This is a genomic window from Sulfitobacter sp. UBA1132 (genome assembly GCF_002311545.1).
Lineage (GTDB): Bacteria > Pseudomonadota > Alphaproteobacteria > Rhodobacterales > Rhodobacteraceae > Sulfitobacter > Sulfitobacter pontiacus.
Genome location: NZ_DCAN01000006.1, coordinates 116,768 through 173,050, shown reverse-complemented (window position 1 = coordinate 173,050; position 56,283 = coordinate 116,768). Strand labels below are relative to the sequence as shown.

The following is a 56,283-nucleotide window of genomic DNA, read 5'->3' as shown; positions in this document are numbered from 1 at the left end:
GCGCGGTGCCGCAACTGCTGGGCTGGACCCGTGACAAGATCGACGCCCGCGTGGACGAACTGCTTGATCTCTTCTCGATGGCACCACAAGAATTCCGACACCGCTACCCCTCTGAACTGTCGGGCGGGCAACAACAACGGGTCGGCGTGGCACGGGCTCTGGCCTCGCGCCCTGATCTGATCCTCATGGATGAACCCTTTGGCGCGCTCGACCCGATCATCCGCACCCGCGCGCAAGAGGATCTGCGCCGCATCCAGCAGGCGCTCGGCTCCACCATCATCCTCGTGACCCATGATATGGAGGAAGCCATTCGTCTGGGCGACCGCGTGGCGGTGATGGATGGCGGCAAGCTGGTGCAACATGCCACCCCGGCAGAGATCATCACCCACCCCGCGACCGATTTTGTGGCCGATATGGTGGGCGATGTCGAACGCCCGCTGCGGCTGCTTTCCCTCACCCCGCTGGCTGAGGTGATGGAGGACGGTCCTGCCAACGGCGCGCCCCTGCCCCGCGAGGCAAATCTACGCGACGCGCTGTCGGCCTGCCTGTGGACAGGGCGCAGCGCCGTGCCGATCACCGATAAGGGCAAGATCATCGGCCGCGTGACGCTGGACGCGATCCGCGCCCGCGCCGAGGTGCACGCATGACAGCGGGCAACCTGCTACGCGCCGGTTTGCTGGCGCTGTTGCTCGCTCTGGTGCTACGGCCCGATTGGTTCGCGCCGCTCTTTGCGCCGCTGGCCCCGGCGGGTGGTCCGGTCATTTACGCACGCAGCTCTTTGCTGTCGCTCTCGCTTAGCCATTTGGGGCTGGTGGCCCTTGCCTCTGTCGCGGCGACGCTGGTGGCGGTGACGCTGGCGATCTTTGTCACCCGTCCTGTGGGCGCGTCCTTCCTGCCGCTGTCGCGCACGATCACCAATATCGGTCAGACCTTCCCCCCTGTCGCGGTGCTGGCGCTTGCCGTGCCTGCCTTGGGGTTCGGGGCGGGGCCGACGCTGGTGGCGCTGTTTCTTTATGGGCTGCTCCCGATCTTCGAGAACGCGATCACCGCCCTATCAACCCTGCCCCCCGCCACGATGGAGGCCGCACGCGGCATGGGGCTGAACCGCTGGCAACGCCTGTGGCGGGTGGAGCTTCCCCTCGCCCTGCCCGTGATCCTAACCGGCATCCGCCTGTCCGTCGTCATCGCCCTTGGCACCGCCACCATCGGCTCCACCGTTGCCGCGCGCACCCTGGGCGAAGTCATCATCGCCGGGCTGCTGACCAACAACACCGCCTATGTGCTGCAGGGCGGGCTGATCGTGGGCCTTTTTGCGGTGCTGATCTATGACGCGATGGCCCAGCTTGAACGCTACCTGAGCCGTCGCATGGGGGGGTAAACCGCGCCGAGTGGAAGCGCGCCGATCCGCCGCCCGCGCAATTGCGCCCCCTGTCCAAGACTTGTATCACACCCCTATGATCCGACAGTTTGCCCCCTTTGTTCTCACCCTCTGGGCCGCGCCGCTGGCCGCGCACCCCCATGTGTTTATCGACACGCAGCTCTCGCTTGTGGCCGACGATCAAGGGCAACTGACCCATGTGCGGGTGACCTGGCAATATGACGCGCTCTATTCCTTGCTGGTGACCGAGGATATGGGCCTTGATGCCGACGGCGACGGGGCGCTCACGAAAACGGAGCTTGCGACGCTGAACGGCTTTGACATGCAGTGGGTCGACGGGTTCAACGGCGATCTGGTCCTCAGCGCCGAGGCGAACCCCATCGCGCTGTCCGGCCCGACCAAGATTGCGACGCAGTTTGACAACGGACAGATCACCACGATGCACACCCGTGCGCTGGAAACCGCAGTTCCCGCGGGGACAGCGATCACGATCAAACCCTATGATGCGACCTATTACACCGCCTATGATATCACGACCGCAATAGACACCACGCGCGCGCCGACCTGTCGCGCCCGCGTCGCCATGCCCGATGTCACCGCCACGATGGAGGCGCTGCAACAACAGCTTGCCCAGCTGGATGCCCAGACCGATCCTTCCGAAGCGGGTCTGCCGGATATCGGCGCGCAAATGGCCCCCACGGTGAATGTGACATGCGCCGCGCCCTGACCGTGATCGCCTTGGGCGTGGTCATCGCCCTTGCCGCGCTGTGGTGGACCGGCGGCTTTGATCGGCTGGCGCAATGGGCTGCGGCGCATCAACGCGCGTTTCAAAACAGCATCGCCCTCTCGCTGCGTGCTGTGCGTGCGGGCCAGCCAGAGGCGGTAACCGCCCTGCTTTCCGCCTGTTTCGCCTATGGTGTCGTGCATGCCGCAGGCCCCGGTCACGGCAAGGTGTTGATCGGCGGCTATGGCGCGGCCAAGGCTGTGCCGATGCTGCGCCTGTCGGTGATTGCGCTGCTGTCGTCGCTGGGTCAGGCCGTGACGGCGGTGGCTCTGGTCTATACCGGCGTGAGCCTGTTGCACTTGGGGCGCGAGCGTATGATTTCGCTGACAGAGGCGATTATGGCCCCCGTCAGCTATGGCGCGATTGGCTGTGTGGGGCTGTGGCTGTTCTGGCGGGGCCTACGCCATTTCCGCGCGACGCTTCCCGCGCCGCAAGATCATCACCACCATCACCAGCACGACCATGAAGGTATCTGCGCCACCTGTGGCCATGCGCATGGCCCCACCGCTGAACAGGTTCGACAGGCAACCACCCTGCGCGAGACGCTGCTGCTGATCGGATCTATCGCGGTGCGGCCCTGTACGGGGGCGTTGTTCGTGCTGATCATCACGCTTCAGATGGGGATCGCGGGCGTCGGGATTGCTGGTGCTTTCGCGATGGCCTTTGGCACCGCGACCATTACCATCGCCGTGGGTCTGGGTGCAGGTGCGTTGCGCGGCGGCGTGCTTGCCGGGTGGGCCAGTACCCCCCGTGCAGCCCAGATCGCCGCCCTGATCGAGCTTGCCGCGGGGCTTGGTGTGGCCCTGTTGGCGGGCGGATTGCTGCTGCGGGCGATCTGAGTTTACCCGCTCGACAAGCGGGGCGGCCAAAACTATCTATAATCCATGACCCAACCTAGATCAGAGACCCACTCCGCCCGGATCGCGCGCATATTGGCCGACCGCATCATCTCGGGGCAGTTGGCCCCGGGCGCGCGGTTGCGGCAAGACCACATCGCGCAGGAATTCGGCGCAAGCCATGTGCCCGTGCGCGAAGCCTTCCGCCTGCTAGAGACACAATCACTTGCAGAAAGCCTGCCAAGACGCGGATTTCGCGTCACTTTCTTCGATATGGCAGAGCTTCGGGAAGTCGCCGAAATGCGCGCCAGCCTCGAAGCGCTCGCCCTGCGGCACGCCGCCCCCAACCTGACGCCCGATATCCTCGCCAAGGCGCATAAGGCCAACCTGCAAGGCGACAGCGCCCAGAATGTACATGAATGGGAAGAAGCAAACCGCTGTTTTCACAGATTAATTCTTGAACCCTGCCAGATGCCGCGGCTGATGCGGTCGATCGACGACCTGCAAGCGGCAAGCGCGCGGTTCATTCTGCGGGCGTGGCGGACAAATTGGGAAGCCCGCACCGATCACGACCACCGTCTGATCCTCGACGCGCTGCGCAAAGGTCAGGTGGATCTGGCCTCCACCACGCTCTCGCGCCATGTGGGGTGGATCGGCAAGCGCAGTCGCACCCTAAAAAATCAAATCGGTTCAGGCACTTCCGAGTTTTTCAGATAATTATCTATAATCTGAATTGTCAGAAGGCGCGTCCTTCGTCCTACTGGGGTAGACCTTGAAAGCTATCACTCGGAGGAAACCAGATGGCACTTGCGATTACATCCCTACCCCGTAACCCGTCCTTCGCGCAGGGGCTTGGCCTCGCGCTGGCCGGTGCCGCGCTGATCACGTTGGGGGCCAAGGTCCAGATCCCGTTCTGGCCCGTGCCCATGACCCTGCACACGCTGTCGGTCTTTCTTGTCGCCCTCACCCTTGGCCCGCGTCTGGGGCTGGCGGCCATGGCGGCCTATCTTGGGGCCGGTGCAGCGGGGCTTCCGGTGTTCTCCGGCACGCCTGAACGCGGCATCGGGCTCAGCTATATGGTCGGGCCGACGGGCGGCTATCTGCTGGGCTATCTTGTGGCGGCGGGTCTGACCGGCTGGCTGGCGATGGGGCGCGGCTGGATCGGGCGCGTGCTGGCGATGCTGGCGGGGCTGACCGTGGTCTATGCCGGTGGTCTGGCGTGGCTGGCGCTGTTCGTGCCCGCACCCAAGCTGCTGGCCGCAGGGCTGACCCCCTTCCTGCTGGGCGATGTGGTCAAGGTGCTGCTGGTGGCGACACTGCTGTCGGGCCTGTCGCGGCTGAAAGGGCGTGATCAATGATCCGCACGGACTGGACCCTTGACGAAGCGGCAGCGATCCACGCGCTGCCCTTCCCCGACCTGATCCATCAGGCGCAAACGCTGCACCGTGCGCATTTCGACCCCACGGCGATCGAAACCGCCAGCCTGCTGAGCATCAAGACCGGCGGCTGCCCCGAGGATTGCGGCTATTGTTCGCAATCGGCGCATTACGACACCGGCGTCAAAGCGACCAAGCTGATGGGCGCGGAAGAGGTCATCGCCGCTGCCAAACGCGCCAAGGATGCGGGCGCGCAGCGGTTCTGCATGGGGGCTGCATGGCGCAGCCCCAAGGACCGCGACATGGACAAGCTGACCGATATGGTGCGCGGCGTGGCCGATCTGGGGCTAGAGACCTGCATGACGCTGGGGATGCTGTCGCCCGAGCAGGTGACCAAGCTCAAGGATGCCGGGCTCGATTTCTACAACCACAACATCGATACCTCGCCCGAGTATTACGCCGAGATCGCCTCGACCCGCACGATGGAAGACCGCCTTGAAACGGTGGAACATGTGCGCAAGGGCGGGATCAAGGTCTGCTGCGGCGGTATCCTTGGGATGGGCGAGGCAGAGGCGGACCGGATCAGCATGCTGGTCACCCTCGCCACGCTGCCCAGCCACCCAGACAGTGTGCCGGTGAACCTGTGGAACGCGGTCAAAGGCGTGCCGGTTCAGGGAAAATCCGAAAAGGTCGACCCTTTTGCGCTGGTCCGGCTGGTCGCCTTGGCGCGTATCCTGATGCCCGCCTCGGTCGTGCGTCTCTCCGCAGGCCGCACGGGGATGAGCGACGAGCTGCAATCGCTGTGCTTTCTGGCGGGTGCGAATTCGATCTTTGTGGGCAACCAGCTGCTGACCACCGAAAACCCGGCCACGTGGAAGGACAACGACCTGCTGCAACGGCTCGGCATGCATGTGGCACCGGCCAAGCCCGCGTCCAGATCGGCCAAGATCGCGGCGCAGTAGATCCGCCCCTGACACGTGCAAAAGCCCGGCCTGATATCCTCGGGCCGGGCTTTTTCGTGTCGCGCCTCGGCTCGCGCTTAGGCGAAGATGATCACCGACTGCATGCCGTCTGCGACCATATCCCCATCTGTATTCCAGACCCGCATGACCTGAGAGCTGTAACCGCCGTTGCCCGCCGTCAGCTGTGTCTCCATCATATACCAGCCGTCGCGGGTGTTGGCGTGATCGGACAGCAGGTTGATGATCCAGTTCATTGACGAGTTCGGCCCCGGCCGCGTCATCATCGGGAAGGCGGCGGGGGGCAGCACGTCGCCAATGGCGATCAGCCCCTCGAGCGTCCCCCACATCGCCGGATCGCGGTGCCGCGCCCAGATCCGGACATAGCCGCGATCCGCACCGGAGAACGGCAGGCTGCCCTCGATCAGCTTGACCTCGAAGTTGACAAAGAACCGTACCGGCGGGCGTTTCAGCGCGGGCGGGAAATAAGAGGGCGTGTCGTCCGGCCCTTGGGGGGCGGCGGGCGCGGTATGGCCTACGCTCAATTGGCTTTCCTGCGCATGGCCGAAGGAAAACGTGCCCGTTGCCGCGACCTTGCCGTCGATTTCAGCGCGGGTGGCGATGGTGGTGATGTTGCGCCCTTCGCGCAGCACCTCGGCATGGATCGTGGGCGGCTGCGACACGGGCGCGGTAAAATTGATCAGCGCCGACCGCAGCGCGGGCAGATCGGGGCGGTCCCGACGGGCCGCATTGACCAGCAAGGCACCGGTAAATCCGCCAAAGGCCGTACGCCCCTGCGCCCAGTTCTCTGGCACCTGATAGCGCGGCGCGGTGCCGTCCTGCTCTGCTGTGGCCAATACCTCGGCCAGGGTCACATCTGTCATGTCGGGTCCTTTATACGTCTGTCACCGCGCGCGGGCGCGCTGTTTCCCAATCGATGCCCGCAAAGCCAAGGGCGCGCAAGACACCCTGCCCCTGAAACGCCACGTCACCCAAAACGCACCCCCGCGGCAAAAAACCTTTGGCGGGATCGAATAGAGCTGTTGACGCTCAATGTGTAATTCACATATTCATGAAATATGGAATCACTACTCACAGACCGGCTCGCCACCCTGAGCCACCCGCAGCGGCTGGCCGTGTTTCGGCTGCTGATGCGGCGCTATCCGGATGCCTTGCCTGCGGGGGAAATCACGCAGGTGTTGGCCCTGAAATCCAGCACGGCATCGGTATATCTGTCGGCGCTGACGCAAGTCGGGCTGATCTCGCAGCGGCGCGACGGGACGCGGCTCTTGTATACCATCAACCTTGATGCAGCGGGCGAGGTCGTATCGGGGTTGTTCGTGGATTGTTGTCGGGGGCGCGCTGATCTCTGCCCGCCCCCGTTCTCTGACCTCATTAACAGGACGCAGATGATGACCCAGACAAAGTTCAACGTGCTTTTCGTATGTACCGGCAACTCCGCCCGTTCCATCTTTGCAGAGACGATCCTGCGGGACATGGCGGGCGACCGGTTCACCGCCTATTCCGCGGGCACCCTGCCCCGGTCCGAGCTTAACCCCCTTGCGGTCGAGATGCTGCACGCCAAGGGCCACAGCATCGATGCGCTGCGGTCCAAACATATCTCTGAATTCCAGACCGCCGATGCGCCGCAGATGGATTTCGTCTTTACCGTCTGTGACCACGCCGCAAACGAGGAATGTCCCACCTGGCCCGGCCAGCCTGTGTCGGGGCATTGGGGCATGCCCGATCCCGTCAAAGCCGAAGGGACAGAAGCGGAACGCCGGCTGGCCTTCCAACAGACATATGGCGCGCTGCACAACCGGCTGCTGGCCTTTACCGCCCTGCCTTTCGAAGCGCTGGACCGCGCTGCATTGCAAAAACGGGTCGATGCCATCGGGGCCGACCCAGTGACCACAGGATAAACCACCATGACAACCTATGCTTTGAACGGCCTTGGCCGCATCGGAAAACTCGCCCTGCGGCCCTTGCTGGAACAGGGGGCCAAGATCGCCTTTATCAACGACGCCGTTGGCGACCCCGAGATGCACGCCCATCTGCTCGAATTTGATTCCGTTCACGGGCGCTGGCCTGCGACCTTCAGCGCAGAAGATCATGCGATCACCATCGATGGCACGCGTATCCCCGTGACCAGCACCAAATCGATCACAGACCTGCCGCTGGAGGGGGTGGATGTGGTGATCGACTGCACCGGTGCGTTCAAGACAGAGGCCAAGCTTGCCCCCTATTTCGAGGCGGGCGTGAAAAAGGTTGTTGTCTCTGCCCCCGTCAAGGACGGGCCGACGGCGAATATCGTCTATGGCGTGAACGACGACACCTATGATCCAGCCACGCACAGCATCGTCACCGCGGCGAGCTGCACCACCAACTGCCTTGCCCCCGTCGTCAAAGTCCTGCTGGAAGGGATCGGGATCAAACACGGGTCGATCACCACGATCCATGACGTGACCAACACGCAAACCATCGTGGACCGCCCCGCCAAGGACATGCGCCGCGCCCGATCGGCGCTGACCAACCTGATCCCCACCACCACCGGGTCGGCCACGGCGATCACGCTGATCTATCCGGAGCTGACCGGCAAGCTGAACGGCCACGCCGTGCGGGTGCCCCTCCTGAATGCGTCGATCACCGATTGCGTGTTCGAGCTGGAGCGTGAGACGAGTGTGGAAGAGGTCAACGCCCTGTTCAAAACCGCCGCCGAGGGGCCGTTAAAGGGTATTCTGGGCTTTGAGGAACGCCCGCTTGTGTCGTCGGATTACACCAATGACACCCGCAGCGGGATCGTGGATGCGCCATCGACGATGGTGGTGAATGGCACACAGGTCAAAGTCTATGCGTGGTATGACAATGAAATGGGCTATGCGTACCGTCTGGTGGATGTGGCGCTGATGGTGGGCGGCCAGCTGTGACACGCCCTGCCGGTTTTACCGCCTATATCACTGTCACCGCCGCCTATTGGGCCTTTATGCTGACCGACGGCGCGCTGCGGATGCTGGTGCTGCTGCATTTTCACACGCTCGGGTTCTCTCCGGTACAGCTGGCCTATCTGTTTGTGCTCTACGAGATCGCGGGCGTGGTCACCAACCTGTCGGCGGGCTGGATCGCGGCGCGCTTCGGGCTGACCTCGACGCTCTATGCGGGGCTGTCGTTGCAAGTGGTCGCGCTGCTGGCGCTGACACAGCTTGATCCGGTATGGAGCGTCGCCGCCTCGGTCGTCTTTGTCATGCTGGTGCAGGGGCTGTCGGGCGTGGCCAAGGATCTGGCCAAGATGAGTTCTAAATCCGCGGTCAAGCTGCTGGCCCCCACCACAGGGGGCGGCTTGTTCCGCTGGGTCGCACTGCTCACCGGATCGAAGAACGCGGTCAAGGGCGCTGGCTTTCTGCTGGGTGCGGGGATGCTGGCGCTGCTGGGGTTTGTGCCGTCGACGCTGGTGATGGCGGCGATCCTGTTTGTGATCCTGATCGGCGTCATCATCGGTATGCCCGCGGGCCTGCCCGTGGGGCGCAAGGATGCCAAGTTCACCGAAGTCCTGTCCAAAAACCGCAATATCAACTGGCTCAGCGCCGCGCGGCTGTTTCTGTTCGGGGCGCGCGATGTGTGGTTTGTCGTGGGCATCCCGATCTATTTCTACGCCGTGCTCTCCGATGGCAGCGTCGAAAGCAAGCGGGAGGCTTTCTTTATGATCGGCAGCTTTATGGCGGTGTGGACGATCCTCTATGGGGCCGTGCAAGGCTGGGCCCCGAAGATACTGCGGGCCACCGGCCGGACCGAGGGCGACACGCTCGCGCAGGCCCGCCACTGGAACCTTGCGCTGGTGGTCGTGCCTGCCCTGCTGGCCGCGCTGGTCTGGATCACGCCTGCGCCGTCCCCCGCGCTGACGGTGACGATTGTCATTGGCTTGCTGGTGTTCGGGGCGATTTTCGCGGTGAATTCGGCGCTTCATTCCTATCTGATCCTCAGTTTCACGGATGCAAAGCGGGTCACGATGGATGTGGGGTTCTACTATATGTCCAATGCGGCCGGTCGGTTGGTAGGCACGCTTTTGTCAGGCTTCACCTATCAACTGGGGGGGCTGGCGCTGTGTCTTGGCACCGCGGCGCTGATGCTGGCGCTGAGCGCCTTGGGGACGGCACAGCTGCGCCCTTCGCAAACGTCATGAACTGCGGCGCGCGGGGATGTCCCCGCGCGCCCAATCTTAAGGGACCGCAACCACGCCGTTGCGGTTGTCACGCCAGATCACCGCGACAAGCACGGCCGAGGCGACCCCCGCGACCAGCGTCGTCGTCAGCCCCGGAAAGCTGAAGGCAAAGCCCGCGATCCCCAGGGGCAAACGCAACCAGGGCCGCACCATACCGACGCCCAGCAGATAGCCCTCAAGCCCGCCGGACAGCAGCGTGATGCCGATGATGATCGACGGCAGCACATAGATCAGCGGCGTCAGATCGCCCTGCAGCACCAGCGCAGGCTGGAACAGGAAGAACAGCGGCACAAAGTAGATCACCACCCCCAACCGCATCGCGGTGAAGGAGGTCAGCATAGGCTTGGCCCCCGCAATCGTCGCCGCCAGAAACGCCGCAGCCCCTACCGGAGGCGTGATCACCGACAGCATCGCGTAGTAGACGATGAAAAAGTGCACCGCGACCGTGTTCAACCCGCCGATTTCGATGATCGCGGGCGCCAGCGTCACTGCAAGGAAGATGTAGGCCACAATCGCAAGCCCCGCCATGCCCATGATAAAGCAGGCCAAAACCCCAAGCGCGATCACGAGATAGACGTTATCCCCGCCCAAAGCGACCAGCCCAGAGGTCATCGACCCTGTCACACCGGTGATGGTCAAGGCGCTGACCACAAAGGCGATCGGCAGGATGATCGCTGCGGTCTGTGTGACCAGCGTACCCACCTGACGCAGGGTTTCAAAGATGCGCGCAGGTGTCATCATGGTCTCGCGTTGCAGGAAGCTCAGCGCGATCATCAGCGCACTGGCGTACCACGGGGCGTAATATTCCCACCGCATATACAGCAGGCCCCAGACCAGAAAGATCATGACCAGCAGGAAGGGCCAGCCGCGCTTCATCACCTCGCGGGCCGAGGGCAGGTTTTCGGGTTTCATCCCCACCAGCCCCTTGCGCGCGGCATAGGCGTCGACTTGCAGGATCAGGCCAAAGTAGAACAACGCCGACGGCAGGATAGCGGCCACCATCACGGTCGCGTAATCCACACCGATGGTGATCGCCATGACAAAGGCAATCGCCCCCATCACCGGCGGCATCACCACCCCGCCGGTCGAGGCACAGGCCTCGATCGCGCCAGCGTAATGGGGCGGGTAGCCGACTTTTTTCATAGTCGGAATGGTGATCGACCCGGTGCCCGCGATGTTCGAGAAAATCGACCCCGACAGCGACCCGAAAAAGGCGCTGGCCACGATCGATACTTTCGCTGGACCGCCGCGGTACTTGCCAAAGCCCGCATTGGCCAGATCGATAAAGAACTGCCCTGCCCCCGTAGCGATCAGCACGCCCGCAAAGACCAGAAAGCCCAGCACGATCTCGGCCACGATCTTGGTGGTGATGCCCATCAACCCTTCGGTGCGGAAGACATGCGCCTCTATCATGCGTTCAAACGTATAAGGGATGCCCATCAGCAAGCCGGGGAAGTAATCGGCCACCAGCGGATACAGCCCCAGCACCAGCACCACGAGCAAGAAAGGGATGCCCCCCGACCGGCGCGCGATTTCAAGCATCAGCAGCCAAAGCACGACACCCGCGTAGAAATTGGTCCAGCCCGCCTGCACGATCTCCCATGCATACATGGAGAACCACATGCAGATGCCAAAGCCCAAGGCGGCCGCCACGATGTCATAGATCGGCACATGGGTGTGCGATTTCACCGCTGGCAGCGCGATGAACGCCGCCGCAAGGAAGGTGCCGATGAAGACCCAGTAGTACTGCCCCTCGATCAGACGCCGCCCGCCGATGGGAACGCCGAATACATAGGCCAGCCCCATCCCGAGGCCAAAGGTACACAGCAGCACAAAAGCGATGCTGGTGAACGAGAATAATCCCCCCAGTCGCGTCGTCTCGGACGAGGGTTCGACAGCCGTTTCAGCCGCCGGAGGGTGTTGTGTTGCTGACATGGATGATCCTGAAAATAAGGGCGCTGTGGCAGTGTCTTAGGAGGACGGAGCACGTTGTGCTCCGTCCTGTCTTATGCCGTCGATGACGGTCCGGCGCGGCGTTACAGACGCGAGCGGAACGGCTCCAGCCCGTCGGTGTGCTTGGCCAGAATGTCGAGATACTCCTGGTTCTCGAAATTCATCTCGACGCCCTGCTCCATCGCCTCTTTCATGCCGGCGTTGCGTGCCGCGATCCACGCGTCCATCTTCTCGATGGCCTCGTTGTTCCAGGCATCGTCTTCTTCGGTCCACGCCCCGATTTCACGCAGGTATTTCACCGTGCCTTCGTGCACAGGGATCGGGTTGGCATCCAAGAAGTTGCGGAAATGCTCCAGCGACATGCGGGTCGCCAGCGCGTGCGATCCTTTGTAGTTGTCGTGGGATTCATTCATCCACTTCGCCATGTTATAGACGAAATCCTCTTCTGCGGTGACCGGCACGGCATAGACGAAGTTCGACGTCATGGATTCGACACCCTTGGCGGTGCTCACCCCCATAGAGATGGTCGAGGGGATCGTCATGGGGCGGTAGCTGAGGTAGCCGTCCCAGCCTTCTTTGTTGGCGGGGTCCATCGGCAGCCAGCGAATGCCACCCGGTGCGCCTTCCATTTCGGACAGAACGGAAGAGATCGGCGAGCAATAGGCCACATCGGACTTCCCCTCGACAACCGAACGACAGTTTTCACCGTAGCTGGAGGCCGGGACGAATTCGATCTTTTCCTGTGCTTCTTCGGGCGTCATGCCGATAAAGGCAGGCAGGGCCTGGGTGATCGCAGAGACAATCGCGGGCGAGAACACGCCCGAGGTGACGCGCACGCCGCCTTTCCCAATATCTTCAAGGCTTTGAAGCTCGGAATCGCCAGCCACAACAAAGCCCCAAGGCGTGTCGTTGTGGTGCCACAAGATCCGCTGCGGCATGGGTTTCGCCGAGGCGTAGCCGCCGACCCCTTCCGCTTGCAGCGCCATTTCCGACGCGGAAACCGACGCGATCGCGATGTCTTCGCGGTCGGTCAAACGTTTGTAGCGCATGGGCTCGCTGTCTTCGGGAACGATCCGCACGGTGGTGCCGGTTTCCTTTTGCAACGCAGGCCCCCAACCGTTGGTCGAGGCAAAGCTGCCTGTCGACGTGCCCGGCGTGGCAATCACGAGCATGCGCGGCCACTCATACTCCTGCGCCATCGCGACGCCCGAAAGCGCCATGGATACCGCAAAGGACCCGACAGCGGCCTTGGCAAAACGTGTCATATTCTTCATGTGGTCTCTCTCCCTGTTGTACATCTTTGGATTGTTCGGGATCGCAGGATCACGGGCACCGCAAAAGCTGCGGATGCCCATGCGCAGGACGCAGATGTGATCTTTGCAGATGTCACGCAGCACCTCCCAATGCTTGTCGCGACGCGTCCGGAATGACCCGTAAAACGGGCCAGAAAACGCATCCCCCCGAGTGTCGGCCCCCTCCTCCCGAGGGTATCCGACTCAATCTGTCAATCAGCCTAGGGGCAAGATATTTCGATGCCAATACCGCAGAACAGAACTTGATACCGCAGCCACGCGGGGTCTTTGCGCGATCACCCCTAGTTTGCTGATGCCAAAGGGTTAACACCGCAGAATATGGGAAATGTGACGTTACGTTGCTTTGGGTTACGAGGCGTTGTTTCGGCTGACAAGCGTCAGGAGAGCTGTCCAAACCGCACCCGTTTTGCCCAAAATATCGCCACCTTTGGTTGAATATTTTGCGGCTTGCACCGTTTGCCGAACTTGGCTACGCCTAAAGCAACGACGCTGCACGCCCCCACGGGGGGCCGCAGTTCCAACATCTATCCGTCGGGGTGCCCTAGGGGGCTGAGAGGTGCGTGCACCGACCCGTCGAACCTGATCCGGGCAATACCGGCGTAGGGAACGGGTATCTTTGTGCAACGGCCTTGGGTCCACGCCACAAAGCTCATTCTTGCGTCTGCTTGCCCACCACCGAAAGGCGAGCCTGTGACCAAGACGACCCCCATTTCCCTGACCATCGCCGGATCCGACAGCGGCGGCGGTGCCGGTATTCAGGCCGATATCAAGGCGATGTCGGCCAATGGTGTCTATGCCGCCAGCGTGATCACCGCCGTGACCGCGCAGAACACGCGCAGCGTCAGCGCGGTACACGAGATCCCCGCCCCCATCGTCGCGGCCCAGATCGATGCGGTGCTGTCCGATCTTTCGGTGCAGTCGATCAAACTGGGCATGTTGTTTTCTCCGCAGATTATTCAGGCGGTGGCCGCTGCGCTCTCCGCGTTTCGGGGGGCCATCGTGGTCGATCCGGTGATGATCGCAAAATCCGGCGATGCGCTGTTGCAAGAAGACGCCGTCGCAGCGTTGGTCGCGGATATCCTGCCGCGCGCCGATCTGCTGACCCCCAACCTGCCCGAAGCCGCCCGCCTGTTGAACCAGCCCGAGGCCGACAGCGCCGACCAGATGGTCACGCAGGCCCGCGCGTTGCTGGAAATGGGGCCGAAGGCAGTGCTGATGAAGGGCGGCCATAGCGCGGGTAATATCTGTAGCGACGCGCTGGTCACCGCAGAGCGTGTCACATGGCTTAGCGCGCCGCGCATCGACACGCGCAATACCCACGGGACGGGATGCACCTACGCCGCGGCCATCGCCGCGGGGTTGGCCCACGGCAACCCCCTTGGCGCGGCGGTACAGGCCGCCCATGACTATCTGCACCGCGCCATCATCGCCGCGGATCAACTTGAGATCGGCACGGGCCACGGTCCGGTGCATCACTTCCACGCGGTCTGGTCATGACGCAGGTCACCATCATCGGCGCGGGCGTTGCGGGGCTGTGTACCGCGCGTGTCTTGCTGGATCGCGGGATGCGCGTGCATCTGATCGACCGTGCCCGCCAGCCCGGCCCGCAAGGGTGTTCTTGGTGGGCTGGCGGCATGCTTGCCCCGTTTTGCGAAGGCGAAAGCGCCGAAGAACCGGTGATCCGGCTGGGCCAGCAAGCGGCAGATTGGTGGGGCCAGCACACCACATCGCTGCACCGACGCGGGTCGCTTGTGATCTCTCCGGCGCGGGACAGCAGCGATCTGACCCGCTTTGCCCGCCGGACCACAAGCCACCAAACCCTGACGGGCGCAGGGATCGCGGCGCTTGAACCCGACCTTGGCGACCGCTTTGCCAAAGGGCTCTATTTCCAGACCGAGGCCCATCTGTCGCCCCGCATTGCGCTGGCAGAGCTGTGGCGCGGGCTGGTGGCCGATGGGGCCAGTTTCGAACAAGACGAGGCCGACCCCGACGCGCTGGCGCACGGTGGCATCGTCATTGATTGCCGCGGCTATCACGCGCGCGCAGATCTGCCTGAGTTGCGCGGCGTGAAAGGGGAAATGGCGCTGCTGTCCTGCCCCGACATCGAGATCACCCGCCCCATCCGCGTGCTGCACCCACGTGTGCCGATCTACCTCGTGCCGCGCGGTGACGGGATCTACATGCTCGGGGCCACGATGGTCGAAGGCCGCGCCGGTGCCCATGCCAGCGTGCGGTCCGTGCTTGAACTGCTGAGCGCGGCCTACGCACTGTCTCCCGCCTTTGGCGAGGCCGAGATCCTAGAGATCGGCGTCGACAGCCGCCCCGCCTTCCCCGACAACCTGCCGCGCATCGAACGGCAGGGCAATCTGATCCGCGCCAACGGTCTGTATCGCCACGGTTTCCTGCTCGCCCCCGCGCTGGCGACCATGGTGGCGGACCTGATCCTTGACGCCAAAACACCGGAGATTTTCCATGAAACTACAGCTTAACGGTGCCCCGCTCGACAGCGACGCGCCCACGCTTGCCGCCCTGCTAGAGGCCGAAGGATTCGGCGGCGCGAAAGTCGCGACCGCCGTCAACGGCAGCTTTATCCCCGCCAGCCTGCGGGCCAGCCACCCCCTGTCCTCCGGCGACAGCATCGAAGTGCTCGCCCCCATGCAAGGAGGCTGAGATGCGCCCCTTTTACGGAGAAACCCTTGCCAATGGTCTGATGCTGGGCACCGCGCAATACCCCTCGCCCAAGGTGCTGTCAGACGCCTTTGCGCGCAGCGGGGCGGCGGTGGCGACGGTCTCGCTGCGGCGCGAAAGCGGGCGGGATCGCGCCGGTCAGGACTTCTGGGAACTGATCCGCGCGCTTGACGTCCATGTGCTGCCCAACACCGCCGGATGTCACAGCGTGAAAGAGGCCGTCACCACCGCCCATATGGCCCGCGAGGTGTTCGACACGCGCTGGATCAAGCTCGAGGTCATCGGCGAGGAGGACACGTTGCAGCCAGATGTCTTCGGTCTGGTCGAGGCCGCCCGCATCCTGAGCGAGGACGGGTTTCAGGTCTTTCCCTACACCACCGAAGACCTTGTGGTCGCGGATAGATTGCTGCGGGCGGGCTGCGAGGTGCTGATGCCCTGGGGCGCGCCCATCGGGTCTGGGATGGGGCTGAACAACCTTTTCGGGCTGCGCGCCATGCGGGCGCATTTTCCCGACGTGCCGCTGGTGATCGACGCGGGCATCGGCCTGCCCTCGCACGCCGCACAGGCGATGGAACTGGGGTTTGACGCGGTGCTGCTGAACACCGCTGTCGCCAAAGCCGGTGATCCCGCCGCCATGGCCGAGGCCTTTGCCACCGCGATCCGCGCCGGACAGCTTGCGGCTGATGCGGACCCGATGCCGCCCCGCGATATGGCCGCGCCCTCTACCCCCCTGATCGGAAAGGCGTTTCTGGAATGACCCTGGACCGTTTCTACCCGATCTTCGACAGCGCCGCCTGGTTGGAGCGGCTGGTGCCCCTTGGCATCAAACTGGGGCAACTGCGGATCAAGGACACGCCCACCCCTGCCCTGCGGCGCGACATCCGGCAGGCCAAGGCGATCTGCGCCAAACACGACTGTACCCTTGTAATCAACGATCACTGGCGTATCGCGCTCGACGAAGGGTGTGATTTTATCCATCTGGGACAAGAGGATCTGGACAGCGCCGACCTCACCGCCATCCGCAATGCGGGCGCACGTCTGGGCATCAGCACCCACGACAAGGCCGAACTGACCCGCGCCCTGGACCTGCGCCCCGATTATATCGCCCTCGGCCCGATCTACCCGACGATCCTGAAGCAGATGAAGTGGCATGCGCAGGGGCTGGACCGTCTGCGCGACTGGCGTGAACGCGTGGGGCAGACCCCGCTTGTGGCCATCGGGGGCATGTCGGTCGACCGCGCGGCGGGTGCCTTTGACGCCGGTGCCGATTGCGTCGCGGCGGTGACCGACATCACCCTGAACCCCTCGCCCGAGGATCGCGTCACTGCATGGCTGGGGGCAACCCGATGACCCGCTACGCCCGCCAGATGATCCTGCCGCAGGTCGGCCCATCGGGCCAAGAGACGCTGGCGGCGGCGCGGGTGGTGGTGGTCGGCGCGGGCGGGCTGGCGGCGCCGGTACTGCCCCTGCTGGCGGGGGCCGGTGTGGGGCATGTCACGCTGGTGGACGGTGATGACGTGGCCCTGTCGAACCTGCACCGCCAGACGCTCTTTACCGAAGCCGATATCGGCACGCCCAAGGTCACCGCCGCCGCCCGCGCCCTAACCGCGCGCAACAGCGCGTGTACCGTGGTGGCCCACCCCGTGACCCTTGGGCCGGATACCGTGGCAAAGCTGTGCCATGATGCGACGCTCGTACTGGATTGCGCCGACAGCTTCGCAGCAAGCTATGTGCTGTCGGATCATTGCCTGCATGCGAACCTGCCCCTGATCAGCGCCTCGGCCCTTGGGTTTGGCGGCTATGTTGGCGGGTTCTGCGGCGGCGCGCCGTCGCTGCGGGCGGTATTCCCCGATCTGCCGGACCGCGCGGCTAGCTGTGACACGGCGGGGGTGATGGGGCCGGTTGTCGCCACGATCGGTGCCGCACAAGCACAGATGGCGCTGGCCTGCCTCCTTGGACTGTCGCCGTCCCCTTTGGGGCAATTGATCAGCTTTGATCTTGCCTCCTATCGTTTTGGCGGCTTCCGATTTGATACCGCGCCGGAGCCTGACCACGGTTTCGGATTTGTCGCGCCCTCGCAGATCCGCGCAAGCGATTGGGTCGTCGATCTGCGTGGGCCGGATGAGGCCCCCACAGCCGCGACACCCACAGCGCGGCGCATCACCCTGCCCGATTTCCTCCGCAACGCTCCCCGCCCCACACATCAGCCCCGCGCGGTGATCGCCTGCCGTTCGGGCCTGCGCGCGTGGCAGGCGGCGACCCATCTGGCCAGCTACTGGCATGGCCCCATTACCCTGCTCGCCATGGGCGAGCCTTCCCCGTTGAAAGGACAAACCGATGAAACTTCGTAACATTCTGGCCGCGCTGGCGCTGACCTCTGGCCCGGCGCTGGCGCAGGACGAGATGGTCTTGCTGCTGGACTGGTTCGTGAACCCCGACCACGGGCCGATCATCGTGGCACAGGAAAAAGGGTACTTCGCCGAACAGGACCTGAGCGTAGAGGTCATCGCCCCCGCCGATCCTTCTGACCCGCCGAAACTGGTCGCCGCAGGCAAGGCGGATCTTGCGATTTCCTATCAGCCGCAGTTGCACCTGCAAATCCACGAAGGCCTGCCCCTGCAACGGGTCGGCACGCTGGTGGCCACGCCGCTGAACTGCCTGCTGGCGCTGACCGATGGTCCCATCGCCTCTCCTGCGGATCTGGCAGGCAAAAAGGTCGGATTCTCAGTCGGCGGTGTCGAAGAGGCCGTGCTTGGCGCGATCCTGACCCATCACGGGCTGTCACTGGATGATGTGGAGCTGGTAAACGTCAACTGGTCGCTGTCACCGTCGTTGATGTCCGGTCAGGTGGATGCGGTCATCGGAGCCTTCCGCAATTTCGAACTGAACCAGATGGATATCGAAGGCGTCGATGGCACTTGTTTCTACGTCGAGGAAGAGGGACTGCCGCCCTATGACGAGCTGATCTACGTCGCGAACCGCGACACGATGGACAAGGACATGATCGCGCGGTTTCTGGCCGCGACCGAGAAAGCGACGCAATATATCGTGAACCACCCCGAGGAAAGCTGGGAGGTTTTCGCCGCCACCTCTGCCGATCTGCAGGACGAGCTGAATGCCCGCGCGTGGAAAGACACGCTGCCCCGTTTCGCCCTGCGCCCCACGGCGATGGATGCCGGACGCTACGCCACATTCGAGACGTTCTTGCATGACGCGGGCCTGATCCCCGACATCTCGCCCGTGTCGACCATCGCCATTGATGTGACCGCCCGATGACCGCGCCGGACTATGGCCGCAGCTTCGCAATGTGGCGTGCTGCTGCGGCACAGGATTGGCAGGACTACACCCACCATGCCTTTGTCGAAGGGCTGCGCGATGGCAGCCTGCCGCGCCGTTGCTTTGTGAACTATTTGATCCAAGACTATGTTTTCCTTGTGCATTTCTCTCGCGCTTGGTCGATGGCGGTGGTCAAATCGGAAACGATGGAAGAGATGAAGACCTGCGCCGCCACGGTAGATGCGCTGGTCAATCACGAGATGGCGCTGCATATCCGCACCTGTGCTGCGGCGGGTATCAACGAAGCGGCGCTTTTCACCGCGACGGAAGCCCCCGCCAACCTCGCCTATACCCGCTATGTGCTGGATGCCGGGATGCAGGGGGATTTCCTTGATCTGATGGCGGCACTGCTGCCTTGCGTCATGGGCTATGGGGAGATCGGGCAGCGCCTGGCCGAGACCCGCAGCGCCGACACGCCCTATACCGAGTGGATCGAGACCTACGCCGACCCCGACTATCAGGCGCTATGCCAGACGGTGGGCGCGATGGTCGACGCGGCGGTTGCGCGGCGGATCGGTGACCTTGAAACCGCCCCCCGTCGCGCGGCACTGCAAAACCGCTTTTCCACGGCCACACGGCTAGAGGTCGGCTTCTGGCAGATGGGGCTGGACCTGCCATGACCCCGCCGCCCGCGCTGCGTCTGACGGGACAACACCGGATTGACGCGCGCCCCCTGTTTGACGTGGATATGACCCTGGCCGCGGGGGCGTGGACCTGCTTGCTCGGCCCGTCGGGGGTGGGCAAATCCACGGTGTTGCGGCTGCTGCTGGGGCTTGAGACGGGCGGCGCGTTTGACGGCACGATCACCGCCTCTGACGGGCAACCGCTGGCGGGGCGGATCAGCTATATGGCGCAATCCGACCTGCTGTTACCCTGGCTTACGGTGATCGAAAACATCATGATCGGCGACCGGCTGCGTGGGACCACGCCTGACAGGGACCGTGCCTCCGCCATGCTTGCGCGGGTCGGTCTGCAGGATCATGCCCATAAGAAACCCGCCGCCTTGTCGGGCGGGATGCGGCAGCGGGCAGCGCTGGCGCGGACCTTGCTGGAGGATCGCGCGGTGGTCTTTCTGGACGAGCCGTTCTCGGCGCTGGATGCGGGCACCCGCGCCGCGATGCAAGAGCTCGCGGCAGAGCTGTTGCACGGGCGGACCGTGCTGCTGGTCACCCATGATCCGGCAGAGGCGGCACGGCTGGCCGACCATATCCTGATCCTCTCTGCCGCCGGCGTGCAAAGCTGGCCCGTCCCCGCGCTTCCCGCGCCGCGCCCCGTCACCGCGCCCGAGGTTTGGGCCTGCCAAAGCGCGCTGCTGTCCCATCTTCGGGGGGTGCCTGCATGAGGCGATACGACATACCGCTAGCGATCCTGCTGGGGCTTGGTCTTTGGCAGGCCGCAGTGCTGCTGACCGACGCGCCGCACTATATCCTGCCCTCGCCGTGGCGCGTGGCGCAGGCGGCATATCGCGCCCGTGAGACGCTGATCGAGAACGCATGGGTCACCACCGTCGAGGTGCTGCTGGGGCTGCTGATCGGCACCGCCTTGGGGGCTGTCACCGCGATCCATCTGGCGCTGTCCAAAACGGCAGAGCGTTTGCTGCTGCCGCTGCTGGTCTTTACCCAAGCCGTGCCGGTTTTCGCGCTGGCCCCGTTACTGACGCTGTGGTTCGGCTATGGCATGGGCTCCAAGATCGTGATGGCGGTGTTGATCATCTATTTCCCGGTGACATCCGCCTTTCACGACGGGCTGACCCGCGTGCCAGATGGCTACCGCGATCTGGCGCAATCGATGGGCGCGCGACCGTTGCGGTTCATGCGCTACGTACAAATCCCCCACGCGCTGCCAAGCCTTGCGACGGGGCTGCGGCTGGCGGCGGTCTATGCGCCGATCGGGGCGGTGATTGGCGAATGGGTCGGCGCGTCAAAGGGGCTGGGCTATCTGATGTTGCTGGCCAATGGCCGCGCCAAGATCGACCTGATGTTCGCCGCGTTGATCATGCTCGCCTGTTTGACGGTGCTGCTGCATCTCTCTGTCGGGCTGCTGGCGCAACGACTGACCCGCTATGCCGAAGGCCGCAGCGAAAGCGGGATCACGCGCAGCACCCGCGCGTGATCCTTTCGGTTCTTATTCCGCGTTGGGCCGCACCCGCGCGCCGCTTTTATCGGCAAAGGCCGCAAGGCGGGCGCGCGCGTCAGGCTGCGTATTGACCACACCGGCGACCACGGCTTCGGCATAGGCGGCATCCATTGCCGACATGTTCTGCATATGGCTCACCGCGCTACAGATCGCGAAGTTCGACAGCGGCAGGTTCTGCGCCGCCTTGCGCGCCAGTTCCATCGCCTTGTCCATGCTGGACCCTTCGACGATATACTGCGCAAGGCCCAGATCGACGGCCTCTTGCCCCTGATAGACGCGCCCGGTGAGCATCATGTCGATCATCCGCGCCTTGCCGACCAGATCGGTCACACGGATCGTAGCCCCCCCGCCGGTGAACAGCCCGCGCTGGCCTTCGGGAAGCGCGAAATACGCGCTTTGGTCCATCACCCGCACATGGGCAGAGCTGGCAAGCTCTAGCCCGCCGCCGACAACGGCCCCTTGCAATGCTGCAATCACGGGCACGCCGCCGTATTCCATCTTGTTGAACGCCTCGTGCCACCGCAAACAGACGTGCATGAAATCGGCGGGGCTGCGGTCTTCGTCATGGTGTTCGATCAGATCAAGCCCGGCGCAAAAGTGATCCCCCGCGCCCGCTAGGACCACTGCACGCACACCAGCGCGCGGTGCGGCGGAAAAGAAGGTGACCAGCTCCTCGATCGTGTCGATGTCCAGGGCATTCCGTTTGGTGGGACGGTTCAGGGTCACCACCCAGACGCCATCGTCATGCGCCTTGATGTCCAGGTTACGGTAGCTGGTCGGATCAATCTGAACGGCCATATGAATTCCTCCTCCTATGGGGCCGGCAATTGTGGTCGGCCCCGCTGCCTTGCTGCTGCAAGGGCTTGCTGAATATATGCAAAAGGCACTCCCACCTTTTACGTGACTGTGCATTGAGTAGCGCGCCAAACACAGCCCGTCTATCGGTCATCCGCCGATTTCAGCGCGGTGACTTCCCCAAGGGTAACGGAGGCGCAGGGATTCGCCCCGTCGTAATCTGCCGGAGGCAGCAAAACCGTTTGAAAACGCACTGTTACCGTGTGAATCCCCGCCAATCCGGGGCACAGTCAGAAAAAAATCGAAAATAATCACCGGGGCGGCAAAAATGGGGTTGAACCCCGGCTGAACCTTGGGGTAGTAGAGCGCTACCGGGTCGTTAGCTCAGTTGGTAGAGCGCTTCGTTTACACCGAAGATGTCGGGAGTTCGAGCCTCTCACGACCCACCATTCCACCAATACAATTCAGTTCTTTCAACGCAACCTGCGCCGACGGCGACGGGGTTTTATGCGTTTGATGTCAAGGGATTGCCTGCGCGGCCCGTGGCGTCAGCAAGGTGAAGCCCTTGATACGACAAAGCCCCTCACCAAGGTGAAGGGCTGCTGCGGGCGTCATGCATTCGCGCCGAAAATTTTAAGCGATTTTCGCCCTCAGTCGTCGGGTTGATCAGCGGTATCGCCGCCGCCCTGCCCCTGTGTCACTTGCCGCACTTTGACGCGGATCATCTTGCCGTTTTTCAGCTCTTTCTCGTTGATCACTTTCAGCTTGCCGAATGGCAGCAGGTTCAGCTCGCGGCTGTCCGACAGTGCTTCGCCCAATACGGCGAGCATGGCATCAACGACGGGTTTCGCATCGCGCTTCTTCACGCCCGACCTTTCGACGACTGTGTCAATCAGCTCTTTCTTGCGCATCACGGGGCCGAGGATCACAGGGCGCGGTGCTTCGACCACAGCAGGTGCTGCGGCGGTGTCGGGTGCGGCTGGTTTAGGCGTTGTGGTTTTCTTGGGCGTGGTCATTTGACGTCTCGTCCGTTGGGAAGGTTTCATCAAACCCTAGCGGGGCCACCGGGGGAAATCCAGCGGTGCTTGGGGATGACGCACCCCTGCGCGAAAATCGGGGACGTGCGCACGAAAAAAGCCGCCCCGAAGGGCGGCCTGATGTCGGTTTGATCGTTGCTTAATGCGCTGTCGCGCTATCCCCTGCAGCATTGCGACGGGCCAGCGCGGCGGCTGCGGCGGCATCTTCTGCCTCCTGATCCCATTCGATCGCTTCGGGCTCGCGGACCAGCGCATGTTTCAGCACCTCGGACACGTGTTTGACGGGAATGATGGTCAACCCTTCTTTCACGTTATCCGGGATATCCGGCAGGTCCTTTTCGTTCTCGGTCGGGATGAGAACCGTTGTGATCCCACCACGCAGTGCCGCCAACAGCTTTTCCTTCAAGCCGCCGATTGGCATCGCATTCCCGCGCAAGGACACCTCCCCCGTCATCGCGATATCGCGGCGCACGGGGATCTGGGTCAGCACCGACACGATTGATGTCACCATCGCCAGACCGGCAGAGGGGCCGTCTTTCGGCGTCGCACCATCGGGCACGTGGACGTGGATATCCAGCGTGTCGAACTTGGGCGGCTTCACCCCGATCTTGGGGCTGATCGACCGCACATAGCTGCTGGCCGCGTCGATGGATTCCTTCATCACATCGCCAAGCTTACCGGTGGTTTTCATCCGACCTTTACCCGGCAGGCGCAGGGCTTCGATCTGCAACAATTCGCCCCCGACCGAGGTATAGGCCAATCCGGTTACGACACCGATCTGATCCTCAAGCTCGGCCAAGCCGTAGCGGTGCTTTTTCACGCCGAGGAAATCCTCGATGTTGTCGCCCGTTACGGTGATCTCGTCGGCTTCCTTCTTGACGATCTTGGTCAGCGATTTCCGCGCAACCTTGGCGATCTCGCGCTCAAGGTTCCGCACGCCGGCCTCGCGGGTGTAGTAGCGGATCATGCTGGTCAACGCACTGTCTTCAATGGCAAATTCCTTTGCCTTCAGACCGTGGTTCTTGACCTGCTTGGCCACAAGGTGCTGTTTCGCGATCTCGCGCTTCTCATCCTCGGTATAGCCCGACAGGGGGATAATCTCCATCCGGTCAAGCAAAGGCCCGGGCATGTTGTAGCTGTTCGACGTGGTCAGGAACATGACATTCGACAGATCGTATTCCACTTCCAAGTAGTGGTCGACGAATGTGCCGTTCTGTTCCGGATCAAGCACCTCGAGCATGGCCGACGCAGGGTCGCCACGGAAATCCTGACCCATCTTGTCGATTTCGTCGAGCAAGATAAGCGGGTTCGTGGTTTTCGCCTTTTTCAGCGCCTGAATGATCTTGCCGGGCATGGAGCCGATGTAGGTCCGGCGGTGACCGCGGATCTCGGATTCGTCACGCACGCCCCCCAGCGAGATGCGAATAAACTCGCGCCCCGTCGCCTTGGCAACAGACTTCCCAAGCGATGTTTTACCCACACCGGGAGGGCCGACAAGGCACATGATCGGGCCTTTCAGCTTGCTGGAGCGTTGCTGCACGGCAAGATATTCGACGATGCGTTCTTTAACCTTTTCAAGGCCATAGTGATCATCATCCAGCACCTGCTGTGCCTTGGCGAGGTCTTTTTTGGTGCGCGACTTCACGCCCCACGGGATCGACAGGATCCAGTCGAGGTAGTTGCGCACAACAGTAGCTTCGGCAGACATGGGCGACATATTCTTGAGCTTCTTCAGCTCGGCGTCGACCTTTTCCTTGGCCTCTTTGCTCAGCTTGGTGTCCGCGATGCGGGCTTCCAGTTCGGCGACTTCATTCTTGCCGTCTTCACCATCGCCAAGCTCGTTCTGAATGGCCTTCATCTGCTCGTTCAGATAGTACTCGCGCTGCGTCTTCTCCATCTGGGATTTGACGCGGGTCTTGATCTTTTTCTCGACCTGCAGAACGGACATTTCGCCCTGCATAAGCCCGTATACTTTCTCGAGCCGCTCGGAGACGGACAGGGTTTCAAGCAGGTCTTGTTTCTGCTCGACCTCGATGCCGAGATGCCCCGCGACCAGATCGGCCAGACGTGCAGGCTCGGACGCTTCGGTCACCGCCGACAGCGCTTCTTCGGGGACGTTCTTCTTGACCTTGGAATAGCGTTCAAATTCTTCGGCGACGGATTTCAGCAGCGCCTGAGTGGTGGTCTCGTCACCGGGCTCTTCCGTCAGATATTCGGCAGAGGCTTCAAAGAAGCTATCGTTTTCAAGGTATTCAGTGATGCGCACCCGCGCCTGCCCCTCGACCAACACCTTCACGGTACCGTCGGGCAGCTTCAGCAGTTGCAACACATTCGCCAAGACGCCGGTGTTGAAAATACCGTCGGAATCGGGGTCATCCACGCCGGGGTCAATCTGGCTCGACAGCAGGATCTGCTTGTCATCGGCCATGACTTCTTCAAGGGCGCGAACAGATTTATCGCGGCCCACGAAAAGCGGTACAATCATGTGGGGGAACACCACGATATCGCGCAAAGGCAATACCGGGTAGGATGCGTTCAGAGGCTCTAACATGCTCTTTTCCTTATACTGCAAGATGACACTGGCCCCTACCTTAGGCGACCGTTCGTTCATCTCCTGTTCTGAGTAGGATATCTGGGGACCCTACCCGCCTGTTTCAATCCCCATGATGCTGTGATCCGTTCGTATGCGGGCCATCTGGCGTGAGGGTCGCCCTAGAATGAACCGCCACCGGCGGACAGACAAGCGCGGATCGTATGATTATCCGCGAAAACCGCCAAGAACCATGGTTAACCGGCCCGAATGACAAAAAACGGGCCGGAAATGTGCTTTTTCGCGTTTAACGAGCTTACTCTGCCGCGACCTCTTCGAGGAAGGGATAATCGGTATAGCCCTCTTCGCCACCGGCATAGAAGGTTTTCGTATCCCCCTCGTTCAGCGGTGCGTTAAGTTCGAGCCGTTTTGCCAGATCGGGGTTGGCGATATAGGGTCGGCCAAAGGCCACCAGTTCAGCCTTGCCGCTGGCCACGGCATCGATCGCCATGTCGCGGTCATAAAGGTTATTTGCCATGTAGACGCCGTTGAACAGCGACCGCAGCTTGCCAAGATCTTCGCCGCTGTCCAGATCGCGCGACTGGCCGGTCGAGCCTTCGACCATGTGCAGATAGGCCAGATTGTACTTGTTCAGCGCATCCACGACGTAGGTGAACGTCTCTTGCGGGTCATCATCCGCGATGCCGTTCGCGGGCGAGAAAGGCGACAGGCGCAGGCCGACGTGATCGCCGTCCCATGCGTTTACGACACCGTCCAGCACTTCGAACAGCAGCCGTGCGCGGTTCTCGACCGACCCGCCATAGGCGTCATCACGTTTGTTGCTTGAGGTCTTGAGGAATTGGTCCAGCAGATAGCCGTTCGCCCCGTGGACCTCGACCCCGTCAAAGCCTGCCTTGCGCGCCATCTTGGTTGCGTGGACATAATCGGCGACAATGCGTGGCATCTCGTCCAACTCCAACGCGCGCGGTTCAGATGTCGGGGTCATACCGTCTTTGGTAAAGGTCTTCACCTCTGCCGCGATGGCCGAGGGGGCGACGGGCTTTTGTCCGTCAGGCTGGATGTCCACATGGCTGATCCGGCCCACGTGCCAAAGCTGGATCACGATCTTGCCGCCCTTGGCGTGCACCGCGTCCGTCACCTTTTTCCAGGCAGCAACCTGCCCTTCGGTGTAGATGCCGGGGGTTTTGATGTAGCCTTTGCCTTCGGCGCTGATCTGGGACGCTTCGGTGATGATGATCCCGGCACCGGCGCGCTGTGCGTAGTATTCGACGTGCATGTCGCCGACTTCGCCACTGTTGTCATCAGCGCGGCTGCGGGTCAGCGGGGCCATCACGATGCGGTTCGCGGCCTCGATGCCACCGACCTTCAGGGGGGTGAATAATGCCTCGGTCATGGAAAACTCCTTTGCGGTGTTGTTTCTTGTCTACAGCACCTAACCTTCCGCCCCGTCATCGCAAGGACGGGGCGGAAGGTTTATTCCATTCACCGCAGGGTTTTCCTAAAGCGGGTCGATGTCGCCTTGGGCACGCTGGCTATGAAAATCAGCCTGCCAGGCGTCAAATGTCCCCGCCGCAATCGCGTCGCGCATACCCGCCATGATTTCCTGGAAATAATGCAGGTTATGCCATGTCAGCAGCATCCCCGAGATCATTTCCTGACTACGGAACACATGATGCAGATAGGCCCGACTGTAGTTCGAGCACGCAGGACATGTGCAGGCTTCGTCCAGCGGACGCGGGTCATCGGCGTGGCGTGCGTTCTTGATGTTCACAACGCCGTGACGCGTGAACACCTGCCCCGTCCGGCCAGAGCGTGAGGGCAAAACGCAGTCCATCATATCAATCCCGCGGGCCACGGCCCCGACGATATCATCCGGCTTGCCCACCCCCATCAGATAGCGCGGCCGATCCACGGGCAGCATATCCGTGGCGAAGTCGAGACAGCCGAACATCGCCTCTTGCCCCTCACCCACGGCAAGGCCGCCCACAGCGTAGCCGTCAAAGCCCACGTCGATCAGCGCCTTGGCGCTTTCCTCGCGGAAGTCACGTTCCAGCCCGCCCTGCTGGATACCAAAGAGCGCATGACCCGGGCGGTCGCCAAAGGCCTCGCGGCTGCGCTTGGCCCACCGCATCGACATCCGCATCGAGTCCGCGATCCGCGCGCGATCCGCAGGCAGCGCGGGACATTCGTCAAAGCACATGACGATATCGGAGCCGAGCAGCTTTTGAATCTCCATCGACCGTTCGGGGGTCAGTTCGTGTTTCGACCCGTCCACATGGCTTTTGAAGGTCACGCCCTTTTCCGTCAGCTTGCGCAGCCCCGACAGGCTCATCACCTGAAACCCGCCGGAATCGGTGAGGATCGGCTTGTCCCAGTTCATGAACTTATGCAGCCCGCCCAAACGGTCGATCCGTTCGGCAGTGGGGCGCAGCATCAGGTGATAGGTATTGCCCAGCAGGATATCCGCACCGGTCGCGGCGACGCTTTCGGGCATCATCGCCTTGACCGTGGCGGCAGTGCCCACAGGCATGAAGGCCGGCGTGCGAATATCGCCCCGCGGGGTAGAGATGACACCGGTACGCGCCGCACCATCGCGGGCCTGAAGATCGAACGAGAATTTTTTCATGACTGCGGCTATAAGATGTCCCCCGCATAGGCGCAATCGCGCAGTTCAGCCGCGCGTTCCACAAGGCTGTCATGGAAGCACCGTAAATCTGCGCTATGTCCAGCCGGAACCGCCGGGGCGCTGCCCCGGGCCCCGGGATTTATGCCATTTGGAAGCCCGTGTCGTGGCTTGAGTAGACGCAGGCGACCTGCTAGGCGGCGGGATGATTTAGCTGTGCCGGAGTGCGTGACATGCAAGAATTGACGTTTGGCTGGGAAGAATGGGTCGCCCTTCCCGAATTGGGGCTTCCCGCGATCAAGGCAAAGATCGACACCGGCGCGCGCACATCCGCGCTGCACGCCCATGACATCGAAGTCTTTGGCCCCGCGTCCAAGCCCAAGGTCCGGTTCAACGTGCATCCTGTGGCTGGCAATGAAGACATCACCATCACCTGCTCCGCGCCCATCATTGACCGGCGCGAGGTCACCTCGTCGAATGGCGAGGCAGAGCTGCGCTATGTCATCTCGACCAAAATGGATGTCGCGGGGCAAAGCTGGCCCATTGACGTGACCCTGACCAACCGTGCGGGCATGACCAGCCGCATGTTGCTGGGCCGTCAGGCGCTGACAGATCACATCACCATCTCGCCCACCGAGAAACGGTTGCAACCGGATCTGAGCTATGACGTCTACCATACCGCCGCTGTGCGTCACCGCGCGCCCAAACGCGCATTGCGGGTCGCCGTGCTGAGCCGTGAAGCCAGCAACTATTCCACCTCGCGTCTGGTCGAAGTCGGCGAGGCCCGTGGCCATACTGTCGAAGTGATCGATACCACCCGCTGCTATATGGCGATCAACGCCATGGCCCCCGAAGTGCATTACGATGGCAAACGTCTGCCGCGCTATGACGCGGTGATCCCGCGGATCGGTGCCTCGGTCACGCCCTATGGCTGCGCGGTGATCCGGCAGTTCGAAACCATCGGGACCTACTGCGTCAACGGCTCTGCCGGTATCTTGTCGAGCCGCGACAAGCTGCATGCGCATCAGGTGTTGGCGTCGAAGAAAATCGGCATGCCGACCACCGCTTTTGCGGCCTCGCCCAAGGACACGTCGAACCTCATGGCGCTGGTGGGCACCGCGCCGCTGATCGTGAAACTGCTGGAATCCACCCAAGGCAAAGGTGTGGTGCTGGCCGAGACCAAGAAGGCGGCGGAATCCGTGATTGATGCTTTCCGCGGGCTCAAGGCAAACTTTCTTGTGCAGGATTTCGTCAAGGAAGCCGCGGGCGAGGATCTGCGCTGTCTTGTGGTGGATGGCAAGGTCGTGGCCGCGATGAAGCGCACCGGCGCGGATGGCGATTTCCGCTCCAACCTGCACCGTGGCGGCACCGCTCAGGTCGTGCGCATCACCAAGGTTGAACGCGACACCGCCCTGCGTGCGGCACGGGCCTTTGGTCTGGGCACTGCCGGTGTGGATCTGCTGCGGTCGGACAGCGGGCCAAAGGTGCTAGAGGTCAACAGCTCTCCTGGGTTCGAAGGGATCGAGAAAGCCACCGGCAAGGATATCGTCGGCATGGTCTATGATATGATCGAAGCGCGGGTAAAGCCGCAGCCGGTGCGCAAGCGCAAAGCTTAAGTTCCGCATTGGTTCGCGGGTCCGCCCTCTGGACGGTGCCCGCTGCAATCCCTATATAAACGATAAGAAAAAGGAGCGAGGCCCCGATGACTGACAGCACACAACCTCTTGAAGGCACCCCTCTGATTGCGCCCTCGTCAACGGATCATCCGCTGTACGAGCAGATCACCGAAGCCTGCCGCACTGTCTATGACCCTGAGATTCCAGTGAATATCTATGAGCTGGGGTTGATCTACACGATCGACATCAACGCGGAAAACGAGGTCAACATCAAGATGTCCCTCACCGCGCCCGGCTGTCCCGTCGCAGGCGAGATGCCCGGCTGGGTCGCCGATGCGGTCGAACCCCTGCCCGGCGTGAAAACCGTTGATGTGGAACTGGTCTGGGAGCCCCCATGGGGCATGGATATGATGTCTGACGAAGCCCGTCTTGAACTGGGCTTCATGTAAGCCGATAGGCTGAAACCGGGGCGCATTTCACGTCCCGGTTGATTTTACATGACTTTCACGCAATGGTCGCATCATTGTAACATAGGGTAGCCACACCGCTGCCAGATGATTTTATTTGGAGCGATCATGCGACTAACTACTGCCCTTACAGCTTTGGCTTTGGCCCCCACCGCGCTGCTGGCCGACGCCCACAGCACCCCCGTCCCTGTCGAATACGGTGCCCGTCCTGCTTATCTGGTGGACAAGCTTCCCGATGGCGACCTCAAGGACAAGCTGGCGTCCTGCATGGGCCAGACCGCGTCCAAATCCGATTTCTCTATCGGGCACCGCGGCGCGCCGCTGATGTTCCCTGAGCATACCGTACAGTCCAACGTTGCCGCCGCCCGCCAGGGTGCAGGCATTCTGGAATGCGACGTGACCTTTACCGCCGACCACGAACTGGTCTGCCGTCACGCGCAGAACGATCTGCACACCACCACCAATATCCTCGTCTCCGATCTGGCCGAGAAATGCACCACCGGCTTCACCGCGGCTGCGGGCGATGAGGGTGCCAGCGCGGAATGCCGCACCTCGGACATCACCTTGGCAGAGTTCCGCACCCTGACGCCCAAGATGGACAGCGCCGACGCCACCGCCACCACCGCCGAAGACTATCAGGGCGGCGTGGCCAGCTTCCGCACCCAGCTGTACAGCGACGGTGCCGATCTGATGACTCACGCGGAATCGATCGAGCTGTTCAAATCCCTCGGCGCGAAATTCACCCCCGAGCTCAAGTCCCCTTCGGTCGAGATGCCCCATGACGGCTTCAGCCAGGAAGACTATGCGCAGAAGATGATCGACGAATACAAAGCCGCGGGCATCCCTGCCTCGGACGTTTGGGCGCAGTCGTTCAACCTGGATGATGTGCTTTACTGGATCAAGGCAGAGCCCGAGTTCGGCAAACAGGCCGTCTATCTCGTGGAATGGAGCGAAGGTTTCGACGAACAGGACCCCAGCACCTGGACACAGGATTTCGCCCAGTTGAAAGAGCAAGGCGTGCAGTACCTGGCCCCGTCGCTGAACATGCTGCTGACCAACAAAGACGGCGCTCTGGCCGCCTCTGACTATGCCAAGAAAGCCAGCGAAGCCGGTTTGAACCTGATCGCCTGGACGCTCGAACGCTCCGGTCCGCTGTCCACGGGCGGTGGCTGGTATTTCCAATCCGTTGGCGACATCATCACCGACGACAGCGACTATCTGGTCGCGCTGGACGTGCTGGCACAGGACGCTGGCGTCAAGGGGGTCTTCTCTGACTGGCCCGCGACCGTCACCTACTATGCCAACTGCATGGGTCTGTAACCTACGAGGTTTGATCCGGCGCAATCGCGCGTGACGACATGGGCCGTCCCTTCGGGGGCGGCCTTTCGCTATTGTGCATCCCCCCGCTTGAGAAACCCTGCCAAAGCCCTTATCTTGTCGGTAACAGGAGTATTCAGCATGTTCGCAATCCCAGGCAAGCAAGCCGTCACCATCACCCCCAAAGCCGCCAATCAGATCACCAAGCTGATGACGTCCGCCGGCCACGCTGGTCTGCGCATCGGCATCAAGAAGGGTGGCTGCGCCGGCATGGAATATACGATGGAGTATGTGAACGAGGCCGACGTCAATGACGAGGTCGTCGAACAGGACGGCGCGCGCGTGATGATCGCGCCGATGGCGCAGATGTTCCTTTTCGGCACCGAGATCGATTATGAAACCTCGCTGCTGGAATCCGGCTTCAAGTTCCGCAATCCCAATGTGACCGAAGCCTGCGGCTGCGGCGAATCCATCAAATTCGGCTAGCGGTATCGCGCCGCGCTGGCGGGTCGTGACCGCAGCTTGCCGTTGCCCTGTCGGGGTGGCGCTGGTATCCCTTTGAAAAACCACATGAAGGATATGCATATGCGCCGCAAGCTTGCCGCTGGAAACTGGAAGATGAACGGCACGCTGGCCGGTCTGGACATGTTGGCCGATGTGGCCGGCGCGATGGACAGCACCCGTGCAGAGGCGGTGATCTGCCCGCCTGCCCCCTACCTCCTACCAGCGGTCACCAAAGCCCAAGGCACCCCCTTTGGCATCGGCGCGCAGGATTGCCACGCAGAGCCGAAAGGTGCCTTCACTGGCGATATCTCTGCCTCGATGATCAAGGAGGTCGGCGCAACCTATGTGATCCTCGGCCATTCCGAGCGCCGCGATGCCTATGGCGAAACGGATGCTGATGTCTCGGCCAAGGCGCAGGCCGCTTGGAACGCGGGGCTGACGGCCATCATCTGCATCGGCGAAAGCGAGGCGGATCGCAGTGCGGGCACCACGCTGGATGTCATCGCCGAACAGCTTGCAGGCTCCCTGCCCGACGGCTGCACAGGCGAGAATACCGTCCTCGCGTACGAACCCATCTGGGCGATTGGCACCGGTAAAATCCCGACGCTTGACCAGATCGTCGAGGTGCATGACTTCATCCGCGCAACACTGGCCGAACGCTTTGGCACGGATGTCAGCGATGCGCTGCGGCTGCTGTATGGCGGCTCGGTCAAACCGGACAACGCGGCAGAGATCTTCAAAGTCGATAACGTGGACGGTGCCCTGATCGGCGGGGCGAGCCTTAGGGCCGCTGATTTCATCCCGATCCTTCAGGCGCTCTCTGCCGCGTGATCTTCATTTTGCCAAATAAACTCATGGCATGACATAGATAAAAGGCGGCGCATCCGATGGGGTGCGCCGCCTTTTTCGTTTCTCTCGTAATGTCTCGCCCTAGCGGGTGATGATCTCCGGCCCCATCATCAGGGTCGGCAGCCAGGTCGAGATGACCGGGATATAAGTCACCATCAGCAGGAAGATGAACAGCACCACGGTGAAGGGCAGCGCGGCCTTGACCACATTCATCATCGGCATATTCGCCACGCCCGAGGTCACAAAGAGGTTCAGACCCACCGGCGGGGTGATCATCCCGATTTCCATGTTCACCACCATGATGATCCCCAGATGGATCGGGTCGATGCCCAGTTCAATCGCGATGGGGAAAACCAGCGGGGCGACGATGATCAACAGGCCCGACGGCTCCATGAACTGCCCGCCAATCAGCAAGATCACGTTGACGATAACCAGGAACATGATCGGCCCGAAACCGGCGCTTAGCATCGCGGCAGAGATCTGCTGCGGGATCTGCTCGTCGGTCAGCACGTGCTTGAGGATCAGCGCGTTGGCGATGATGAACATCAGGGTGACGGTCAGCTTGCCGGCCTCGAACAGCGTATCGCGGGTATCGCGGTGGAAGAAGACAGTGACCAGCGCCAAGGGCTTGCGCATCAGCGACAGGTTGCGCCCCTCGCCTTCGACGTGCAGCGGGCCCATGTCGCGATAGACGAAGGCCGCGATGAAGAAGGCATAGACAGCGGCCACGGCAGCGGCTTCGGTCGGGGTAAAAATACCGCCATAAATACCGCCAAGGATGATCACGATCAGCATCAACCCCCAGCCCGCTTCACGCCCCGAGGCAAAGACCTCGCCCCAGCCGCGCCATTCGCCCTGTGGCAGCTTCTTGACCCGCGCCATGATGTAGATGGTCAGCATCAGCATGGTGCCCGCCATCAGACCGGGGATAACGCCCGCAAGGAACATCCGGCCCACAGAGACATCCGTGGCAGAGGCATAGACAACCATCACGATGGACGGCGGGATCAGGATGCCGAGGGTGCCCGCGTTGGCGATGACACCGGCGGCGAATTCTTTGGTGTAGCCGGTTTCCCGCATCCCCGCGATCACGATGGAGCCGATGGCAACCACTGTCGCAGGCGATGATCCCGACAGGGCGGCGAACAGCATACAGGCAAAGACACCCGCAATCGCCAGACCACCCGGAAAATGCCCGACCAGCGCGATAGAGAAACGGATGATCCGCTTGGCCACACCACCCGTAGACATGAAGGACGACGCCAGCACGAAGAACGGGATCGCCAGCAGCGTATAGTGACCCGCCATCGCCTGAAAGAAGGTCTGCGCGATGGACGCAAGCGAGCTGTCGGACAGCACCAGCAGAAAGACGATCGACGAGAAGCCGAGGCTGACGGCAATCGGAACGCCCAGCAACATCAGCCCGACGATCATGGTAAATAGGATAAGGACTTCCATGCGCTCAGGACTCCGCGTTCATGTGTTTGACGGCTTCGATATCATCTTCGGCCTCGTGACTGACGATCAGCGCTGTGGCCTGTCCGGTAAAGACACGCACACCGGCCTGGATGAACCGGAACAACAGCAGCGCCATACCGAAGGGCAGCATGAAATACGGGATGAACCGTGGCAGTTTGCCGTAGGTTTCGCCCTCGTTCATGATCGGCTCGATAAAGCGCAGCCAATCCGGCATGGGGATATCGACGGTTTCATACCATGCCTGATCGCGGCTATCGGCAAAACCTGTGGGGAACCAGCGGCCCGTTGTGGCGTCCAGCCCCGCGAAGGGGGCCCAGTAATCCCACGCGCCTTTCATCAGCAAGGCCCCGTAGACCACGCAGATCACTGCCGCAACCAGCGCGAGCACACGGCGTTTGGGCAGCGAAAACAGGTTCACGACCGCGTCCACCCCCAGATGCGCCGTGACCTTGACCGCATAGCTCATGCCAAACAGCACCAGCCAGGCGAAAAGGAAGGTCACCGCTTCAAGCCCCCAGATGATGCCGGTGTTGAAACCATAGCGCAGGACGACGTTGATGAAGGTGATGAGCGTCATCAGGCCAAGGATGATGGCAATCGCCGTTTCCTCAAGCTCGTTGACAATGCGCCCGAGCGCAGAATGAGATTGAACACCATGTGACATGGGAATGCTCCGCTGTGAGAGGAGAGTGGATCAGGCCCGCACGCCGCGGGGCATGTCGGGGCCTGACGCAAGTGATATGCCCCGTCCGTCGCCAGACGGGGCAGAACAGGTTTAGTGCTTGGCGTTGATCGCTTGGGCTTCGTCGATGTTTTCCTGACCGACGTCTGCGGTGAACTCTTCCCAGACGGGCTTCATCGCGGTGACCCAGGCTTCGCGCTGCGCGTCGTCCAGTTCACGGACCACACCACCGGCATCGATGATCGCCTGTTTGGCTTCGGCGTTCACTTTCGACGATTCCGCGTTGCGGGTGTCGGTCACTTCTTGAACGATGGTCGCCAGCTGGTCACGCACATCGGCATCCAGGCTGTCCCACCAGTCGGTGGAGGTCACGAGCATGTAGTCCAGAACACCGTGGTTGGTTTCGGTTGTCCCGTCCTGCACCTCAAAGAACTTCTGGCCATAGATGTTGGACCAGGTGTTTTCCTGACCGTCGACAACGCCGGTTTGCAGCGCGCCGTAAACTTCCGAGAAGGCCATCGGCTGGGGCGATGCGCCCATTGCCGCCATCTGGGCCTTCAGCACGTCAGAGTTCTGGACGCGGAATTTCAGACCATTGGCATCCGACGGCACGTTCAGCGGCTTGTTCGCCGACATCTGCTTCATGCCATTGTGCCAGAACGCCAGCCCCAGCAGGCCACGGCGCGTCATGGATTCTTTCATCGCAACACCGGTGTCAGAGTTCTGGAACTCGTCTACAGCGTTGATGTCCTTGAACATGAAGGGCAGATCGAAGATGCGGAATTGCTTGGTGAACTGCTCGAACTTCGACAGCGACGGCGCGGCCATCTGAACGTCGCCTTGCAGCAGCGCCTCAAGAACCTGGTCATCATTGTACAGCGTGGAGTTCGGGAACACTTCCATGCAGGCTTTGCCGTTCATCTCGTCATTGACGCGCTGTTCCAGCAAGGACGCGGCGATGCCTTTGGGGTGACGGTCTGTGTTGGTCACGTGGCTCAGCTTGATGACGACTTCGCCATCGTCGCACGCCGCGGCAACAGCACCGGCGCTTACGGAAAGTGTCATAGCCACCAGAGTGGTTGTCAGGAATTTCATGTGATGTCTCCTCCCAGAGAACTGTTTTTCAAGTCTCGGCATCCGGTCGTTCCAAATGCGGTGGCGTTACTAGAGCGTTATTTCGCCGACCTCACAAGGAAGAGAGGTTGAAAGATGAGGATCGCGTTAAACATATTACTTATCAAGGTTTTACCGCACCGTGTTAAGGTTATATACCAACCCGATGCACGTTGCCTGTGCGGATAACCGCACAGCGTGAAGCGCAGTTGTGCGAAAATCCGCACAGGCTAGCTGCGAAAGTCCTCGGGCCGAATCCCGTAGCGGGCCAGCTTGTCATAGAAGGTCTTGCGCGGCAGTTTCAGCGCCTGCGCCGCCGCACTCGCCTGCCCCTCGGCACGGCGCAAGGCCGTGCGCAGCAGGGATTGTTCCACCTGCGCCATCTGGTCCGCCAGCCCGAGGGTCGCATCCGGCGTCACCTCGTCCGAGACCCCCATGACAAAGCGCATCGCTTCTGACATCAGCGCGCGCGCGTTGCCGGGCCAGTCCCGCGCCATCAGCCCCGCGATCATCTGCGGCGTCACTTCGGGCGGCTGCACGCCCGACTGCTCTGCCGCCTGATCGACGTAGCGGCGGAACATCGTGGCGATATCCTCGGGGCGTTCAGCCAGCGACGGGATGCGCACAGTCATGACCTCGAGCCGATAATAGAGATCCGCGTGGAACTGCCCCTCGGCCACCAATGACTGTAGCTCCCGCGCACTGCCCGCAATGAGACGCACATCGGGCACCTGCTCAAGCGCTTCGATCAGGCTCAGCTGGGTCTGCGCGGGAAGCTGCGCGACCTCGTCGAGAAACAGGCACCCGCCCGAGGCGGCGTGCAGCGCATCGCTCACATCATCGGGACTAAGCCCCGCGGCAGCACGTTTGACGAAGGGCCCTTTGGAGCGGCGCGAGGATAGGTGGATCACCTCTGACACCTTCGAAATACCAGAGCCCGACGGGCCGGTGACCAGCACCTCGGCATTGGCCTGCGCCACGCGCCGCACCTTGTCGCGCAGCCGTTCTGACAGGTCAGACGACCCGAAAATCATCCGCGCCGCCGGATCGCCAGTTTCCACGATATGCAGCAGCCGACGGTTTTCCAGCACCAGCGCGCGGGTTTTCAGTGCGCGTTCAATCACGGTGACCAGCGCGGCAGGGGCACAGGGTTTTTCAAGAAAATCAAAGGCCCCGGCCTCCATCGCGCGCACGGCCATGGGGATGTCGCCTTCGCCTGTCAGCAGGATCACCGGCAGATCGGGGTCCTGTTCATGGGCATAGGCCAGCAGGTGAAACCCGTCGCGCCCGGGCATGCGCATGTCCGACAGGATGATGCCATCGAACCGTTCGGTGATCCTATCCTTGGCAGCCACGAACGACCCCGCGGGGACAACATCAATATCGGCAAGCTCCAGCGTCTGCGCCAGCGCCTCGCGGACAGAGGAATCGTCATCGACCAATAGAACGGTTCTGCTCATCCCTGCCCCTCCTCGCCCGTATCGGCGCGTTCCAGCGTGACAGAGAACATCGCACCGCCCGCGTCAAGGTTGGTGCCACGGATCCCCCCGCCAAAGCTTTGCACAATCCCGTAACTGATCGACAGCCCCAGCCCCATGCCCCCCATAGCCCCCTCGGCACCGCCGCCCACGGATTTAGTCGTGTAGAACGGGTCGAACACCTTGTCCGGCATCTCGATCCCCGGTCCGGTGTCGCGGAACTGCACCCGCACGGGGTCGGCGGGATCGATGGTGATGCTCAGCCGTTTGGTGTCGCTGCTGCTCATGGCATCGACGGCGTTGGTGATGAGGTTTACAAAGACCTGCCCCAAGCGCACCTCACCGCCGCGCACCCAGACGGGGGCATTGGCGGGCTGGTAGTCAAGGGTCACGCCTGCGTCGCGCAGATAGCTTTGGGTCAGCTCCACCGCGCTGGCGACCACGCGGGTCACATCGACGCGGGTCTGCGGCACACTTTCCTGCCGCGCAAAGGCCCGCAGGTTCTGGATGATCCGCGCCATCCGGTCGGCCATCTGCGAGATGCGGGTCAGGTTTTCAGCCGTCCTGTCGGGGCGGTCACGTTCAAGGAACTGCACCGCGTTTTCCGCAAAGGACCGGATCGCCATCAGCGGCTGGTTCAGCTCGTGGCTGATGCCCGCCGACATCTGGCCAAGCGCCGACAACTTGCCCGCCTGCACCAGATCCGCCTGCGCGCGGCGCAGTGCGGCCTGCGCCTCTTCCCGCTCGGTCGCTTCGCGGCGCAATTCGGTGTTGCTGGCGTTAAGTGCGGCGGTGCGTTTGGCGACCTGCCGCTCAAGCGCCGCGTTCGCCTCTGACAGGGCGCGGCGGCGCTCGGTCGCGAGAAACAGCAGCGCGCCAAAGGCAAGGCAAAGCGCAGCCACCGCCGCCGCCTGTGCCCGTGCCAAACGTTGCGCGCCCTCGATATCCAGCAGCACCTCACCCGTCATCCCCACCACCGGCAGGGCGCGGGTCAGATGCAAGGCGGCGTCGGGCAGATAAGGCCCCCAGCCCATATGCCAGATCTCGTGGCCGCGCACGTCAGACACCGCGAAATCCAGCACCGCACCATCCGGCGGCACCAGCCCCTGCGCCGCACGGGGACGCGCCCAGAACAGCAGCTCTGACCGGTTGGCGATCTGGACGACCCCGTCGGTGTCGGTGAAGAACGCCGCCGGATTGCTGCCGCGCCAGTCATAATCGATGCCGTTCAGATCAGTCGACACCACAACGGCGCCGCGCACCTGCCCGTCGGGCGCGAAGACAGGGGCGGCGTGGAAATAGGCGCGGTCGGTCAAGGGCGCGGCGGGGCCATGCCCCCAGCCAAGCGCACCGCGCAAGGCCCGCTGGACAAAGCGCTGATCCGCGCGCGGCACCCGCACCGCTTCCGCGCCAAGTGCCGCGACGATCACATCGCCGGATCGGTCAAGCACCTGCACATCCAGCGCCGTGGTCTTATCCGCCACCTCTTGCAAAAACGCCTGTGCCTCGACCGCCGGACGCCGGTCCAGCACCTGCGCCACCTGCGGGTGATCCGCCAGAAACACCGCCAGATCACGGTACCGCTGCAACTGCCCGACCAGACGGTCGCTGACCAGCGACAGATCCGCCTGCCCCCGCGCGCGCAGCTGGTCCAGCCCTTGCAGATAGGCATAGCGCCAGACCCCGCCGGAGAGGACCGACACGGTGATCAGAAACAGCACAAAGGTCGCGACGCGGCGGCGCATTCCGGAGGTCATGGTGTTATTTGGCACAGACCCGCTTGCAAAGACCAGAGCCGCAGCTATTGCTAGGCCCCATGAAAACACTGAACCTTTCCCCGCTTGATCCCGACTTCGTCCAAAACCCCTATGCCGCCTATACGCGCGCACGTGCGCAGGGCCCCGTGCTGTTCTGGCAAGACTACGGGATGATGGCCGCTTTTGATGCGGCGACGGTGCAGGCCTTGCTGCGTGACCGCCGTTTGGGCCGCGAGACCCCTGCCGACCAGCGCAAGCCCACGCCCGATCACATGCGCGACTTCTATGCGGTGGAAGACCAGTCGATGCTCGAGCTAGAGCCGCCAACCCACACCCGTCTGCGCGGGTTGGTGCTGCGTGCCTTTACCTCGCGCCGGATTGCCGGTCTCGCCCCCGAGATCGAAGAGATTGCCCAAGCCCTGCTGGCCGACCTGCCCAAGGGCGAGGCCTTTGACCTGATCCCCGCTTTTTGCACCCAATTGCCCGTGCGCATCATCGCGCGGCTGCTTGGCGTCCCCGAGGATATGTGGCCCGACCTGCTGCGCTGGTCCAATGATATGGTCGCCGTCTACCAGATCGGCCGGACCCGCGCGACCGAAGAGGCCGCCAATACCGCCGCCGCAGATTTCACCGCCTTCCTGCGCCGCTATGTCAATGAGCGTCGCCAAGACCCGCGTGACGACCTGATCACCCAGTTGATCGCCGCCGAAGAAGACGGCGAAAAACTGAGCACGGATGCGCTGATCGGCACGTGTATCCTGCTGCTGAATGCAGGGCACGAGGCGACAGTACACGCGCTTGGCAACGGGATCGCCTGCTTGCTCGAAAATAACACGCCCGCCAGCGCCCTCGCCCCCGATGCGATCAACGCCACCGTTGAAGAGATCCTGCGCTACGACCCGCCCCTGCACGTCTTTGAGCGTTTCGCCTACGAGGATATCGAACTGGGCGATGTAACGCTGGAAAAGGGCCGCAAAATTGCACTGGTGCTGGGGGCCGCGGGCCGCGATCCCGCGCTTTACGACGAGCCCGATGTGTTCGACCCGACCCGTCCGGCCAAGGCCCATGCGGCCTTTGGCGGTGGTTTGCATTTCTGCGTCGGCGCGCCGCTGGCTCGGCTGGAAATTCAGATCGCGTTGCGTGCGCTTTTTGACCATGCGCCGAACCTGCAACTGGCCGCGCCACCGCGCTTTGCCAATACCTACCATTTCCACAAGCTGGATCGGCTGATGGTGACGATCTAAGTCGCGCCTCCCCGCGCCACGGCGTTACAGCGGCAGCATCGTGGTGGATTTGATCTCTTCCATCGACAGCAGCGCTGTGACGTTGTGCACGCGGACCTCTGAAATCAGCGCCTGATAAAAGGCATCATAGGCGCGGGCGTTCTTGACGCGGACCTTCAGGATATAGTCGATGTCCCCCGCCAGCCGGTGCGCTTCTTGCACTTCGGGACGGTTTTTCAACGCCTTGAGGAACGCCGCCTGCCAGTCGGCCTCGTGGGACGACGTGCGGATCAACACGAAGAAACACGCCTCGAAGCCAAGCGCCTCTGCATCCAGCACAACCGTATGCTGCCCGATCACCCCTGCCTCGCGCAGTTTACGAATCCGGTTCCACACAGGGGTCTTGGAACTGCCGACCTCGCGCGCGATATCGTCCAATGACTGGCTGGCATCGCGTTGTAACTGCGCTAGAATTTTCCGGTCCACGTCATCGATCCGAACGTCCATTCTGCTTTTCCTTCGCTCTGTGGTCTGTTGTTCTGTTTGCGCGGCTGAATGGAACGTACGTCCTTATATCCCCAGACACCTAGCGCCTTATTGGAATTATTTCCTATATAGAGCTCAAGCTAAGCGCAAGGACCGAACCACATGGATCATTTCCCAATCTACCTGTCCACCAAGGGCCAGCGCATCGTCTTGTCAGGCGGTGGCGAAGCGGCTTTGGCCAAGCTGCGCCTGCTGCTCAAGACCGAAGCCAAGATCAGCGTCTTCGCCCCGACCCCCGCGCCCGAGATCGCGGCATGGGCCGATGCGGGCCGCCTGACGCTGCACCCCCGCGCCCTGCGCCACGGCGATGTGCTGTGCGCGAAACTCTTCTACGCTGCCGATGAAGACGAGACCGAAGACGCCCGCACCGCCGCGATTGCGCGTGCCGAAGGGGCCTTGGTCAATATCGTCGACAATCTGCACGACAGCGCCTTTATCACCCCCGCCATCGTCGACCGTGACCCCGTGACCATCGCCATCGGCACCGAAGGCGCGGCCCCCGTGCTGGCCCGTGCGATCAAGGCCGATCTGGAGGAACGCCTGCCCACAACGCTGGGAACGCTGGCGCGGATCGGTAAGGGTTTCCGCAAGATGGCCGACGCCCTGCCCTTTGGCCGTCCGCGCCGCGACTTCTGGCGTGACTATTACTTTGCCGCCGGCCCCCGCGCCGTAGCGGATGGCAAGGCCGCCGTCGAAAACGCGCTGAACACGCTGCTGGCCGACCACCAGACCCGCGCCGCACGCGCCGGTCACATCGCTTTTGTCGGTGGCGGCCCCGGTGACCCCGAACTGCTGACCCTCAAGGCGCGCCGCGCATTGGACGAGGCCGATGTGGTGATCTACGACCGGCTGATCAGCCCCGAGATCCTCGAACTCGCCCGCCGCGAGGCGCTGATGATCGACGTGGGCAAGGAAGGCTTCGGCCCCTCCACCGCGCAGGAAACCATCAACGATCTGCTGGTCGAACACGCGCAGGCGGGGGCCCAGGTGGTCCGTCTGAAATCCGGCGACGCCACCATCTTTGGCCGCCTGGACGAAGAGATCGACGCCGTGGATGCCCATGGCATCGGCTGGCACATCGTGCCGGGGATCACCTCAGCCTCCGCCGCCGTCGCAACCATCGGGCAAAGCCTGACGAAACGCGGGCGCAACGCCTCTGTCCGGTTCCTGACCGGCCATGACATGAAAGGGTTCGCCGATCATGACTGGGCCGCTTTGGCCCGCCCGGGCGAGGTCGCCGCGATCTATATGGGCAAGAAATCCGCGCGGTTCATCCAAGGCCGCTTGCTGATGCACGGGGCCGATCGCAGCACGCCTGTCACGCTGGTCGAAAACGCCTCGCGCGCGGATCAGCGGATTGTCGAGACCACGCTGGACCGTCTGCCCATCGACCTGAACGCGGCCAATCTGACCGGCCCTGCCCTAACTTTCTATGGGCTGGCACCCCGTGCCGCCGCCCGCGCCACCACCGAATTGTTTCAAGAGGAGATGGCATAATGGCCAAGCCCTTCACCCCCAAAGTCGTCACCGCGAATGCCTTGCTGGAAGGCGACGTGATCTACCAGACCGCCACCGGCTGGACCCGCAAACTGGAAGAGGCCGAAGTCCTGACCGACGAGGCCGTCGCCGATGTGCGTCTGATCGATGCGATCCAGCAAGCCGACCTGACCGTCGGGGCCTATCTGGCCGATGTCGACACCAGCACAGACACACCCAAGCCATCGCATTTCCGCGAAGCATTCCGCGCCAAGGGTCCAAGCAACTACACCCACGGCAAGCAGGAGGTTCAATAATGTACAGCTACACCGAATTTGACGATGCCTTCATCGCCGAACGCAACGCACAGTTCCGCGCGCAGGTCGAACGCCGCATCGACGGTTCCCTGACCGAGGATGAATTCAAGCCCCTGCGCTTGATGAACGGGCTCTATCTGCAGCTGCACGCCTATATGCTGCGGGTCGCGATCCCCTATGGCACGCTCAGCAGCCGCCAGATGCACAAGCTGGCCGATATCGCTGCCAAATGGGATAAGGGCTACGGCCATTTTACCACGCGCCAGAACATCCAGTACAACTGGCCCCAGCTGCGTGATGTCCCCGATATGCTGGACGCTCTGGCCGAAGTGAACATGCACGCCATCCAGACCAGCGGTAACACCATCCGCAACGTGACTGCCGACCATTTCGCCGGTGCCGCCGCGGATGAAATCGCTGATCCGCGCCCTGTGGCCGAACTGATCCGGCAGTGGTCCACCGACCACCCCGAATTCCAGTTCCTGCCGCGCAAGTTCAAGGTCGCTGTCTCTGGCGCGCCCCATGACCGTGCGGTGATCAAGGCCCATGATATCGGCCTGCAAATCGTCGAGAAAGACGGCGAGATTGGCTATCAGGTCATCGTCGGCGGCGGCCTTGGCCGGACCCCGATGATCGGCAAGGTGCTTTACGACTTCGTCAGCTCCGAAGACCTGCTGCCCACGCTCGAGGCCATCGTCTCGGTCTATAACCTGTTGGGCCGCCGCGATAATAAATACAAAGCGCGGATCAAGATCACCGTGCATGAGAACGGCATCGACGACATCCGCGCACGGGTGGACGCCCGCTATGCGCTGATCCGTCCGCAGTTCACCGGCGTCGACCAGCAGATGCTGTCGCGGATCGAGGCGGATTTCGCCAGCCCGACGTTCAAGACCGCCCCGACGGACGCCTATACGGCTGCCTATGACAGCGATCCCGTGTTCAAAAGTTGGGCCGACACCAACCTGACCGACCACCGCGATCCGTCCTACGCGATCGTGTCGATCAGCCTCAAGGCCCATGGCAAGACCCCGGGCGACGCCACCGCCGAACAAATGCACCGTATGGCCGAGCTGGCGGCCGAATACGGCCATGACGAACTGCGCATCAGCCACGAGCAGAACGTGATCCTGCCCCATGTGCACCGTGGTGACCTGCCTGCGCTGCACGCGGCGTTGAAAGAGGTCGGCCTGGCCACGGCCAATATCGGCCTGATCAGCGATATCATCGCCTGCCCCGGCATGGACTACTGCGCGCTGGCGACAGCGCGCTCGATCCCGATTGCCCAGGAAATCGCGACCCGCTTTGACGAGCTGAAGCTGGAACACGATGTCGGTCCGCTCAAGATCAAGATCTCGGGCTGCATCAATGCCTGCGGCCACCACCACGTGGGCCACATCGGGATTCTCGGGCTCGACCGCGCCGGTGTCGAAAACTACCAGATCACTCTGGGCGGTGACGGCACCGAAAACGCCGCCATCGGAGAGCGCGCCGGTCCGGGCTTTTCCGCCGACGACATTATTCCGGCGATTGAACGGTTGGTAAAAGGCTACCTCGACCTGCGCAGCGACGCGGACGAGACCTTCTTGCAAACCTATCGCCGCCTCGGTCTTGCCCCGTTCAAGGCCGTCCTCTACCCGGAAGCACAAGCCAATGCCGCGTGATCAACTGACACTTCCAAATGGGGAAAAAATCCTCCCCGAAGGGCCGGACCGCGTCGCAGCGCTGACCCGTCAGGTGGAAAAGCTGAACGATGGCCTGCGCCATCACAGCGCCACCGACGTGCTGCATGCCGCGATCGACAACGTGCCCAATCTGGCGCTTGTCTCAAGCTTCGGGGCGGAATCCGTCGCCCTGTTGCACCTTGCCTCTATGGTGAAACGTGATCTGCCGGTGTTGTTCATCGACACAGAGATGCTCTTTGCTGAAACGCTGGTCTATCAGCAAGAGCTGAGCGAACGGTTGGGGCTGCGCAATGTGCAGACGATCCGGGCGCAGGACGTGGCAGAGAAAGACCCCGACGGGACGCTGCATCTGCGCGACCCGGACGCCTGCTGTGCCTTCCGCAAGACCGTGCCCCTGCAGCACGCGCTAGAGGGGTTCGACGGCTGGATCACAGGGCGCAAGCGGTTCCAGTCCGGCACCCGCGCCAGCTTGCCGTTCTTCGAGGTCGAAACCCCCGCCAATGCATCTGCGCGGATCAAGGTAAACCCGCTGGCCCATTGGCAGGCCTCCGACGTGTCGGACTATATCGACGAGAACCGCCTGCCCCGGCACCCGCTGGTGGCCCAAGGCTACCCCAGCATCGGTTGCGCCCCCTGCACCACCAAGGTGAAACCGGGCGAAGATCCCCGCGCCGGTCGCTGGAGAAACATTGAAAAAGAAGAATGCGGCATCCATTTTGTCGATGGCAAGATGGTCCGCACAGGAGCAAAGACATGACACAGTTGATCAATGATCAGGGGTTTGTGGCGGATGATTTCGCCACGCCCTACGCCCCCTTCGATGCTGCTGAAGGCGTAGAAGCAGGGGCGACCGCCCTTGACGTCCCCTCTGACGTGCAGCCGGAGACGATCCCTGTGGATGGTGCGATCTCAATGATCCGCGTGGCCTTCCCCAGCTCGGCCGACGGGCGTGGATTTACCATCGCGCGCCAACTGCGTCTGCGTGGCTACACCGGGCGGCTGCGGGCGCATGGGCATGTGATTGCGGACCAATACGCCATGGCGCGCCGGTCGGGCTTTGACGAGGTCGAGATCCCCGATGATCTGGCCGCCCGTCAACCGCAGGACCAATGGCTGGCCCGTGCAAACTGGCAAGAGCATAATTATCAGGCGCGTCTGCGCGGCTGATCGGGGTTTTCGCCCCAAGATGCTTTCCCTGCCCCCTCCCTTCCCCTAGAGAAAGGCTGCGTGCCGCGATCCGCGCGTAGATGAAATTATGACCGAGCAGAATGTAGTGACCCAAACCGACGCCAAACCCGTACCCACGTTGCCTGACGCGCAGACCGTGACTTCTGTCAAACACTGGACGGACCGGCTGTTTTCGTTCCGCGTGACCCGCCCTGCGTCCTTGCGTTTTCGCTCGGGCGAGTTTGTGATGATCGGCCTGATGGGCGATCCGCACCCCGAGACCGGCAAGCAAAAGCCGCTGCTGCGCGCCTATTCCATCGCCTCGCCCTCCTGGGACGAAGAGCTGGAGTTCTATTCGATCAAGGTGCAGGACGGCCCGCTGACCTCGAAGCTGCAACACATCCAGCCCGGCGACCAGATCATCCTGCGGCCCAAGCCCGTCGGCACGCTGGTGCATGACGCGCTGCTGCCCGGCAAACGTTTGTGGCTTTTCGCCACCGGCACAGGCTTTGCGCCCTTTGCCTCGCTGCTGCGCGAACCGGAAACCTACGAGAAATTCGACCAGATCATCATGACCCACACCACCCGCGATGTGGCCGAGCTTGACTATGGCCGCACGCTGGTCGAGAGCCTTGCCGATGATCCGCTGATCGGCGAGATGATCGGCGACAAGCTGGTCTATTACCCTACCACCACCCGTGAGCAAAGCCCCAAGATGGGCCGCATCACCAATCTGCTGCAGGACGGCACGGTGTTCAAAGACCTCGGCATCGACGGGATCAGCGCCGACACCGATCGCGGCATGGTCTGCGGGAGCCTTGAATTCAACAAGGATATCAAGGACGTGCTTGAAGGTTTCGGGCTAGAGGAAGGGGCGAACTCCGACCCCAAACACTACGTCGTTGAAAAGGCCTTTGTCGGCTGATCAGACGCAGCGGTGCCCTTGCATGGGGCACCAGGGATAAAACAAAAGCCGCGCTCTCTTTCGAGGCGCGGCTTTTTCATGTCGTGCCGGTCGGCTTTTTGGGTGGGCCTCGATTAAAGCGCCAGCGCCTCGCGGATCCGTGCGAGGATCGCGCGCAGGGCATCGGGGTTTTCACCGGCGGTGACCAGCCCTTGCTTCAGCAGCGCTTTTTGCGTGGCGGGCAGATCAGAAGTGTCGATCATGGTTTGCACCTTCTCCAGATCAAAGCCATCGACTGTGGTCAACTGCTCTGGCGTGTCGGCATCGGCGGTGACGTCGGCCTGAACTTCTGTATCGGCAGCAGCCCCCGCATCTGTGCTCGCCTGTGCATCTGTCGCGGCCACGGCGGCGGCTTCTTCCTCTTGAACCGCTGCGGCGTTTGCCTCGGCTTGCGGGTCAGCGGCGGGTGCCGTGCCCGCTTGCGTGGTGCTGGCGGCATCGCTCGCCTCTGCATCGCTGGCAGCCATGGCATCGGCCTCTGCGCTGGTGGAAACCTCCGCGTTGCCCTCTGCGGTATCATTCGCCGCTTGCGTAGCATCCTCGGCGATCTGCTTGCCCGCGTTCATGGCATCCTCGCCCGCCTCTGCCGCGGCGTCGGCCACATCCTCGGCCGCTTCCGATAGCGCGTCGGCTGCGGTATTCGCGGCCTCTGTGGTGGCTTCTACCGCCTCGGTCACTGCGCCCTCTGTCGCCTCGACAGCGTCGCCCACAGCTTCGGTCGCACTTTCCAGCGCGGCGGGAGCATTGACAGCATCCGACGCATCGGTCGCAATCTCCTGGACCGAACGGCCCGAATACAACATGTACGCGCCAAGCGCGATCACCCCTGCGATGACAATCCAGATGAGGTTTTTCATGATGCTGTGGTTCCTTTGAACTTTGTTAATCCCCTGCTGCACATACTATATGCCAACACATAGCGTCAAATGCGCGATACGCTGCTTCCCCTTGGGTAAATCCCCCAAAAATACGCGGTTTTACCCTGTATATGCGCCATTTTGCGACTTGAAGAAGACCATGAGCAGGTTTACCTTCCGTGCTCGACATCAGTACAACAATCAAAGGACGACCATCATCGCTCGCAGACCGCATAACGCGCCGCCGCAAAGAGACACCGGCCCGCGCATCAACGAAAACATCCGCGCCAACGAAATCCGCCTGATCGGTGCGGATGGGGAAAACGTCGGCGTCGTGACACCGGATCGCGCCATGGAAATGGCTGTTGATGCCGGACTTGATCTGGTCGAGATTTCGCCCAATGCCAACCCGCCCGTGTGCAAGATCATGGACTTTGGCAAATTCAAGTATGAGACGCAAAAGCGTGAAGCCGAAGCGCGCAAGAAGCAAAAGATCATCGAGATCAAAGAAGTCAAGTTCCGCCCGAACACCGATACCAATGACTATGACGTCAAGATGCGTAACGTGTTCAAGTTCCTCGACAATGGGGACAAGGTAAAGATCACGCTGCGGTTCCGCGGCCGTGAGATGGCCCACCAGAACCTTGGCCGCGAGCTGCTTGAACGCGTTGCCGAAGACACCAAAGAAGTTGGCCGCGTTGAAAACTTCCCGAAGATGGAAGGCCGCCAGATGGTCATGCTCATCGGGCCGCTGCCAAGCAAATAATTCCGGGTCTTACAGTCCCGAGACGCAAAAAGCCCCCGCAGTTTCCTGCGGGGGCTTTTCTATGTCTTGAAACTCGCGCTTACTGACGCAGCAGACCTGTGATGTTGCGCACAACCGCACGACGGTTGGCGGGTTCGGCGGTCTCGGTCGGGACTTTCAACGCGCTTTCACCGTAGCCTTGGGTGATCAGGTTGGCTGGCGGCACGTCAAAATACTCGGTCAGGGCCAATGCAACGGTTTCAGCACGACGGTCAGACAGCGCAAGGTTGTAGCCCGCATTGCCAACCGCATCGGTGTGCCCTTCCACAAGGATCACAGTGCGTGGATCATCCTTGATGGCATTGCTGATCGCGGTCCCGATCTTGGACAGCGCGCGGGCCTGTTCAGGTTGGATAGCAGCCGACCCTGTGGCAAAACGCACAGCGTCCAGCTCGATCTCTGGTGCTAGGGCACGGACCTGACGGACATCACGTACCTGACGCAGCGAATACCGCTGGGCCTGATCCCCACGCAGCTGCGTTTGCAAAGCGGCACGCAGCGCTTCCTCGTTTTGCTGGCTGGCCAGCGTATTGGCCTGCGGACGGACCTGGGGCAGCTCGTTCACCACGATACGTTCTTCGACTTGGGTGTCATCGAACAGCACATATTCATTGCCCTGTGGATCAACGTTGATCCGGCGCAATACGGTGCCGTCCCGACCCAGAATGGTCACGATCTTGCTGCCGTTAGGCTTGATCACAGTGGTGCGCGAAGAACCGTCGTTGAACGTCTCGCGGCGGACTTCGTCACCGGCCTGACGCACAAGCGCATCATCGTCTTTCAAAACGCGCAGATCCCCATTCGGATCTTCAACAACCAGACGGTCACCCGAGTTGCTCACGACCTTCGAGCCATTGTTCAGGATCGACCCGACAGCCACTGCGCCGATGCCGACAAGCAGGGCTTTCTCGAACTTGCTCAGCCCGTCGTCGTCATCCTTTTTGGCTTGCGTATTGGCCTCGGCAGAGGTGTCACCGGTGACGGCGGTCGAAAATTCTTCGTTCGAGGCGCGCGTGTCTTCTTCGGTGATCTCTTCTACCACAACATCGGCCTTGGCTTCACCGCTGTCAGCAGCGGCAGCGGCTTCGGCAGCAGCGGCTGCATCAGCCGCGCGCTGTTCCTGACGGGCTTCTTCCGCAGCCTGTTCGGCGGCAAGATCAGCGGCGATCTGCTCTTCCGTTTGCTGCTGGGTTTCGGCCTCCGCCTGCGTTTCAGTGTCGGAAGAGCTGTCTGCCGGCACGTCGGTCTCGGCTTGGGTTTCTTCGGTCGACTCAGTCTCTGCCGGCTCTGCCTGAGCTTGCGCCTCTGCCTCTACGCCAGCATCGCTTTCAGCGGCAGGAGCATCTGCCTGTGTCTCGGCAGACTGCGCTTCAGGGCTGTCCGAGGTTTCGGCAGCCGCAGCGGCGTCTCGCTCTGCCTCTGCTTCGGCTGCAGCCTTGGCTTCAGCGTCTGCGGCGATCTGTGCAGCGACCGCATCCTCACGCTCTGCTTCGGCCTGCGCTTCGGCGGCAGCAGCTTCCTCGGCCTCGGCGGCTTGCGCGTCTGCAGCGGCCTGAGCTTCGGCGGCCTCTTGTTCAGCGGCCTGCGCGGCGGCGGCGGCTTCTGCATCGGCTGCAGCTTGCGCTTCAGCAGCTTCTGCTTCAGCTGCAGCGGCGGCGGCCTCTGCGTCGGCAGCGGCTTGCTCTTCCGCGGCGGCTTGGGCTTCTGCCGTTGCCGCGGCTTCGGCCTCGGCGGCGGCGGCAGCCTGCTCTTCCGCGGCGTCTACGGTTTCAGCGGCGGCTTCTGCATCGGGCTCGGCTTGCGCTTCGGTCTGGGCTTCCGCCTCAAGACCAAGGGCCTGCGCCAGATCGCCGTCGGCACGCAAAGTCATCATCTGATCCGCATCCGCCACGACACTGCCGTCAGGCAGCACGCATGGGAACACGGTTTGCTCCCCTTCGGCCACGCAGCTTTCTGTTGTCTGGGCAAAACCACCTGTGGGCAAGGCCAGCGCCAAACACATGGTCAAAGAGGTCGTCGATTTCAAAAGTTTATACATTCCTAATCCTCACGGGGTTATGGACGCCGTTCGGGCAGCGTTACGGCACAACACCGGTGCTGCAAAATCGTTCCCAACCCTGCGCAAGTGATAATCATCCAGACAGCAAAAAACCGCCCCAAGGTTTCCCAAGGGACGGTTTTCATTGAAGTATCGAGTGGCTTAGGTCAGCGCGGCAACTGCCCGTTTTGTCATCACAGCAACCAGATGCGCACGGTAGTCCCCACTGCCGTGCAGATCGCTGATCATGCCGTCACCGGGCAGGCTCAACCCCGACAGGGCATCCACGGCAAAACTCCCGCTCAGCGCGGCTTCTGCATCGCTCCACCGGAAGACGCCATCCTCCGACGCACCCGTCACAGCAACCCGCACACCGTCAGCGAATTTTGCCACAAACACGGCCACCAGCGGGAAGCGCGAGGCAGGTTGGATGAATTTCTCGTAATGCGCCTTCTCGGGGATTGGGAAACGCACTTCGGTGATGATCTCGCCCTCGTCCAGCGCGGTGGCGAACATCCCCTCAAAGAAATCATCCGCCGCGATCTCGCGCGCGTTGGTCACGATCGTCGCTCCGCTGGCAAGCACCCCTGCCGGATAACAGGCCGAGGGGTCGTTATTCGCGACCGAACCGCCGATGGTGCCACGGTTGCGCACGGCCGGATCTCCGATCCGCGCGGCCAGACTTGCCAACCCGGGGTAATGTGCCTCTGCCTCTTTGGCGACGGTCGCATGTACGGTGCCCCCACCGATACACAGGCGACCGTCATCGCCCATACGCACACCGCGCATGTCCTCGATCCCGCTCAGCGACACCAGAACCGACGGCATCGCCAAGCGCGCCTTCAGCGTGGGGATCAGCGTTTGCCCGCCACTTAACGGTTGCGCCTCGTCCTGCCCCAATGCCGAGACCGCCTCGGCCACTGTCGCGGGTTTCACTACATCAAAATCATACATCTTGCGTCCTTCCAGTCAGAGAGCGGGCCGCGGCCCCAAACGCCTCTCTTCATTTTGCCAATAAACTCCGGGGGCGCGGGGGCTGGCCCCCGCTTTCCCTTATTTTCTGCGCCAGAGGCACATAGCGGGCTGAACCCCGCACCTGCCCCAACCGTCTTATCCGTTCATCGCCGCCCAAACCCGCGCCGGTGTGACAGGCATGTCGATATGTCCGACATCCTTACCGCCCGATCGCATGGCGTCCAACACCGCATTCACCACCGCAGGCGGCGACCCGATGGCCCCTGCCTCACCGCAGCCTTTCACGCCCAGGGGGTTGTGCGTACAGGGCGTCTGGCACGAATGGTCAACGGTATAGAACGGCAGATCGCTGGCCCGTGGCATCGCGTAATCCATGTAAGACGCGCTGAGCAACTGACCGTCGCTGTCATAGGCGCAATTCTCCATCAGCGCTTGCCCGATGCCTTGCGCGATCCCGCCGTGGACCTGACCGCTCACGATCATCGGGTTGACGATATTGCCAAAGTCATCCGCCGCCGCAAAACGGTCAATGGTGACATGGCCGGTTTCGGGGTCCAACTCGACCTCGCAGGCATAGGCACCGGACGGATAGGTAAAGTTCGACGGATCGTAGAAAGCCGTCTCTTCCAGACCCGGCTCGATATCCTCCAGCGGGTAGTTATGCGGTACATAGGCGGCCAGCGTCACATCCCCCCAAGCAACGGATTTATCCGTCCCCGCCACGGTAAAGGCCCCGTCTTTCAGCTCGATATCCCCTTCCGAGGCTTCCAGCAGGTGCGACGCGATCTTGGTGGCCTTGGCGATGATCTTCTCTGTGGCGCGGACCATGGCCGAGCCGCCAACCGCGAGGGAGCGCGAGCCGTAGGTGCCCATCCCCATCGGGGTGTTGGCGGTGTCACCATGCACGATCTCGACCATCTCTTCGGGAATACCGATCATCTCGGCGATCACCTGCGGGAAGGCGGTTTCATGCCCCTGTCCGTGGCTGTGGCTGCCGGTCATCACGACCAGACCGCCCGTCGCATTGACCCGCACGGTGGCGGATTCATAGAGACCCGCCCGCGCGCCGAGCTGCCCCACAAGGTTCGAGGGCGCGATGCCGCACGCCTCGATATAGCAGTTCACGCCGAACCCACGCAGCTTGCCCTTGGCCTCGCTTTCCTTGCGGCGCGCGTCGAAACCGGCGAAATCGGCGATCTCTTCAAGCTTGTCCATCGTGGCCACATAATCGCCCGTGTCATATTCCACCGCGACCGGCGTGGCATAGGGGAACTCGGTGATGAAATTCTGTCGCCGCAAGACAATCGGGTCGACCCCAAGCTCATGGGCGCATTTATCCACCAGCCGTTCCAGCTGATAGGTTGCCTCCGGCCGGCCCGCGCCGCGATAGGCATCGACGGGCACTGTGTTGGTAAACACGGCCTTTACGTTCACATAGATCAGCGGCGTCTTGTAGTTGCCCGCCATCAAGGTGCCGTGCAGCCATGTGGGCACCGACGGCGCGAAGGTCGACAGATAAGCCCCCATATTCGCGTAAGTGTCCGTGCGCAGCGCGGTAAAGTTATTGTCCGCGTCCAGCGCCATCTGGATCTTGGTCACATGGTCGCGCCCGTGGGCGTCGGACATGAAGGCCTCGGACCGGCTGGAGGTCCATTTCACCGGACGGTTACAGGCTTTGGCGGCAAAGGTGCAGAACGCCTCTTCCTGATAGTGGAAAATCTTGGTGCCGAAACCGCCGCCCACATCAGGGGCCACGACGCGCAGCTTGTGTTCGGGGATGCCCAGAACAAAGGCCCCCATCAGCAGGCGGATCACATGGGGGTTCTGGCTGGTGGTGTAAAGCGTATGATCGCCTGTCCCGCGTGCATAGTCGCCGACGGCGACGCGCGGCTCCATCGGATTGGCGACCAGACGGTTGTTGACCAGTTCCAACGTGGTGACATGGGCCGCGTCGTCAAAGGCCTTGTCCACGGCTGCCTTGTTCTCTTCGACAAAGCCCCAATCGTAGCAGAGGTTCGAGGTCAGATCGTCATGAACCTTGGGCGCGCCTTCCTGCACCGCCTGCTTCATATCGACGACGGCGGGCAGATCGCTGATATCGACGACGATCGCCTCTGCCGCGTCGCGGGCCTGCGACAGGGTTTCCGCCACGACAGCCGCAATCGGTTCGCCCACGTGGCGGACCTTGCCTTCGGCCAGTACGGGGTGGCGCGGCTCTTGCATGGGCGCGCCATGCTTGTCCGTGACCTGCCAGCCGCAGGGGATCGACCCGACCTCGGCGAAATCGGCACCGGTAAAGATCTTCACGACCCCCGGCATCCCCTCTGCCGCGGAGGTATCGACCGAATTCAGCACGCCATGGGCGATATCCGAGCGCAGAAAGAACACATGCGCCTGTCCGTGCAGGTTGATATCGTCGGTATAATTCCCCTCACCGGTCAAAAACCGGATATCCTCGCGCCGCTTGCTGCTGGCACCAATTCCGCCGTCCTTTGGCATGGTCAATTCCTCCCTATGGGGCACGGATCGGGTCCGCACCGTCGTATGTGGCTTTTGCGTTTGGCTTTATTCTTATGTCGTCAATCTATGGGTTGCTGCGGTTCCCCGTTTCACATGGGAAAGCGCGGTTTTCAGGATGGGTGCGCCGTGTCCTCCCGCCCCTGCATCAACAGGGCCGCACGTCGCACGGTGGTTATTCGGCAGCCAGCGCGCTGACGTCCTGACCGGATGCAGCCATGATCGCCTTGACGATGTTATGGTAACCGGTGCAGCGGCAGATATTGCCGTCCAGATAGTGCCGGACCTCTGCCTCGGTCGGCTTGGGATTGTCTTTCAGCAGCGCCGAGGCCGACATGATCATGCCCGGTGTACAAAAACCGCATTGCAGCCCGTGGTGGTCCTGAAACGCCTGTTGGATCACTGTCAGCGATCCATCGGGGTTGGCCATGGATTCGATCGTCTTGACCTCGGCCCCGTCCGCTTCGACCGCGAGCATGGTGCAGGCCTTGACCGCCTCTCCGTTGACATGAACCACGCAGGCCCCGCACTGGCTGGTGTCGCAGCCGATATGCGTGCCGGTCAGGCTCAGGTTTTCGCGCAGGAATGACGCCAGCAACGTGCGCCCTTCGACGGCACCGGATGCAGGTTTGCCGTTCACGGTCATTTTGACCTCGGTCATGATGTTCCTCCCGTTTTATGTCATGTGTTGGGTAGAGTTAAGCACGCCAAAGGGGCGTTGAGAACAGAAATTTTTCGCATGGGTTGAACTTCGCGGGCGCGGCGCGGCGACGGGCCTTGCGTCAGGGTCGGTCAGCCGCGTCTTGGTTGCGGGCGGGTGGCGATCTCTTTCAGCAAGCCGCCCACCCCCATGCGGGCGATATCGCGCGGGGATACCTCTATGCCGCAGATCACCCGCGACAGCACCCAATCCGCCCCATTCAACGCAGGCGCGCGCGCGCAGCCCGGCAGGCCGATCACCGGCGTATCGCCCATCTGCCCCAGAAACAGCAGATTGCCCGGATCAACCGGCATGCCAAAGCGCGAGACCTCTCCGCCCGCGGCGCGCAGGGCCTGCGGGGCCACGTCATCGATGTCAGAGGTGGCAGAGCCGGTGAGGATCAGCGTCAGCGCCGTATCCGCCGCCGCAATGGCATCGCGCAGGGCGGTGACCTCATGCGGGACCATGACGACTTTTTTCAGATCCACATCCAGCGCAGAAAGCCGGTCTGCGATGGCCTTTTTCCCCTTGTCGCCCGCGCCGCCGTCAATCTCGGTGATGATCAGCGTCGCGTCTTTGATCTGCGGCGGCACGAGCCGGATCGCACCGCGCCCCGCGTCGCAGGCGGCGGCAAGATCGCTTTGCGCGACGGCGTAAGAGATAATCTTGATCGTCGCCACCATGCCCCCCGCTGCCATCTGCTGGAACGGCGGGACCGTGGCCAGCGTGATCATCGGGTGCACGGCGTTCAACGCTTCAAGCGCGCCCACATCCAGCTGCGCCACCCCCGGCCCATCGGCCAGCAGGTTCACGCGGCCGGTAAAGGCGCGCGTCATCGTCAGATGGGGATGCGCCGCCAGAACGGCCTGCGCCACTTGTGCCGCGGCGGTGTTTTCATCCACATCCCCTGACGCGAGCTGCGCCACAATGATGCTGTCGATGCCCTCTGCCCGAAGCGCGGCAAGATGGGCGGGCTCAAGCCGTAACCCCTTGCGCAAACGGCCCGAGGGCAATGCGATGGAATGGGCCAGCACGGCACCCTCGGCCTGCGCCGTGTCGATGGGGCCGAACTTCACGGTTTTCTCAGGGCTTGGATCATCTGCGACAGGATCGACACCGCGATCTCGGGCGGGCTGGCGGCCCCGATGTCCAGCCCGACGGGGCCGTTGATGCGCGCGATGTCTGCGGCGGTAAAGCTCGCCTCTTCCAGCCGTGCCACGCGGGAGGCATGGGTGCGTTTCGATCCGAGCGCCCCGATATAGAAGGCGTCGGACCGGAGTGCGATATGCAGCGCGGGGTCGTCCAGTTTGGGGTCGTGGGTCAACAGCACAACGGCGCTGCGGGTATCGACGCCGACGGTGTCCATCGCCGCGTCCGGCCAGTCGTTGATCACCTGTGCATCGGGAAAACGCGCTTGCGAGCCAAAGGCCTCGCGCGGGTCGATGACCACGGCGTCAAAGCCCGCGACCTGCGCCATGGGCACCAAGGCTTGCGCGATATGTACCGCCCCGACGATAACCAGCCGCAGCGGCGGGTTGTGGATCGCGACGAATGTATCGCCATCCTCTTCAACGCCGGAACGGTCTATGCGAAAGCGGTCAGCATAGCCGCCCGTGACCAAGCGCCCCACCCCGCCCGACAGGGGCACCTGGTAGGCCACGGGCTGGCGCGCGGCGCGGGCGCGGACGAGGTCGCCCAGAACGTCAAACGGCATCGCCTTTTCGCCCACAGGTTCGACCAACACGCGAATCTTTCCGCCGCAGGCCAGCC

The 56,283-nt window shown here is 62.4% G+C and carries 54 protein-coding genes, 1 tRNA gene and 1 riboswitch (2 of these 56 only partly in view); of the genes, 34 read left to right on the top strand and 21 right to left on the bottom strand.

Going from position 1 to position 56,283, the window contains the following annotated elements; translation table 11 throughout:
• From B4F27_RS04660 to bioB, 7 genes are all read left to right on the top strand, one after another.
• Positions 1-647: the 3' portion of an ABC transporter ATP-binding protein gene (locus B4F27_RS04660; RefSeq protein ID WP_037944089.1), read on the top strand. Its footprint begins 289 nt before the window's first position; only the last 647 of its 936 coding nucleotides appear in the window; its start codon lies off the left edge, out of view; its stop codon occupies positions 645-647.
• Positions 644-1,378, top strand: a complete 735-nt coding sequence (locus B4F27_RS04655) for an ABC transporter permease (RefSeq protein WP_005853104.1) — start codon at positions 644-646, stop codon at positions 1,376-1,378. The genes B4F27_RS04660 and B4F27_RS04655 overlap by 4 nt, the downstream gene beginning before the upstream one ends.
• 76 nt (positions 1,379-1,454) lie before the next feature.
• Positions 1,455-2,105, top strand: coding sequence for a DUF1007 family protein (locus tag B4F27_RS04650; protein ID WP_286758992.1), 651 nt, complete (start codon positions 1,455-1,457; stop codon positions 2,103-2,105).
• Entirely contained in the window at positions 2,090-3,001 is a 912-nt protein-coding gene (locus B4F27_RS04645) for a nickel/cobalt transporter (RefSeq protein ID WP_286758991.1), read from the top strand. Before B4F27_RS04650 ends, B4F27_RS04645 begins: the two co-directional genes overlap by 16 nt.
• A 45-nt stretch (positions 3,002-3,046) precedes the next feature.
• Complete coding sequence (locus B4F27_RS04640; protein ID WP_286758990.1) at positions 3,047-3,715, top strand: GntR family transcriptional regulator; 669 nt, start codon at positions 3,047-3,049, stop codon at positions 3,713-3,715.
• 83 nt (positions 3,716-3,798) lie between these two features.
• Positions 3,799-4,356 (top strand): biotin transporter BioY, encoded by a 558-nt coding sequence (locus tag B4F27_RS04635; RefSeq protein WP_005853098.1) that lies wholly within the window; start codon positions 3,799-3,801, stop codon positions 4,354-4,356.
• Positions 4,353-5,336, top strand: coding sequence for a biotin synthase BioB (bioB, locus tag B4F27_RS04630; protein WP_005853096.1), 984 nt, complete (start codon positions 4,353-4,355; stop codon positions 5,334-5,336). The genes B4F27_RS04635 and bioB overlap by 4 nt, the downstream gene beginning before the upstream one ends.
• 77 nt (positions 5,337-5,413) lie before the next feature.
• Here bioB and B4F27_RS04625 read toward each other — a convergent pair whose 3' ends face one another.
• Complete coding sequence (locus tag B4F27_RS04625; RefSeq protein WP_037944080.1) at positions 5,414-6,217, bottom strand: thioesterase family protein; 804 nt, start codon at positions 6,215-6,217, stop codon at positions 5,414-5,416.
• Between the two features lie 195 nt (positions 6,218-6,412).
• Here B4F27_RS04625 and B4F27_RS04620 point away from each other — a divergent pair, with 195 nt between their 5' ends.
• The 3 genes from B4F27_RS04620 to arsJ are packed head-to-tail and all read left to right on the top strand — an operon-like array spanning position 6,413 to position 9,510.
• Positions 6,413-7,255: a helix-turn-helix domain-containing protein gene (locus B4F27_RS04620; RefSeq protein WP_286758989.1), complete on the top strand. Its 843-nt coding sequence runs from the start codon at positions 6,413-6,415 to the stop codon at positions 7,253-7,255.
• A 6-nt stretch (positions 7,256-7,261) separates the two neighbouring features.
• A complete protein-coding gene (locus B4F27_RS04615; protein ID WP_286758988.1) occupies positions 7,262-8,260 on the top strand; it encodes an ArsJ-associated glyceraldehyde-3-phosphate dehydrogenase in 999 nt (332 codons plus the stop codon).
• Positions 8,257-9,510, top strand: a complete 1,254-nt coding sequence (gene arsJ / locus B4F27_RS04610) for an organoarsenical effux MFS transporter ArsJ (RefSeq protein ID WP_286758987.1) — start codon at positions 8,257-8,259, stop codon at positions 9,508-9,510. Before B4F27_RS04615 ends, arsJ begins: the two co-directional genes overlap by 4 nt.
• Positions 9,511-9,546: 36 nt before the next feature.
• On the opposite strand, the gene B4F27_RS04605 is transcribed toward arsJ, so the two are convergent.
• Positions 9,547-11,484, bottom strand: a complete 1,938-nt coding sequence (locus B4F27_RS04605) for a TRAP transporter permease (RefSeq protein ID WP_286758986.1) — start codon at positions 11,482-11,484, stop codon at positions 9,547-9,549.
• Between the two features lie 101 nt (positions 11,485-11,585).
• Positions 11,586-12,776 carry a TAXI family TRAP transporter solute-binding subunit gene (locus B4F27_RS04600; RefSeq protein ID WP_286758985.1) on the bottom strand — a complete coding sequence of 397 codons (1,191 nt, stop codon included), beginning with the start codon at positions 12,774-12,776 and terminating at the stop codon, positions 11,586-11,588.
• 561 nt (positions 12,777-13,337) lie between these two features.
• A riboswitch (TPP riboswitch) is annotated at positions 13,338-13,438 on the top strand.
• Positions 13,439-13,505: 67 nt separating this feature from the next.
• Between B4F27_RS04600 and thiD the strand changes: the two genes are divergently transcribed.
• From thiD to B4F27_RS04550, 10 genes are read left to right on the top strand one after another with little or no spacing between them, the layout of a single operon-like run.
• The gene (gene thiD, locus B4F27_RS04595) at positions 13,506-14,312 is read left to right on the top strand and encodes a bifunctional hydroxymethylpyrimidine kinase/phosphomethylpyrimidine kinase (RefSeq protein WP_286758984.1); all 807 of its coding nucleotides are present in this window, start codon (positions 13,506-13,508) and stop codon (positions 14,310-14,312) included.
• Positions 14,309-15,304: an FAD-dependent oxidoreductase gene (locus tag B4F27_RS04590; protein ID WP_286758983.1), complete on the top strand. Its 996-nt coding sequence runs from the start codon at positions 14,309-14,311 to the stop codon at positions 15,302-15,304. The genes thiD and B4F27_RS04590 overlap by 4 nt, the downstream gene beginning before the upstream one ends.
• A complete protein-coding gene (gene thiS, locus B4F27_RS04585; RefSeq protein ID WP_005853074.1) occupies positions 15,288-15,485 on the top strand; it encodes a sulfur carrier protein ThiS in 198 nt (65 codons plus the stop codon). Before B4F27_RS04590 ends, thiS begins: the two co-directional genes overlap by 17 nt.
• 1 nt (position 15,486) lies before the next feature.
• Entirely contained in the window at positions 15,487-16,260 is a 774-nt protein-coding gene (locus B4F27_RS04580; protein ID WP_009826816.1) for a thiazole synthase, read from the top strand.
• Positions 16,257-16,853 carry a thiamine phosphate synthase gene (locus B4F27_RS04575; RefSeq protein ID WP_286758982.1) on the top strand — a complete coding sequence of 199 codons (597 nt, stop codon included), beginning with the start codon at positions 16,257-16,259 and terminating at the stop codon, positions 16,851-16,853. Before B4F27_RS04580 ends, B4F27_RS04575 begins: the two co-directional genes overlap by 4 nt.
• Positions 16,832-17,854, top strand: coding sequence for a ThiF family adenylyltransferase (locus B4F27_RS04570; protein ID WP_286758981.1), 1,023 nt, complete (start codon positions 16,832-16,834; stop codon positions 17,852-17,854). The genes B4F27_RS04575 and B4F27_RS04570 overlap by 22 nt, the downstream gene beginning before the upstream one ends.
• Positions 17,841-18,779 carry an ABC transporter substrate-binding protein gene (locus B4F27_RS04565; RefSeq protein WP_005853063.1) on the top strand — a complete coding sequence of 313 codons (939 nt, stop codon included), beginning with the start codon at positions 17,841-17,843 and terminating at the stop codon, positions 18,777-18,779. Before B4F27_RS04570 ends, B4F27_RS04565 begins: the two co-directional genes overlap by 14 nt.
• A complete protein-coding gene (gene tenA, locus B4F27_RS04560) occupies positions 18,776-19,459 on the top strand; it encodes a thiaminase II (RefSeq protein ID WP_286758980.1) in 684 nt (227 codons plus the stop codon). The genes B4F27_RS04565 and tenA overlap by 4 nt, the downstream gene beginning before the upstream one ends.
• Entirely contained in the window at positions 19,456-20,181 is a 726-nt protein-coding gene (locus B4F27_RS04555; protein WP_286758979.1) for an ABC transporter ATP-binding protein, read from the top strand. Before tenA ends, B4F27_RS04555 begins: the two co-directional genes overlap by 4 nt.
• Positions 20,178-20,951, top strand: a complete 774-nt coding sequence (locus B4F27_RS04550; RefSeq protein ID WP_132996723.1) for an ABC transporter permease — start codon at positions 20,178-20,180, stop codon at positions 20,949-20,951. Before B4F27_RS04555 ends, B4F27_RS04550 begins: the two co-directional genes overlap by 4 nt.
• 12 nt (positions 20,952-20,963) lie before the next feature.
• On the opposite strand, the gene B4F27_RS04545 is transcribed toward B4F27_RS04550, so the two are convergent.
• Positions 20,964-21,773 (bottom strand): crotonase/enoyl-CoA hydratase family protein, encoded by an 810-nt coding sequence (locus tag B4F27_RS04545; RefSeq protein ID WP_009826810.1) that lies wholly within the window; start codon positions 21,771-21,773, stop codon positions 20,964-20,966.
• 370 nt (positions 21,774-22,143) lie between these two features.
• Here B4F27_RS04545 and B4F27_RS04540 point away from each other — a divergent pair.
• Positions 22,144-22,219, top strand: a tRNA-Val gene (locus tag B4F27_RS04540).
• A gap of 201 nt (positions 22,220-22,420) precedes the next feature.
• On the opposite strand, the gene B4F27_RS04535 is transcribed toward B4F27_RS04540, so the two are convergent.
• From B4F27_RS04535 to tgt, 4 genes are all read right to left on the bottom strand, one after another.
• Positions 22,421-22,786: an HU family DNA-binding protein gene (locus B4F27_RS04535; RefSeq protein ID WP_064216976.1), complete on the bottom strand. Its 366-nt coding sequence runs from the start codon at positions 22,784-22,786 to the stop codon at positions 22,421-22,423.
• Positions 22,787-22,946: 160 nt separating this feature from the next.
• Complete coding sequence (gene lon / locus B4F27_RS04530) at positions 22,947-25,358, bottom strand: endopeptidase La (RefSeq protein WP_005853049.1); 2,412 nt, start codon at positions 25,356-25,358, stop codon at positions 22,947-22,949.
• Positions 25,359-25,653: 295 nt separating this feature from the next.
• On the bottom strand, positions 25,654-26,751 hold the full coding sequence (locus B4F27_RS04525; RefSeq protein ID WP_286758978.1) for an alkene reductase: 1,098 nt from the start codon (positions 26,749-26,751) through the stop codon (positions 25,654-25,656).
• A 105-nt stretch (positions 26,752-26,856) separates the two neighbouring features.
• Complete coding sequence (tgt, locus tag B4F27_RS04520) at positions 26,857-27,984, bottom strand: tRNA guanosine(34) transglycosylase Tgt (RefSeq protein ID WP_037944062.1); 1,128 nt, start codon at positions 27,982-27,984, stop codon at positions 26,857-26,859.
• 230 nt (positions 27,985-28,214) lie between these two features.
• Between tgt and rimK the strand changes: the two genes are divergently transcribed.
• The 5 genes from rimK (at position 28,215) to tpiA (ending at position 32,716) form a co-directional block, all read left to right on the top strand.
• Positions 28,215-29,597, top strand: coding sequence for a 30S ribosomal protein S6--L-glutamate ligase (gene rimK, locus B4F27_RS04515; protein ID WP_005853045.1), 1,383 nt, complete (start codon positions 28,215-28,217; stop codon positions 29,595-29,597).
• A gap of 86 nt (positions 29,598-29,683) precedes the next feature.
• On the top strand, positions 29,684-30,046 hold the full coding sequence (locus B4F27_RS04510) for an SUF system Fe-S cluster assembly protein (protein WP_005853043.1): 363 nt from the start codon (positions 29,684-29,686) through the stop codon (positions 30,044-30,046).
• A 126-nt stretch (positions 30,047-30,172) separates the two neighbouring features.
• Positions 30,173-31,384, top strand: coding sequence for a glycerophosphodiester phosphodiesterase family protein (locus B4F27_RS04505; protein ID WP_197145669.1), 1,212 nt, complete (start codon positions 30,173-30,175; stop codon positions 31,382-31,384).
• Positions 31,385-31,522: 138 nt separating this feature from the next.
• Positions 31,523-31,867 (top strand): HesB/IscA family protein, encoded by a 345-nt coding sequence (locus B4F27_RS04500; protein ID WP_074635055.1) that lies wholly within the window; start codon positions 31,523-31,525, stop codon positions 31,865-31,867.
• Positions 31,868-31,966: 99 nt separating this feature from the next.
• Positions 31,967-32,716 (top strand): triose-phosphate isomerase, encoded by a 750-nt coding sequence (gene tpiA / locus B4F27_RS04495; protein ID WP_286758977.1) that lies wholly within the window; start codon positions 31,967-31,969, stop codon positions 32,714-32,716.
• Positions 32,717-32,815: 99 nt separating this feature from the next.
• Here tpiA and B4F27_RS04490 read toward each other — a convergent pair whose 3' ends face one another.
• The 5 genes from B4F27_RS04490 to B4F27_RS04470 all read right to left on the bottom strand — a co-directional run bounded on the left by B4F27_RS04490 (position 32,816) and on the right by B4F27_RS04470 (position 39,231).
• Positions 32,816-34,192 (bottom strand): TRAP transporter large permease, encoded by a 1,377-nt coding sequence (locus B4F27_RS04490; RefSeq protein ID WP_009826801.1) that lies wholly within the window; start codon positions 34,190-34,192, stop codon positions 32,816-32,818.
• A gap of 4 nt (positions 34,193-34,196) precedes the next feature.
• The gene (locus B4F27_RS04485) at positions 34,197-34,877 is read right to left on the bottom strand and encodes a TRAP transporter small permease (protein WP_037944057.1); all 681 of its coding nucleotides are present in this window, start codon (positions 34,875-34,877) and stop codon (positions 34,197-34,199) included.
• Between the two features lie 111 nt (positions 34,878-34,988).
• Entirely contained in the window at positions 34,989-35,990 is a 1,002-nt protein-coding gene (locus B4F27_RS04480) for a DctP family TRAP transporter solute-binding subunit (protein ID WP_074635057.1), read from the bottom strand.
• A 248-nt stretch (positions 35,991-36,238) separates the two neighbouring features.
• Positions 36,239-37,468, bottom strand: coding sequence for a sigma-54-dependent transcriptional regulator (locus B4F27_RS04475; protein ID WP_286758976.1), 1,230 nt, complete (start codon positions 37,466-37,468; stop codon positions 36,239-36,241).
• The gene (locus B4F27_RS04470; protein ID WP_414717687.1) at positions 37,465-39,231 is read right to left on the bottom strand and encodes an ATP-binding protein; all 1,767 of its coding nucleotides are present in this window, start codon (positions 39,229-39,231) and stop codon (positions 37,465-37,467) included. The genes B4F27_RS04475 and B4F27_RS04470 overlap by 4 nt, the downstream gene beginning before the upstream one ends.
• A gap of 71 nt (positions 39,232-39,302) precedes the next feature.
• Between B4F27_RS04470 and B4F27_RS04465 the strand changes: the two genes are divergently transcribed.
• Positions 39,303-40,487 (top strand): cytochrome P450, encoded by a 1,185-nt coding sequence (locus tag B4F27_RS04465; protein WP_286758974.1) that lies wholly within the window; start codon positions 39,303-39,305, stop codon positions 40,485-40,487.
• Positions 40,488-40,511: 24 nt separating this feature from the next.
• Here B4F27_RS04465 and B4F27_RS04460 read toward each other — a convergent pair whose 3' ends face one another.
• The gene (locus tag B4F27_RS04460; RefSeq protein ID WP_005853026.1) at positions 40,512-40,973 is read right to left on the bottom strand and encodes an Lrp/AsnC family transcriptional regulator; all 462 of its coding nucleotides are present in this window, start codon (positions 40,971-40,973) and stop codon (positions 40,512-40,514) included.
• Positions 40,974-41,114: 141 nt separating this feature from the next.
• Here B4F27_RS04460 and cysG point away from each other — a divergent pair, with 141 nt between their 5' ends.
• The 6 genes from cysG (at position 41,115) to B4F27_RS04430 (ending at position 46,582) form a co-directional block, all read left to right on the top strand.
• The gene (gene cysG / locus B4F27_RS04455) at positions 41,115-42,509 is read left to right on the top strand and encodes a siroheme synthase CysG (protein WP_286758973.1); all 1,395 of its coding nucleotides are present in this window, start codon (positions 41,115-41,117) and stop codon (positions 42,507-42,509) included.
• Entirely contained in the window at positions 42,509-42,805 is a 297-nt protein-coding gene (locus B4F27_RS04450; RefSeq protein WP_005853022.1) for a DUF2849 domain-containing protein, read from the top strand. Before cysG ends, B4F27_RS04450 begins: the two co-directional genes overlap by 1 nt.
• Positions 42,805-44,469 (top strand): nitrite/sulfite reductase, encoded by a 1,665-nt coding sequence (locus B4F27_RS04445; RefSeq protein ID WP_286758972.1) that lies wholly within the window; start codon positions 42,805-42,807, stop codon positions 44,467-44,469. The genes B4F27_RS04450 and B4F27_RS04445 overlap by 1 nt, the downstream gene beginning before the upstream one ends.
• Positions 44,459-45,247: a phosphoadenylyl-sulfate reductase gene (locus B4F27_RS04440; protein WP_286758971.1), complete on the top strand. Its 789-nt coding sequence runs from the start codon at positions 44,459-44,461 to the stop codon at positions 45,245-45,247. Before B4F27_RS04445 ends, B4F27_RS04440 begins: the two co-directional genes overlap by 11 nt.
• Positions 45,244-45,657 carry a DUF934 domain-containing protein gene (locus tag B4F27_RS04435; protein ID WP_005853018.1) on the top strand — a complete coding sequence of 138 codons (414 nt, stop codon included), beginning with the start codon at positions 45,244-45,246 and terminating at the stop codon, positions 45,655-45,657. Before B4F27_RS04440 ends, B4F27_RS04435 begins: the two co-directional genes overlap by 4 nt.
• An 88-nt stretch (positions 45,658-45,745) precedes the next feature.
• Positions 45,746-46,582 carry a ferredoxin--NADP reductase gene (locus B4F27_RS04430; RefSeq protein ID WP_005853016.1) on the top strand — a complete coding sequence of 279 codons (837 nt, stop codon included), beginning with the start codon at positions 45,746-45,748 and terminating at the stop codon, positions 46,580-46,582.
• Positions 46,583-46,695: 113 nt separating this feature from the next.
• On the opposite strand, the gene B4F27_RS04425 is transcribed toward B4F27_RS04430, so the two are convergent.
• A complete protein-coding gene (locus B4F27_RS04425) occupies positions 46,696-47,478 on the bottom strand; it encodes a hypothetical protein (RefSeq protein WP_286758970.1) in 783 nt (260 codons plus the stop codon).
• A gap of 217 nt (positions 47,479-47,695) precedes the next feature.
• On the opposite strand from B4F27_RS04425, the gene infC reads away from it, so the two are divergent.
• Positions 47,696-48,244, top strand: a complete 549-nt coding sequence (gene infC, locus B4F27_RS04420; RefSeq protein WP_037944998.1) for a translation initiation factor IF-3 — start codon at positions 47,696-47,698, stop codon at positions 48,242-48,244.
• Positions 48,245-48,323: 79 nt separating this feature from the next.
• Here the strand turns inward: infC and B4F27_RS04415 are convergent, their stop codons facing one another.
• The 6 genes from B4F27_RS04415 to B4F27_RS04390 form a co-directional block, all read right to left on the bottom strand.
• The gene (locus B4F27_RS04415) at positions 48,324-50,321 is read right to left on the bottom strand and encodes an OmpA family protein (protein ID WP_286758969.1); all 1,998 of its coding nucleotides are present in this window, start codon (positions 50,319-50,321) and stop codon (positions 48,324-48,326) included.
• Between the two features lie 162 nt (positions 50,322-50,483).
• Complete coding sequence (locus tag B4F27_RS04410) at positions 50,484-51,275, bottom strand: FAD binding domain-containing protein (protein ID WP_005853008.1); 792 nt, start codon at positions 51,273-51,275, stop codon at positions 50,484-50,486.
• A gap of 156 nt (positions 51,276-51,431) precedes the next feature.
• Entirely contained in the window at positions 51,432-53,795 is a 2,364-nt protein-coding gene (locus B4F27_RS04405) for a xanthine dehydrogenase family protein molybdopterin-binding subunit (protein ID WP_286758968.1), read from the bottom strand.
• Positions 53,796-53,988: 193 nt separating this feature from the next.
• Positions 53,989-54,474 carry a (2Fe-2S)-binding protein gene (locus tag B4F27_RS04400; protein WP_005853005.1) on the bottom strand — a complete coding sequence of 162 codons (486 nt, stop codon included), beginning with the start codon at positions 54,472-54,474 and terminating at the stop codon, positions 53,989-53,991.
• A gap of 131 nt (positions 54,475-54,605) precedes the next feature.
• The gene (locus B4F27_RS04395; protein WP_286758967.1) at positions 54,606-55,589 is read right to left on the bottom strand and encodes a molybdopterin-binding protein; all 984 of its coding nucleotides are present in this window, start codon (positions 55,587-55,589) and stop codon (positions 54,606-54,608) included.
• On the bottom strand, positions 55,586-56,283 hold the 3' portion of the coding sequence (locus B4F27_RS04390) for an XdhC family protein (protein WP_286758966.1). It continues 271 nt past the right edge of the window; the window shows 698 of its 969 coding nt (coding positions 272-969); its start codon lies off the right edge, out of view — the gene reads right to left on this strand; its stop codon occupies positions 55,586-55,588. Before B4F27_RS04390 ends, B4F27_RS04395 begins: the two co-directional genes overlap by 4 nt.

What these genes read in the sequence shown, in the direction of transcription:
- B4F27_RS04410 (WP_005853008.1), bottom strand. Translation starts at nt 51,275, where the DNA reads ATGTATGATTTTGATGTAGTGAAACCCGCGACAGTGGCCGAGGCGGTC.
- B4F27_RS04445 (WP_286758972.1), top strand. Translation starts at nt 42,805, where the DNA reads ATGTACAGCTACACCGAATTTGACGATGCCTTCATCGCCGAACGCAAC.
- B4F27_RS04525 (WP_286758978.1), bottom strand. Translation starts at nt 26,751, where the DNA reads ATGACCGAGGCATTATTCACCCCCCTGAAGGTCGGTGGCATCGAGGCC.
- B4F27_RS04565 (WP_005853063.1), top strand. Translation starts at nt 17,841, where the DNA reads ATGAAACTTCGTAACATTCTGGCCGCGCTGGCGCTGACCTCTGGCCCG.
- B4F27_RS04485 (WP_037944057.1), bottom strand. Translation starts at nt 34,877, where the DNA reads ATGTCACATGGTGTTCAATCTCATTCTGCGCTCGGGCGCATTGTCAAC.
- B4F27_RS04440 (WP_286758971.1), top strand. Translation starts at nt 44,459, where the DNA reads ATGCCGCGTGATCAACTGACACTTCCAAATGGGGAAAAAATCCTCCCC.
- cysG (WP_286758973.1), top strand. Translation starts at nt 41,115, where the DNA reads ATGGATCATTTCCCAATCTACCTGTCCACCAAGGGCCAGCGCATCGTC.
- B4F27_RS04430 (WP_005853016.1), top strand. Translation starts at nt 45,746, where the DNA reads ATGACCGAGCAGAATGTAGTGACCCAAACCGACGCCAAACCCGTACCC.
- B4F27_RS04415 (WP_286758969.1), bottom strand. Translation starts at nt 50,321, where the DNA reads ATGTATAAACTTTTGAAATCGACGACCTCTTTGACCATGTGTTTGGCG.
- B4F27_RS04645 (WP_286758991.1), top strand. Translation starts at nt 2,090, where the DNA reads ATGCGCCGCGCCCTGACCGTGATCGCCTTGGGCGTGGTCATCGCCCTT.
- B4F27_RS04625 (WP_037944080.1), bottom strand. Translation starts at nt 6,217, where the DNA reads ATGACAGATGTGACCCTGGCCGAGGTATTGGCCACAGCAGAGCAGGAC.
- B4F27_RS04570 (WP_286758981.1), top strand. Translation starts at nt 16,832, where the DNA reads ATGGCTGGGGGCAACCCGATGACCCGCTACGCCCGCCAGATGATCCTG.
- rimK (WP_005853045.1), top strand. Translation starts at nt 28,215, where the DNA reads ATGCAAGAATTGACGTTTGGCTGGGAAGAATGGGTCGCCCTTCCCGAA.
- B4F27_RS04555 (WP_286758979.1), top strand. Translation starts at nt 19,456, where the DNA reads ATGACCCCGCCGCCCGCGCTGCGTCTGACGGGACAACACCGGATTGAC.
- B4F27_RS04465 (WP_286758974.1), top strand. Translation starts at nt 39,303, where the DNA reads ATGAAAACACTGAACCTTTCCCCGCTTGATCCCGACTTCGTCCAAAAC.
- B4F27_RS04575 (WP_286758982.1), top strand. Translation starts at nt 16,257, where the DNA reads ATGACCCTGGACCGTTTCTACCCGATCTTCGACAGCGCCGCCTGGTTG.
- B4F27_RS04510 (WP_005853043.1), top strand. Translation starts at nt 29,684, where the DNA reads ATGACTGACAGCACACAACCTCTTGAAGGCACCCCTCTGATTGCGCCC.
- B4F27_RS04505 (WP_197145669.1), top strand. Translation starts at nt 30,173, where the DNA reads ATGCGACTAACTACTGCCCTTACAGCTTTGGCTTTGGCCCCCACCGCG.
- B4F27_RS04405 (WP_286758968.1), bottom strand. Translation starts at nt 53,795, where the DNA reads ATGCCAAAGGACGGCGGAATTGGTGCCAGCAGCAAGCGGCGCGAGGAT.
- B4F27_RS04435 (WP_005853018.1), top strand. Translation starts at nt 45,244, where the DNA reads ATGACACAGTTGATCAATGATCAGGGGTTTGTGGCGGATGATTTCGCC.
- lon (WP_005853049.1), bottom strand. Translation starts at nt 25,358, where the DNA reads ATGTTAGAGCCTCTGAACGCATCCTACCCGGTATTGCCTTTGCGCGAT.
- B4F27_RS04425 (WP_286758970.1), bottom strand. Translation starts at nt 47,478, where the DNA reads ATGAAAAACCTCATCTGGATTGTCATCGCAGGGGTGATCGCGCTTGGC.
- B4F27_RS04460 (WP_005853026.1), bottom strand. Translation starts at nt 40,973, where the DNA reads ATGGACGTTCGGATCGATGACGTGGACCGGAAAATTCTAGCGCAGTTA.
- B4F27_RS04400 (WP_005853005.1), bottom strand. Translation starts at nt 54,474, where the DNA reads ATGACCGAGGTCAAAATGACCGTGAACGGCAAACCTGCATCCGGTGCC.
- B4F27_RS04470 (WP_414717687.1), bottom strand. Translation starts at nt 39,231, where the DNA reads ATGCGCCGCCGCGTCGCGACCTTTGTGCTGTTTCTGATCACCGTGTCG.
- B4F27_RS04490 (WP_009826801.1), bottom strand. Translation starts at nt 34,192, where the DNA reads ATGGAAGTCCTTATCCTATTTACCATGATCGTCGGGCTGATGTTGCTG.
- tgt (WP_037944062.1), bottom strand. Translation starts at nt 27,984, where the DNA reads ATGAAAAAATTCTCGTTCGATCTTCAGGCCCGCGATGGTGCGGCGCGT.
- B4F27_RS04605 (WP_286758986.1), bottom strand. Translation starts at nt 11,484, where the DNA reads ATGTCAGCAACACAACACCCTCCGGCGGCTGAAACGGCTGTCGAACCC.
- B4F27_RS04545 (WP_009826810.1), bottom strand. Translation starts at nt 21,773, where the DNA reads ATGGCCGTTCAGATTGATCCGACCAGCTACCGTAACCTGGACATCAAG.
- B4F27_RS04500 (WP_074635055.1), top strand. Translation starts at nt 31,523, where the DNA reads ATGTTCGCAATCCCAGGCAAGCAAGCCGTCACCATCACCCCCAAAGCC.
- tpiA (WP_286758977.1), top strand. Translation starts at nt 31,967, where the DNA reads ATGCGCCGCAAGCTTGCCGCTGGAAACTGGAAGATGAACGGCACGCTG.
- tenA (WP_286758980.1), top strand. Translation starts at nt 18,776, where the DNA reads ATGACCGCGCCGGACTATGGCCGCAGCTTCGCAATGTGGCGTGCTGCT.
- B4F27_RS04640 (WP_286758990.1), top strand. Translation starts at nt 3,047, where the DNA reads ATGACCCAACCTAGATCAGAGACCCACTCCGCCCGGATCGCGCGCATA.
- B4F27_RS04580 (WP_009826816.1), top strand. Translation starts at nt 15,487, where the DNA reads ATGCGCCCCTTTTACGGAGAAACCCTTGCCAATGGTCTGATGCTGGGC.
- B4F27_RS04655 (WP_005853104.1), top strand. Translation starts at nt 644, where the DNA reads ATGACAGCGGGCAACCTGCTACGCGCCGGTTTGCTGGCGCTGTTGCTC.
- B4F27_RS04600 (WP_286758985.1), bottom strand. Translation starts at nt 12,776, where the DNA reads ATGAAGAATATGACACGTTTTGCCAAGGCCGCTGTCGGGTCCTTTGCG.
- B4F27_RS04475 (WP_286758976.1), bottom strand. Translation starts at nt 37,468, where the DNA reads ATGAGCAGAACCGTTCTATTGGTCGATGACGATTCCTCTGTCCGCGAG.
- B4F27_RS04535 (WP_064216976.1), bottom strand. Translation starts at nt 22,786, where the DNA reads ATGACCACGCCCAAGAAAACCACAACGCCTAAACCAGCCGCACCCGAC.
- B4F27_RS04635 (WP_005853098.1), top strand. Translation starts at nt 3,799, where the DNA reads ATGGCACTTGCGATTACATCCCTACCCCGTAACCCGTCCTTCGCGCAG.
- B4F27_RS04620 (WP_286758989.1), top strand. Translation starts at nt 6,413, where the DNA reads ATGGAATCACTACTCACAGACCGGCTCGCCACCCTGAGCCACCCGCAG.
- B4F27_RS04615 (WP_286758988.1), top strand. Translation starts at nt 7,262, where the DNA reads ATGACAACCTATGCTTTGAACGGCCTTGGCCGCATCGGAAAACTCGCC.
- bioB (WP_005853096.1), top strand. Translation starts at nt 4,353, where the DNA reads ATGATCCGCACGGACTGGACCCTTGACGAAGCGGCAGCGATCCACGCG.
- B4F27_RS04480 (WP_074635057.1), bottom strand. Translation starts at nt 35,990, where the DNA reads ATGAAATTCCTGACAACCACTCTGGTGGCTATGACACTTTCCGTAAGC.
- thiS (WP_005853074.1), top strand. Translation starts at nt 15,288, where the DNA reads ATGAAACTACAGCTTAACGGTGCCCCGCTCGACAGCGACGCGCCCACG.
- B4F27_RS04650 (WP_286758992.1), top strand. Translation starts at nt 1,455, where the DNA reads ATGATCCGACAGTTTGCCCCCTTTGTTCTCACCCTCTGGGCCGCGCCG.
- B4F27_RS04550 (WP_132996723.1), top strand. Translation starts at nt 20,178, where the DNA reads ATGAGGCGATACGACATACCGCTAGCGATCCTGCTGGGGCTTGGTCTT.
- B4F27_RS04450 (WP_005853022.1), top strand. Translation starts at nt 42,509, where the DNA reads ATGGCCAAGCCCTTCACCCCCAAAGTCGTCACCGCGAATGCCTTGCTG.
- B4F27_RS04590 (WP_286758983.1), top strand. Translation starts at nt 14,309, where the DNA reads ATGACGCAGGTCACCATCATCGGCGCGGGCGTTGCGGGGCTGTGTACC.